General features: G+C 62.4%; 52 protein-coding genes and 2 pseudogenes (1 of these 54 cut by a window edge). 38 read left to right on the top strand and 16 right to left on the bottom strand.

What is annotated here, in order from left to right:
* Positions 1–442: 442 nt before the first annotated feature.
* Entirely contained in the window at positions 443–724 is a 282-nt protein-coding gene (locus BLQ92_RS19335; RefSeq protein ID WP_090686142.1) for a YodC family protein, read from the top strand.
* 98 nt (positions 725–822) lie between these two features.
* Here BLQ92_RS19335 and BLQ92_RS19330 read toward each other — a convergent pair whose 3' ends face one another.
* From BLQ92_RS19330 to BLQ92_RS19320, 3 genes are all read right to left on the bottom strand, one after another.
* Positions 823–1,296, bottom strand: a complete 474-nt coding sequence (locus tag BLQ92_RS19330; protein WP_090686300.1) for a GNAT family N-acetyltransferase — start codon at positions 1,294–1,296, stop codon at positions 823–825.
* Positions 1,297–1,298: 2 nt separating this feature from the next.
* A complete protein-coding gene (locus tag BLQ92_RS19325) occupies positions 1,299–1,931 on the bottom strand; it encodes a LysE family translocator (protein WP_090686141.1) in 633 nt (210 codons plus the stop codon).
* A 204-nt stretch (positions 1,932–2,135) separates the two neighbouring features.
* Complete coding sequence (locus BLQ92_RS19320; RefSeq protein WP_090686140.1) at positions 2,136–2,444, bottom strand: superinfection immunity protein; 309 nt, start codon at positions 2,442–2,444, stop codon at positions 2,136–2,138.
* Between the two features lie 226 nt (positions 2,445–2,670).
* Between BLQ92_RS19320 and BLQ92_RS19315 the strand changes: the two genes are divergently transcribed.
* Positions 2,671–4,134, top strand: a complete 1,464-nt coding sequence (locus tag BLQ92_RS19315) for a M20 family metallopeptidase (RefSeq protein ID WP_090686139.1) — start codon at positions 2,671–2,673, stop codon at positions 4,132–4,134.
* Between the two features lie 449 nt (positions 4,135–4,583).
* Positions 4,584–5,462, top strand: a complete 879-nt coding sequence (locus BLQ92_RS19310) for a crotonase/enoyl-CoA hydratase family protein (RefSeq protein ID WP_090686138.1) — start codon at positions 4,584–4,586, stop codon at positions 5,460–5,462.
* Positions 5,463–5,474: 12 nt separating this feature from the next.
* Here the strand turns inward: BLQ92_RS19310 and pdeR are convergent, their stop codons facing one another.
* A complete protein-coding gene (gene pdeR, locus BLQ92_RS19305) occupies positions 5,475–7,478 on the bottom strand; it encodes a cyclic di-GMP phosphodiesterase (protein ID WP_090686137.1) in 2,004 nt (667 codons plus the stop codon).
* Positions 7,479–7,647: 169 nt separating this feature from the next.
* Positions 7,648–12,153 (bottom strand): DEAD/DEAH box helicase, encoded by a 4,506-nt coding sequence (locus tag BLQ92_RS19300; protein WP_090686136.1) that lies wholly within the window; start codon positions 12,151–12,153, stop codon positions 7,648–7,650.
* Positions 12,154–12,408: 255 nt separating this feature from the next.
* On the opposite strand from BLQ92_RS19300, the gene BLQ92_RS19295 reads away from it, so the two are divergent.
* Entirely contained in the window at positions 12,409–13,464 is a 1,056-nt protein-coding gene (locus tag BLQ92_RS19295) for an aldo/keto reductase (protein ID WP_090686135.1), read from the top strand.
* 54 nt (positions 13,465–13,518) lie between these two features.
* Here the strand turns inward: BLQ92_RS19295 and BLQ92_RS19290 are convergent, their stop codons facing one another.
* Both BLQ92_RS19290 and BLQ92_RS39480 read right to left on the bottom strand, forming a co-directional pair.
* A complete protein-coding gene (locus tag BLQ92_RS19290) occupies positions 13,519–14,079 on the bottom strand; it encodes an FUSC family protein (RefSeq protein WP_090686134.1) in 561 nt (186 codons plus the stop codon).
* Between the two features lie 124 nt (positions 14,080–14,203).
* The gene (locus BLQ92_RS39480; RefSeq protein ID WP_143016631.1) at positions 14,204–14,542 is read right to left on the bottom strand and encodes a hypothetical protein; all 339 of its coding nucleotides are present in this window, start codon (positions 14,540–14,542) and stop codon (positions 14,204–14,206) included.
* Between BLQ92_RS39480 and BLQ92_RS19285 the strand changes: the two genes are divergently transcribed.
* On the top strand, positions 14,541–15,098 hold the full coding sequence (locus BLQ92_RS19285; RefSeq protein ID WP_090686133.1) for a hypothetical protein: 558 nt from the start codon (positions 14,541–14,543) through the stop codon (positions 15,096–15,098). The two genes, BLQ92_RS39480 and BLQ92_RS19285, sit on opposite strands and share 2 nt — an antisense overlap.
* A 1-nt stretch (position 15,099) precedes the next feature.
* On the opposite strand, the gene BLQ92_RS19280 is transcribed toward BLQ92_RS19285, so the two are convergent.
* Entirely contained in the window at positions 15,100–15,774 is a 675-nt protein-coding gene (locus BLQ92_RS19280) for an HAD family hydrolase (protein WP_090686132.1), read from the bottom strand.
* Between the two features lie 366 nt (positions 15,775–16,140).
* Between BLQ92_RS19280 and BLQ92_RS19275 the strand changes: the two are divergent.
* From BLQ92_RS19275 to BLQ92_RS19265, 3 genes and pseudogenes are all read left to right on the top strand, one after another.
* Positions 16,141–16,431: pseudogene (locus BLQ92_RS19275) on the top strand (DJ-1/PfpI family protein); the annotation flags it as partial.
* 77 nt (positions 16,432–16,508) lie between these two features.
* Positions 16,509–16,847, top strand: coding sequence for a DUF1488 family protein (locus BLQ92_RS19270; protein ID WP_090686131.1), 339 nt, complete (start codon positions 16,509–16,511; stop codon positions 16,845–16,847).
* 587 nt (positions 16,848–17,434) lie between these two features.
* Entirely contained in the window at positions 17,435–17,887 is a 453-nt protein-coding gene (locus BLQ92_RS19265) for a ferritin-like domain-containing protein (protein ID WP_090686130.1), read from the top strand.
* Between the two features lie 85 nt (positions 17,888–17,972).
* Here BLQ92_RS19265 and BLQ92_RS19260 read toward each other — a convergent pair whose 3' ends face one another.
* Positions 17,973–18,311 (bottom strand): BON domain-containing protein, encoded by a 339-nt coding sequence (locus BLQ92_RS19260; RefSeq protein WP_090686129.1) that lies wholly within the window; start codon positions 18,309–18,311, stop codon positions 17,973–17,975.
* 369 nt (positions 18,312–18,680) lie between these two features.
* Here BLQ92_RS19260 and BLQ92_RS19255 point away from each other — a divergent pair, with 369 nt between their 5' ends.
* From BLQ92_RS19255 to BLQ92_RS19225, 7 genes are all read left to right on the top strand, one after another.
* A complete protein-coding gene (locus tag BLQ92_RS19255; protein WP_090686128.1) occupies positions 18,681–20,174 on the top strand; it encodes an RNA polymerase factor sigma-54 in 1,494 nt (497 codons plus the stop codon).
* A 270-nt stretch (positions 20,175–20,444) separates the two neighbouring features.
* Positions 20,445–21,644, top strand: a complete 1,200-nt coding sequence (locus tag BLQ92_RS19250) for a pyridoxal phosphate-dependent aminotransferase (RefSeq protein ID WP_090686127.1) — start codon at positions 20,445–20,447, stop codon at positions 21,642–21,644.
* 143 nt (positions 21,645–21,787) lie between these two features.
* The gene (locus BLQ92_RS19245) at positions 21,788–22,504 is read left to right on the top strand and encodes a lytic transglycosylase domain-containing protein (RefSeq protein ID WP_244106277.1); all 717 of its coding nucleotides are present in this window, start codon (positions 21,788–21,790) and stop codon (positions 22,502–22,504) included.
* Between the two features lie 231 nt (positions 22,505–22,735).
* Complete coding sequence (locus tag BLQ92_RS19240) at positions 22,736–23,467, top strand: FadR/GntR family transcriptional regulator (protein WP_090686298.1); 732 nt, start codon at positions 22,736–22,738, stop codon at positions 23,465–23,467.
* Positions 23,468–23,754: 287 nt separating this feature from the next.
* Positions 23,755–24,498, top strand: coding sequence for a (Fe-S)-binding protein (locus tag BLQ92_RS19235; RefSeq protein ID WP_090686126.1), 744 nt, complete (start codon positions 23,755–23,757; stop codon positions 24,496–24,498).
* Positions 24,495–25,886, top strand: coding sequence for a lactate utilization protein B (locus tag BLQ92_RS19230; protein ID WP_090686125.1), 1,392 nt, complete (start codon positions 24,495–24,497; stop codon positions 25,884–25,886). Before BLQ92_RS19235 ends, BLQ92_RS19230 begins: the two co-directional genes overlap by 4 nt.
* On the top strand, positions 25,873–26,460 hold the full coding sequence (locus tag BLQ92_RS19225) for a LutC/YkgG family protein (protein WP_090686124.1): 588 nt from the start codon (positions 25,873–25,875) through the stop codon (positions 26,458–26,460). The genes BLQ92_RS19230 and BLQ92_RS19225 overlap by 14 nt, the downstream gene beginning before the upstream one ends.
* Before the next feature lie 25 nt (positions 26,461–26,485).
* Here BLQ92_RS19225 and BLQ92_RS19220 read toward each other — a convergent pair whose 3' ends face one another.
* Positions 26,486–27,898, bottom strand: a complete 1,413-nt coding sequence (locus tag BLQ92_RS19220; protein WP_090686123.1) for an MFS transporter — start codon at positions 27,896–27,898, stop codon at positions 26,486–26,488.
* 304 nt (positions 27,899–28,202) lie between these two features.
* Between BLQ92_RS19220 and lspA the strand changes: the two genes are divergently transcribed.
* Positions 28,203–28,712: a signal peptidase II gene (lspA, locus tag BLQ92_RS19215; RefSeq protein ID WP_090686122.1), complete on the top strand. Its 510-nt coding sequence runs from the start codon at positions 28,203–28,205 to the stop codon at positions 28,710–28,712.
* A 58-nt stretch (positions 28,713–28,770) separates the two neighbouring features.
* Here the strand turns inward: lspA and BLQ92_RS19210 are convergent, their stop codons facing one another.
* Positions 28,771–30,705 (bottom strand): sigma-54-dependent Fis family transcriptional regulator, encoded by a 1,935-nt coding sequence (locus BLQ92_RS19210; RefSeq protein ID WP_090686121.1) that lies wholly within the window; start codon positions 30,703–30,705, stop codon positions 28,771–28,773.
* A gap of 438 nt (positions 30,706–31,143) precedes the next feature.
* Between BLQ92_RS19210 and BLQ92_RS19205 the strand changes: the two genes are divergently transcribed.
* The 10 genes and pseudogenes from BLQ92_RS19205 to BLQ92_RS41420 all read left to right on the top strand — a co-directional run.
* Positions 31,144–32,232, top strand: coding sequence for an ATP-NAD kinase family protein (locus BLQ92_RS19205; RefSeq protein WP_090686120.1), 1,089 nt, complete (start codon positions 31,144–31,146; stop codon positions 32,230–32,232).
* A gap of 97 nt (positions 32,233–32,329) precedes the next feature.
* Positions 32,330–33,313 (top strand): thiamine pyrophosphate-dependent dehydrogenase E1 component subunit alpha, encoded by a 984-nt coding sequence (locus tag BLQ92_RS19200; RefSeq protein WP_090686119.1) that lies wholly within the window; start codon positions 32,330–32,332, stop codon positions 33,311–33,313.
* 57 nt (positions 33,314–33,370) lie between these two features.
* Positions 33,371–34,375, top strand: a complete 1,005-nt coding sequence (locus BLQ92_RS19195) for an alpha-ketoacid dehydrogenase subunit beta (protein WP_090686118.1) — start codon at positions 33,371–33,373, stop codon at positions 34,373–34,375.
* Between the two features lie 3 nt (positions 34,376–34,378).
* Positions 34,379–35,491 carry an acetoin dehydrogenase dihydrolipoyllysine-residue acetyltransferase subunit gene (locus BLQ92_RS19190; RefSeq protein ID WP_090686117.1) on the top strand — a complete coding sequence of 371 codons (1,113 nt, stop codon included), beginning with the start codon at positions 34,379–34,381 and terminating at the stop codon, positions 35,489–35,491.
* A gap of 2 nt (positions 35,492–35,493) precedes the next feature.
* Positions 35,494–36,456 carry a lipoyl synthase gene (gene lipA, locus BLQ92_RS19185; RefSeq protein WP_090686116.1) on the top strand — a complete coding sequence of 321 codons (963 nt, stop codon included), beginning with the start codon at positions 35,494–35,496 and terminating at the stop codon, positions 36,454–36,456.
* A gap of 325 nt (positions 36,457–36,781) precedes the next feature.
* The gene (locus tag BLQ92_RS19180) at positions 36,782–37,150 is read left to right on the top strand and encodes an RcnB family protein (protein WP_090686115.1); all 369 of its coding nucleotides are present in this window, start codon (positions 36,782–36,784) and stop codon (positions 37,148–37,150) included.
* 265 nt (positions 37,151–37,415) lie between these two features.
* Complete coding sequence (locus BLQ92_RS19175) at positions 37,416–37,928, top strand: LysR substrate-binding domain-containing protein (RefSeq protein WP_341806893.1); 513 nt, start codon at positions 37,416–37,418, stop codon at positions 37,926–37,928.
* An 874-nt stretch (positions 37,929–38,802) separates the two neighbouring features.
* Positions 38,803–39,417 (top strand): HAD family hydrolase, encoded by a 615-nt coding sequence (locus BLQ92_RS19170; RefSeq protein WP_090686113.1) that lies wholly within the window; start codon positions 38,803–38,805, stop codon positions 39,415–39,417.
* 79 nt (positions 39,418–39,496) lie between these two features.
* Positions 39,497–39,742, top strand: coding sequence for an HAD family hydrolase (locus tag BLQ92_RS39465; protein WP_244896661.1), 246 nt, complete (start codon positions 39,497–39,499; stop codon positions 39,740–39,742).
* Positions 39,743–39,840: 98 nt separating this feature from the next.
* A pseudogene (locus BLQ92_RS41420) lies at positions 39,841–39,966 on the top strand (AraC family transcriptional regulator); the annotation flags it as partial.
* A gap of 415 nt (positions 39,967–40,381) precedes the next feature.
* Here BLQ92_RS41420 and BLQ92_RS19155 read toward each other — a convergent pair.
* Positions 40,382–41,512, bottom strand: a complete 1,131-nt coding sequence (locus tag BLQ92_RS19155) for an ABC transporter ATP-binding protein (protein WP_090686110.1) — start codon at positions 41,510–41,512, stop codon at positions 40,382–40,384.
* A 245-nt stretch (positions 41,513–41,757) separates the two neighbouring features.
* Between BLQ92_RS19155 and BLQ92_RS19150 the strand changes: the two genes are divergently transcribed.
* The 5 genes from BLQ92_RS19150 to BLQ92_RS19130 all read left to right on the top strand — a co-directional run bounded on the left by BLQ92_RS19150 (position 41,758) and on the right by BLQ92_RS19130 (position 47,174).
* Complete coding sequence (locus BLQ92_RS19150) at positions 41,758–43,107, top strand: ABC transporter substrate-binding protein (RefSeq protein ID WP_090686109.1); 1,350 nt, start codon at positions 41,758–41,760, stop codon at positions 43,105–43,107.
* A 70-nt stretch (positions 43,108–43,177) separates the two neighbouring features.
* Positions 43,178–44,116, top strand: coding sequence for a carbohydrate ABC transporter permease (locus tag BLQ92_RS19145; protein ID WP_175772527.1), 939 nt, complete (start codon positions 43,178–43,180; stop codon positions 44,114–44,116).
* Between the two features lie 20 nt (positions 44,117–44,136).
* The gene (locus BLQ92_RS19140; protein ID WP_090686108.1) at positions 44,137–44,997 is read left to right on the top strand and encodes a carbohydrate ABC transporter permease; all 861 of its coding nucleotides are present in this window, start codon (positions 44,137–44,139) and stop codon (positions 44,995–44,997) included.
* A gap of 55 nt (positions 44,998–45,052) precedes the next feature.
* A complete protein-coding gene (locus tag BLQ92_RS19135) occupies positions 45,053–46,039 on the top strand; it encodes a sugar-binding transcriptional regulator (RefSeq protein WP_244896660.1) in 987 nt (328 codons plus the stop codon).
* A 100-nt stretch (positions 46,040–46,139) separates the two neighbouring features.
* The gene (locus BLQ92_RS19130) at positions 46,140–47,174 is read left to right on the top strand and encodes an NAD(P)-dependent alcohol dehydrogenase (RefSeq protein ID WP_090686107.1); all 1,035 of its coding nucleotides are present in this window, start codon (positions 46,140–46,142) and stop codon (positions 47,172–47,174) included.
* Here BLQ92_RS19130 and BLQ92_RS19125 read toward each other — a convergent pair.
* Positions 47,164–47,793: a GNAT family N-acetyltransferase gene (locus tag BLQ92_RS19125; protein ID WP_090686106.1), complete on the bottom strand. Its 630-nt coding sequence runs from the start codon at positions 47,791–47,793 to the stop codon at positions 47,164–47,166. The two genes, BLQ92_RS19130 and BLQ92_RS19125, sit on opposite strands and share 11 nt — an antisense overlap.
* A gap of 130 nt (positions 47,794–47,923) precedes the next feature.
* Between BLQ92_RS19125 and BLQ92_RS19120 the strand changes: the two genes are divergently transcribed.
* The 3 genes from BLQ92_RS19120 to BLQ92_RS19110 all read left to right on the top strand — a co-directional run bounded on the left by BLQ92_RS19120 (position 47,924) and on the right by BLQ92_RS19110 (position 49,918).
* On the top strand, positions 47,924–48,823 hold the full coding sequence (locus tag BLQ92_RS19120) for a LysR family transcriptional regulator (protein ID WP_090686295.1): 900 nt from the start codon (positions 47,924–47,926) through the stop codon (positions 48,821–48,823).
* A gap of 135 nt (positions 48,824–48,958) precedes the next feature.
* Positions 48,959–49,336 carry a VOC family protein gene (locus BLQ92_RS19115; RefSeq protein ID WP_090686105.1) on the top strand — a complete coding sequence of 126 codons (378 nt, stop codon included), beginning with the start codon at positions 48,959–48,961 and terminating at the stop codon, positions 49,334–49,336.
* A gap of 126 nt (positions 49,337–49,462) precedes the next feature.
* Positions 49,463–49,918 (top strand): GNAT family N-acetyltransferase, encoded by a 456-nt coding sequence (locus BLQ92_RS19110; protein WP_090686104.1) that lies wholly within the window; start codon positions 49,463–49,465, stop codon positions 49,916–49,918.
* Positions 49,919–50,465: 547 nt separating this feature from the next.
* Here BLQ92_RS19110 and BLQ92_RS19100 read toward each other — a convergent pair.
* Positions 50,466–51,263, bottom strand: coding sequence for a carboxymuconolactone decarboxylase family protein (locus tag BLQ92_RS19100; protein ID WP_090686102.1), 798 nt, complete (start codon positions 51,261–51,263; stop codon positions 50,466–50,468).
* A gap of 107 nt (positions 51,264–51,370) precedes the next feature.
* Between BLQ92_RS19100 and BLQ92_RS19095 the strand changes: the two genes are divergently transcribed.
* The 3 genes from BLQ92_RS19095 to BLQ92_RS19085 all read left to right on the top strand — a co-directional run bounded on the left by BLQ92_RS19095 (position 51,371) and on the right by BLQ92_RS19085 (position 54,236).
* Complete coding sequence (locus BLQ92_RS19095; RefSeq protein WP_090686101.1) at positions 51,371–52,279, top strand: LysR family transcriptional regulator; 909 nt, start codon at positions 51,371–51,373, stop codon at positions 52,277–52,279.
* Between the two features lie 129 nt (positions 52,280–52,408).
* Positions 52,409–53,416 (top strand): aldo/keto reductase, encoded by a 1,008-nt coding sequence (locus tag BLQ92_RS19090; protein WP_090686100.1) that lies wholly within the window; start codon positions 52,409–52,411, stop codon positions 53,414–53,416.
* A gap of 55 nt (positions 53,417–53,471) precedes the next feature.
* Positions 53,472–54,236, top strand: coding sequence for an SDR family NAD(P)-dependent oxidoreductase (locus BLQ92_RS19085; protein ID WP_090686099.1), 765 nt, complete (start codon positions 53,472–53,474; stop codon positions 54,234–54,236).
* Positions 54,237–54,283: 47 nt separating this feature from the next.
* Here BLQ92_RS19085 and BLQ92_RS19080 read toward each other — a convergent pair whose 3' ends face one another.
* On the bottom strand, positions 54,284–55,567 hold the full coding sequence (locus BLQ92_RS19080) for a cystathionine gamma-synthase family protein (RefSeq protein WP_090686098.1): 1,284 nt from the start codon (positions 55,565–55,567) through the stop codon (positions 54,284–54,286).
* A 109-nt stretch (positions 55,568–55,676) separates the two neighbouring features.
* Here BLQ92_RS19080 and BLQ92_RS19075 point away from each other — a divergent pair, with 109 nt between their 5' ends.
* Complete coding sequence (locus BLQ92_RS19075) at positions 55,677–55,856, top strand: hypothetical protein (protein WP_090686097.1); 180 nt, start codon at positions 55,677–55,679, stop codon at positions 55,854–55,856.
* 10 nt (positions 55,857–55,866) lie between these two features.
* Here the strand turns inward: BLQ92_RS19075 and metE are convergent, their stop codons facing one another.
* Positions 55,867–55,976, bottom strand: partial view of a 5-methyltetrahydropteroyltriglutamate--homocysteine S-methyltransferase gene (metE, locus tag BLQ92_RS19070; RefSeq protein ID WP_090686096.1) — the final stretch only. The gene runs 2,182 nt beyond the window's last position; only the last 110 of its 2,292 coding nucleotides appear in the window; the start codon falls outside the window, past its right edge; its stop codon occupies positions 55,867–55,869.

The raw sequence follows: 55,976 nt of genomic DNA, 5'->3' as shown, positions 1-55,976 counted from the left end.
TTTCACTGCACCGTCTTAATGCGATGCGCCCTCCATTGGTGATATTCATGGATGGGTGATTGGTTTATGGGTGATTTTCGCAATAATTGATCGGATAAAAATCGTTTCGTACCTGAAACGAAAATACCAATGTCTGAGGAATCCGACTCAGCACATTTTACGGCTGCAGCGTTCGGGGACACGTAGTTTGTTCCCGCTCTCAGACCCGCCTGGCGGGGGAGGCGGAGTTTGCTGAATAGGATTTAGCTACCCGATCATTGTTTCATTCGCAGAGCCGATGATCGAAATCAAATTCCCGTCAGTGTAAATACGGTATCGTTAAAAATCACTTGCGGGCGAGAATTTCAATTGTTAATCTTGGCAAACTTTTTAAATATTTCGCCAGCCGCCTGGCTGAGACCATGGGTTAAAACAGTTCACTGCTTTCGTATCGGGGATTGATATGCTGACCGCTACTCTCGACGCATTCGATACACCGTCAATCGTGCCGCTGCATGTCGGCGACGTCGTTACGCTCAAATCGGGCGGCCCGCGCATGACGGTCACCTATGCGGGTCCCGTTGCACTCACTACAGGTGATTGGGTGGTTTGCCAGTGGTTCGACGACCAGGGCGAATTGCGCCAGGAGATGTTCGAGCAGGAGCGGGTCCAGCTCGAACCGCGCTCCATTCCGGCAGGCTCCGTGAAACTGGGCAGCTTCGGACGCGTCGCGCACCACGGCTGATTCGCGCTCAGTTGCCCTCGGGCAACTGAGGCTGCCTTGAGGGTGCCCGACGTTCCCCGCGGTCGCTCTCGCTTGCCCTGATTCGCGTCGCCCTGCACTCAGGCTGCCAGTGGCTTACCTACGGCCTTGGCCATTTCCGTGGTCGAGGCCCAGCCAAGTCCCTCGTAAAGCGGGCGCCCCATCTGCGTGGCGTGCAAAATCGCATACGGCAGACCCCGTTCGCTAAACGCCGCCTCCGAGCGGTCCATCAAAGCGCGTGCAATGCCGCGCTGCCGGTGGCTCGGCTCCACGTAGACATTCAGCACGTAGCCGCGCCGGTCCTGCTCCGGGTGCAGCGGATGCGGCGGCCAGTCGATTTCCATTAGCCCAATCCCCGCCACCGGCGTGTCGCCGTCCAGCGTGATAAAGCCGAAGTACGAGCCATCGGCGAGCCGCGGTTGCAGCCACGTGCGGAACGCCGGCGTCATCTGGTCGAGCAGGGCGGCGTCGCGTCCTGCCTCACGGAACATTTCATAGCGGTGGCGGCAGATCAGATCGAGATCGCCGGCATTGAGAGGCCGGGTGTGCAGCATGATCACCGCCGGGCTTCCGTTGCCATGCGCACCGCGAGGCCGGCAAGCACGGTTCCCATCAACCAGCGTTGGACCAGAATCCATCCGGGACGCCGCGCGAGAAACACCGCGATCGAGCCGGCCATCATCGCCACCAGCGAATTGATCGTCAGGCTAAACGCAATCTGCACCGAACCCAGCACCAGCGATTGCTCCAGCACGTGGCCCTGTTGCGGATCGATGAACTGCGGCAGCAGCGAGAGATACAGCACGGCGATTTTGGGGTTCAGCAGGTTGGTGACGAAGCCCATGGCAAACAGCTTGCGCGGGCTGTCGGCCGGCAGGTCGCGCACCTGAAACGGCGAGCGCCCACCCGGTTTGATGGCTTGCCACGCGAGCCAGAGCATATACATTGCGCCGCCGAAGCGCAGCGCGTCATACGCAAACGGCACGGCCAGCAGCAGGGCCGTGATGCCGAGCGCAGCACTGAACATATAGAACACGAAGCCGAGCGCCACACCGCCAAGCGAAATCAGGCCCGCGGTACGCCCCTGGCAGATCGAGCGCGAGACGAGGTACAGCATGTTCGGGCCGGGCGTGAGCGCCATGCCGAGCGCGACGAGACCAAAGGTCAGCAACTTGCTGAGTTCAGGCATTGCAGGGCTCCAGTGAGAGTAATGCGTCGGTTGATCGGACCGGTCGATTATTTCATGCGTGGCGAAAAGCGGGCAATTAGCCGGACGGCTGGGTGGGCAAATGGTGAAATATAAAGGGAGGCTGCCCAGGAGCCCAGGAGCCCAGGAGCCGCGGCGACGTGGTGCCGTGGCGACGTGGGCCGCGCAAAAAGGTAGCGCGAGCGCTCAGCGCTCGTTTTTATTCCGGCTCGTCCGGCTCTGCACGCGTTGAATCAACATGGTCGAAAAGGTTCGCATCCTGACGACGCGCCGCGTTTCGTTCACTTCGGTGGCGACGTCTTTCGGCGGGTTCGGCTGCAGCGCCCAGTACAACGCGGCCAGCCAGCCGAAACCGGTCCAGCCGAGGCAGGCGTTGAACAGCGCAAGCGTCAACAGGTCGTGACGCTTGCGCCGGTCCGCAAGAATCGCCGGCAGGAAGTACACCCCGAGTGCGATGACCGCAGCCACCGCTTGAACAACTGTGCTGCCCAGCATCGCGGGACTCCCGGCGTAGTGCCAATCTTCCAATTGTCGCGCGATTGTGCAATTCGCGCAGAGGGGACCTGCCGCGCCCACGTTTTCGCGCTCCTGGCCTCAGTTTCAGGAATGTTGCGACGCGGCGTCCCGGCAGCTTTGCACACCCCTGGCCGAATGGGGGACTTCAGGGCGGCAGCGGAGAGGACTATCATGTACGTTTTGACCGACCGACCGGACAGCCAATATGATTTCCGACGACACCACCCAGCAGGCCAGGAAGATCAACCACGACACGCTACGCGAGTTCGTGGATCGCAAGTGGAACGACGAGATCGTGCCGGCGCTCACCGACTATATCGCCGTGCCCGCCAAGAGCCCGGGTTTCGACGCGGACTGGGTCAAACACGGCTTTATCGACCGGGTGGTGACGGACGCGGCGCAATGGGCCGAGCAACAGCCCGTGAAGGGCCTGAAGCTGGAGGTGATCCGCTTGCCGGGCCGCACCCCGGTGATCTTCTTCGAAACGGCGGCCACCCGCTCGGGCAGCACCGAGACGATCGTGCTGTATGGCCACCTCGACAAGCAGCCCGAGTTCGACGGCTGGCGTAACGACCTCGGCCCGTGGACGCCCAAGCTGGAAGACGGCAAGCTCTACGGCCGCGGCGGCGCGGACGATGGCTATGCGATCTACGCGAGTCTGACCGCCTTGGCCGCGCTCGACGCCCAGGGCATCGAGCGGCCGCGCTGCGTCGGGCTGATCGAAACCTGTGAGGAGTCGGGCAGCTATGACCTGCTGCCGTATGTCGACGCGCTGCGCGAGCGGCTCGGCAAAGTGGGGCTGGTGGTCTGTCTCGATTCCGGCGCCGGCAACTACGACCAGTTGTGGCTGACCACCTCGCTGCGCGGCCTTGTCTCTGGCGACCTCGAAGTCCATGTGCTCGACGAAGGCATTCATTCGGGCGGCTATGGCGGTATTACGCCGTCGAGCTTCCGCATCATGCGGCAACTGTTCGACCGTCTCGAAGACGCCTCGAACGGCAACCTGTTGCCGAAGGGCTTCCATGCGCCGATTCCGGCGGACCGACTGCGCGAAGCGGAAGCCACTGCCCAGATTCTGGGCGACGACGTCTGGAAGAAGATTCCGTGGGCGTGCGGCCAGGACGGCCGCCAGGTGCTGCCTACCACGACCGATCCGAAAGAGGCGCTGCTCAACTCCACCTGGCGTCCGTCCCTCTCGGTGACGGGAGCGGCCGGTTTGCCGGCCATCGCCGATGCCGGCAATGTGCTGCGTCCGCGCACCGCCTTCAAGCTGTCGCTGCGCCTGCCGCCGCTGCTCGATGCGGTCAAGGCAGTCGCGGAACTGAAAGCGCTGCTCGAGTTCGATCCGCCCTATAACGCCAAGGTCACTTTCAAGCCGGACGCCGGTGCGGCCACCGGCTGGAGCGCGCCGGAACTGGCGCCGTGGCTCGCCTCGGCGCTGAACGACGCGTCGCGCCAGCATTACGGTGCGGACTGCGCCTATATGGGCCAGGGCGGCACGATCCCGTTGATGAACGTCTTGAAGGAAGGCTTCCCGCATTCGCAGTTCATGGTGTGCGGCGTACTTGGGCCGAAGTCGAACGCACACGGGCCGAACGAGTTCCTGCATGTGCCCTATGGCAAGAAGCTGACGGCGGCGGTGGCCGATGTGATCGCCGCGGCGCCGTGATTTGAGCGCTCCGCGTGCAGTGCAAACGACACCGCTCAGGATTGCGGCGTCTTCGCTGCACGCGTTCGTTGCGGTTATTCCCGCGGCGCCTTCAGTGCGCCGCCTCTCGCGCCATATCTCACACCATGTCGCGCGCGCATTACATTTCCTGACAGTAAAGAATTACCGTCGCTCCCCTCTGTGGCAATAAATTCCGTATTCGAGCGCTTTCCGATTTACTTTTCGGATTGACGCAATGGTTTTTGCACGTCCTATTGCACGTCTTCTGGTGCGCAATCGTTTGCGCGTGCACGTCCCCTCTCTGTTTGAAACTTCCTCCGCACCCCTCCCGCCAAGGGATTGCAAGGACGACTTGTGTTCGTCCGTTAGCAAACCCGCTCCCACCATATTGAGGTCTGCTTTAGGCTCGACTTGCATTACCGCCGTTTAACCTTAAAGGACCACTAAAAATGAATCTTCACAACCATCACGCCTGCCGTCCGTTCCTCGAAGCGGGTAATTTGTCGCAGATTTCCGCCTACTACGAAGAGGGGCGCAACATCATGTGGATGATGTTGCGTGCGCAGCCGCGTCCCTGTTTTAACCTTGAACTGGTGCACGATATTCTGGGCCTCGCCCAGGCCGCGCGTGAGTCAGGTTTGCCGATCGACTTCTGGGTGACGGGCTCGCTGATTCCGGCGATGTACAACGTCGGCGGCGATCTCGACTTCTTTGCCGAGACCATCCGCGCCGGCAGGCGTCAGGCCTTGATGTCGTACGCGCGGGCTTGTGTCGATTGCGTGCATGCCGCGGCACGCGGCTTCGATACCGGCGCGATTTCGATTGCGATGGTGGAGGGGACCGCGCTCGGGGGAGGCTTCGAAGCCGCACTCGCACATCACTTTCTGCTCGCGCAGAACGACGCGCGCATGGGTTTCCCGGAGATCGCCTTCAATCTGTTCCCGGGCATGGGCGGATACTCGCTCGTCGCCCGCAAGGCCGGCATGCGCCTCGCGGAAGAGCTGATCGGCACCGGCGAGTCGCACACCGCGGAATGGTATGCGGGCAAGGGACTGGTCGACCAGTTGTTCGAACCGGGTGAGGCCTATGTGGCGACGCGTACCTTTGTCGACACCCTGCGCCCCAAGATGAACGGCATTCGCGCCATGCTGCGAGCCCGTCAGCGGGTGCTGCAGCTCTCGCGCGCCGAACTGATGGAGATTACCGAAGACTGGGTGGAGGCCGCGTTCACGATTGAAGAGAAGGATCTGGCCTTCATGGAGCGGCTGGTGATGCTGCAGAACCGCCGCACCTCCAGCCTGCGCCAGACTAGCGCAAACATTGCCTAGCTGGAGCGAAGCTCAGGCGATCAGCCTGAGCTTCTGCCGCTCGCGCAGCCATTGTTCGAACTCAGCGGCCGGCATTGGCTGGCCGTACAGGAAGCCCTGCACATACTCCACCCCGAGCCCCTTCATAAACGCTTCTTCCGCTTCCGTTTCGATCCCTTCAGCCACCACCTTGAAATTCAGCTCCTGGGCCACCGCCACCATCGAGCGCACCAGCGCCTGGGCCTTGGTATTCTCGTTGATCGAGCGCACGAAGCTGCGATCGAGCTTGATGACATCGAGCGGTATCCGCCCGAGTTGCGAGAGCGACGAATAGCCGGTGCCGAAGTCGTCGAGGTGCACCTGGGCGCCCAGTTGCCGGAACTGCGTAATCAACTCGATCGCGGCGGCTTCATCTTCGATCAGGCAGCTTTCGGTGAGTTCGAGATCGACGAGGCATGGGTCGAGCCCCGCCTGCTTTAACGCTTCGGCGAAGTGCCGGACCACCGCGGTATCCACCAGTTGGCGCGCCGACACGTTGATCGCGACCCGCAGGTTGAAGCCCGCCGCCTTCCAGCGCGCGGCCTGCAGGGCGGCCGTCTGCATGACCCAGCGGCCGAGGTGGCCGATCAGCCCCGATTCTTCGGCATAGCGAATGAATTCGGTCGGCATGATCTGGCCGCGTTCCGGCGAATTCCAGCGTATCAGCGCCTCGGCGCCGGTCACAACGCCGGTCGAAATCGACAGCTTCGGCTGGTAGTAGAGCGTGAACTGGCCTTCGTCGATGCCGCGCCGCAGGTTGGTGTCGAGCCACATATACTCGGCAACCTTGCGGTCCATCTCCTGCGAAAACACCCGGTACGTGCGCTTGCCTTCGTCCTTGGCGACGTACATCGCGGTGTCGGCCGAACGGATCAGCGATTCGAGACTGTCGCCGTGCTCCGGGGACAGCGCGATGCCGATCGAGCAGCCGGTGTACACCTCGACGAGCCCGAGGCTGAACGGCGTGCGCATGCGCTCCAGAATGCGCTGCGCGGTGGCTTCCAGCGAGGCGGCGCTGCCGGTTGCGGCCAGCACGATAAATTCGTCGCCGCCCAGCCGCGCGAGCGTGTCGCCTTCGTCCAGGCAGGTGCTGATGGCGGCGGAGACGTCCTTGATCAGGCGGTCGCCGAACACATGACCGTAGTGGTCGTTGACCTTCTTGAAGTTGTCGAGATCGAGGAACAGAATGCCGACCGACACATCGTCCGCGGCGTTTGAGATCGCCGCGCGGATCTTGTCCTGAATCGCGTTGCGATTGGCGAGGCCGGTCAGCGAATCGGTGTTGGCCAGTTCGGTCAGCCGCTCTTGTGCGCGGCGCTCTTCGGTGATGTCGGTGCCCGAGCAGATCAGGAACTGCTCGTCGACGCCACTGCCGCTCTGCACGAACTTGTTGCGAAACAGGAAGAGCCGCTCGCCGTGCACGGTCCTCACGAGCCGCTCCACTTCGTAGGAGACGCCGCGGTTAAAGAAACCGGCGATGTTCTGGCTCGACGCCGCGCCCGCCTCGGACGACATAAAGAGCGCCCAGACACTGCGGCCGACAATGTCTTCCTCTTTCATGCCGGTGAGTTCTTCGGCGAGCCGGTTGAAACGCTGGATGCGGCCATTGCGGTCGACGATCACGACCACCGAATTGACCTCCGACACCACCTGTTCGGCGAACGACAGACCGTGAACCAGGTCGCGTGCCACCGATTCGGTGTCTTCATAGGCCGAGGCCGTGCCTGCCCATAGGTTGCTGGTGAGTTTCTTGCCGACCAGGTGCAGCCGTAACGGCTCGCCGAGCAGGCGCACGTCGAGAATCAGGTGGGAGGTAATGCCGGTCAGACAGCGAATCTGTGCGGCCTGGTGCGGGTTCAGGGGGATGGCGGCATTGGCCGGCATGTCGCCCGTGACCGGCGTCAGCTCCAGCGCGTTGCTGTCTTTGGACAGACGCCAGCAAGGGCTGCTTGTGCCGAACTGGGCATAGAGCACCTGGTCGTGTTGGTCGTCGTTCATGTCATTTCCCGGGCAAGGTGTGCCTGCGGGCCGCCAGCGTGGGCCGCGAAGCTGGCGGGTGGCAAACAGTCTACATCAGATGTAAGGCTGACTTTTATTGTACCCAAGGCAGCCGGCACGTATGGTAGTAACGGCAAGGTACTATGAACCTTTAGACAAATGTTAAATATTAGTGCCGCCGTGCCAGTCTGAGACGCATCTGTTCCCGCGTTTCGGCGTCGGCATCGGTGAGATAAATAAACTCGCCCGCCACCAGCGTGGCGACCGCCACGCCGTCCCGATACAGCACGCGATTGCCGGCGACCGCCGGCACCTTGTCGCCCGGGAGCAGCGTACCGACCAGATTCAATGGATCGGTGGCGGCAACGCAGACCAGGGCGCCGTCGTCGGCATGGCGGCGTACTTCGCGCAGCAGCGGGATCGCTTCAGGCAGCGCGAACTGTTCACCGGCGAGGCCATTGACGAAGCGCCCGCCGCGTACCAGACCGCGTGCTTCGAGCCGCTGCAGCACGCGCAGCAGATCGCGCCAGGGCGGCAGCCATTCCGCTTCGCGGGCCAGCAGACGCCAGAATACGACGCCATAGCGGCGTAACAAGGTCATCGCCAGGTGTTCGAGCACTTCCGGTGCAAGCAACGGGGCGCGGGCTGTGGCGGTGGCGGGTGACGCGGACGAGGTGGACGAGGTGGGTGTGGGGCTCACCTGAACCGCAAGCGTGCTGCGCGGGCGTACCAGTGCCCAGCGGCCGGCATCGTCCATGCCGCCGATCAGCGCGCCACCGCGTGGCCGCCGGTGGTGATGGGCCTGGCGCTTCGCGGCGGGTTTGAGCAGGGCACGCAAGCCTGCGAAACTGTCCGAGTTCACCAATCCCGCTGCGACCAGTTCGCCCAAGGCGTTTTCCAGTTCGATCCCGAGCAGGCGCGTGTCTCCCAGCAGCTCGTCGAAGAACATCGCGCCGTGTTTCATCAGCGTGTCATAGACGCTTTGGGCCCGTGGCGACAACTCGGCCGGCTTGCTTTGATCGATCAGCGTGCTCCACAGGCCGATGTCGCGCCGTGGCAGCAAGACGATCGGCGTGCTGCGCACCGGGGCGGCGGCGGTGCGGGTGCGCTCGGTGAGGCGCGTCCAGACCAGCTTGCCGGAGCGGCACAGCTCGTCGAGCGAGGTGATCGAATAGTCCTTGAGGCGGGCGGGCAGGATGTCTTCCTCCCACGCCGTAGCGGCGGCCTCGAATCCGGCCATTTGATCCAGCACGGCCGCGAGCGCGTCGCGGTCTTCGCCGCGTGTCGAGGGCGTCAGATGTTGCCACTCGAACAGGAAGCGCATGAAGTCGTGCCGTTCGACTGGCTCGATTTCCCGCCGCAAGCGCCGCACGGTATAGCGGTGAATCCGCGCCAGCAGATGCCGCTCGCACCATTCTTCTGCGTTTGCGCCCGGCGTGAAGCGGCCCCGCATCACGTAGCCTTGTGCTTCGAGCGCGCTCAGGGCGCGCTCCACGGTGCCTGGCGGCAGGCCCAGTGCGCCGGCAATCGACGCCACCGGTAGTGGGCCGAAACCCGTGAGCCGGGCGCGGATCACGTCGACTAGCGCTTCATCCGCGTTCCATGGTTCCGTAAAGCCCTTGGGGGCGGCGATAGATGGCTCGAAGGAGGCTTCAGGGTAGATGGCGTGCAGACAGGTCAGGCGTTCGGCCGGCAGCCAGAGCGCCGCGCCGGCCGAGGTGCGTAAGCGGGTTGCGCGGCGCGCCTCGGCGAGCGCCGCGAGCCATGCTGGCCAGTCCGGGTTGTTTTGCGCTTCGGCGTCGGTGACGCAGGCAAGGCCAGTCAGCGTCTCGTGCATTTCGTCGAGGTTGCGCGGCTGCGGCCACGCTTCCTCGCGCACGCCGGCAATCGCGTCGGCATCGAGGGCGCCCAGGTCGTCCGCAGAGGCGGGATCGGACCAGCGGCGGTTGAGCACGGCCTGGGTGCGGCGCTCTTCGATCGGCGCGTCGTCGAGATACGCGTAAGGCTTGGCGGTGAGGATCTCGGCTGCGAGCGGCGAGGGCGCCGGCAACTCGCGCGTGACCAGTTTCACCTGTCCCTGTTCGATCCGGCGTAGCAGGCTGAGCCAGCCTTCGGTGTCCATCGCTTCGTGCAGGCAGTCGTCAATGGTCTGATCGACTAAAGGATGATGCGGCAGTTCGCGCTCGCCGACGATGTTCTCGAGGCACGCCACCTGGTCGGGGAATACGGCCGCCAGCAGGTCTTCGCTGCGCATGCGCTGCAGTTGCGGTGCGGTTTTGCGGCCGCCGCTATAGCGCGGCAGGGCGAGCGAGGTGGTAGCGTTCCAGCGCCAGCGCACGCCGAACAGCGGCGCGTCGAGCAGGGCCTGGATCAGCAGATGCTCGGCCGTGTTCGAGTGCAGGTAGCGCCAGACCTTGTCCAGCGCGAAACTGTGGCTGCCGGTCAGCGAAAGGATGATGGCGTCCTCGGTGGCCGCGGCCTGCAATTCGAAATTGAAGGTGCGGCAAAAGCGCTTGCGCAACGCGAGGCCCCACGCTCGATTGATGCGGCTGCCGAATGGCGCATGAATCACCAGTTGCGTGCCGCCCGATTCGTCGAAGAAGCGCTCCATCACCAGCGTGTTTTGCGTGGGTAGCGCGCTCAAGGCGGCGCGTGCTCGCGCGAGGTAGTCGACGATCTGGCGCGCGGCGGCTTCGTCCATGCGGAGCGTGGTGGTGAGCCAGGCGATGGCGTGTTCGAGACGCCGCTCGGTACGGCGTGGCGCAGCCACGGCTGTGGATACGGTTGCGTGTGCAACTTCCGCAGCTACAGCCGCTTCTTCCGGCTGTGGCTCGTCGTCACTCAGCAACCGCTCGATCTGCGAGCGCAAGCGCGCCACGCCGAACGACAGTTCATCGCTGCGCCCCGGCGCTTCGCCGAGCCAGAATGGGATATTGGGCGGCTGTCCCCGCGCATCTTCCACTCGCACCCGGCCGGCTTCTACGCGCAGGATCCGGTAAGAGGCATTGCCGAGCTGAAACACGTCGCCCGCCAGACTCTCGACGGCGAAGTCCTCGTTGACCGTGCCGATATTCACGGCCTGCGGTTCGAGGATCACCGCATAGTCGGCGTTCTCGGGAATCGTGCCGCCCGAGGTCACCGCCACCAGCTTGCCGCCGCGCCGGCCGCGCAGCGTACCGCTCACCGCGTCGCGATGCAGATACGCGCCGCGCGGGCCATGACGGCTGGTATAGCCTTCGGCAAGCATCCGCAGCACGGCGTCGTATTGCTCGCGGGTTAGCTCGGCGTAGGGGGCGGCACGCCGCATCAGGTCGAACAGCGCGTCCTCGCTCCATTCGGCGCTGGAGATTTCCGCGACGATCTGCTGGGCTAGCACGTCGAGCGGCGCGCGCGGGATCTGCAGGGCATCGAGCTCGCCGCGGCGCACGCAATCGAGCAAGGCCGCGCATTCGATCAGGTCGTCGCGCGAGGCGGGAAAGAGACGCCCCTTCGGCATTCCACCCACGTGGTGCCCGGAGCGCCCGACACGTTGCAGGAACGGTGCGATTGCGCGCGGCGAACCCATCTGGCAAACCAGATCGACATCGCCGATATCGATACCGAGTTCCAGTGAAGCCGTCGCGATCAGCACGCGCAAGTCGCCGCGCTTGAGGCGCTGCTCGGCATCGAAGCGGTGTTCCTTGGCGAGGCTGCCGTGGTGTGCGGCGACCGCTTCCTTGCCGAGGCGCTCGGTCAGATGACGCGCGGCCCGCTCGGCCATGCGGCGCGTGTTGACGAAGATCAGCGTGGTGCGGTGCTGCGCAATCAGTTCGGCGAGCCGGTTGTAGACCAGCTCCCAAACCTCGTTGGCCATTACCGCTTCGAGCGGCACTGGCGGAATCTCCAGCGCCAGATCGCGAGCGCGCACATGACCGACATCGACGATCGCGCAGTCCGCGGGTTCCGCGCTGTTCACGCTCGCGCCGCCCACCAGAAAACGCGCGACCGCGCCGATCGGCTTTTGCGTCGCCGACAGGCCGATGCGCGGCAGGCGCCGGCCGCACAGCGCGTCGAGCCGTTCGAGGCTGAGGGTGAGGTGGCTGCCGCGCTTGCTGCCGGCAAGCGCATGGATTTCGTCGACGATCACGGTGCGGGTGGTCGCCAGCATGCGGCGCCCCGAGTCGGAGCCGAGCAGCACATAGAGCGACTCCGGCGTCGTCACGAGAATATGCGGCGCCTGCTTGCGCAGCGCATTGCGCTCCTGCTGGGTGGTGTCGCCGGTGCGCACGGCGGTGCGGATCTCGAGCGGCGCGAGGCCGCGCTGCGCAAGTTCGGCTGCGATCCCTTCCAGCGGCCGTTGCAGGTTCAGGCGTATATCGTTCGACAGCGCCTTGAGCGGCGAAACATAGACCACCAGCGTTTCGTCCGGCAGCGCGCCGCCGTTGGCGAGGCCTTGCTGGACCAGATCGTCGAGCGCCGACAGAAACGCCGTGAGGGTCTTGCCCGAGCCCGTGGGGGCGGCGACCAGCGTCGAGCGGCCGCTGCGGATGAACGGCCATGCGGCGAGCTGGGCGTCGGTCGGGGCAGGAAACGTTTTCAGGAACCAGCCGGCCACCGCGGGATGAAAACTGTCCAGCACGCCGCTCGGGGAGGAGGCGGGAGTCATGCTGGCGTAGATGGGGGCGCGACGGGCCATATCCAGAGGGGCAACGTGTGAGAAGCCAAGGAGCAAGTCTCGCAGGTTTTTGCAGGGCGCGCCACGTGGTGTACGGCGGTCGCCAAGCGGCAGCTTTTGCTGCTCTCCGGCTGTGGTCCAGGTAGCGATTGCCGCGGCTGCGTTTTAGCGCCTGGCGTTCGCTTTGGGCTTGTGTTACTGGTTGGCACCGCGTCTGCTGGATTTTGCCCTCTGCAGTATTCTCATCAGGATCCTCACCCAGTCGGAGTCACAACGATGCGTTATAACCAGCTAGGCCGTACCGGCCTGTTTGTTTCCGAACTCTGTCTTGGTACGATGACCTTCGGCGGCGGCGAAGGCATGTGGCGGCAGATTGGCGATCTGCAGCAGGCCGACGCCGAACGGCTCGTCGGACGGGCGCTCGACGCCGGCATCAACTTCATCGATACCGCCGACGTCTATGCACAAGGTCTGTCCGAGCAGATCACCGGCGTTGCGCTGAGAAACCTCAAGGTGCCGCGCGATCAGGTGGTGGTCGCCACCAAGGTTTTCGGCGCGACGGCGGAATCTCCCAATACGCGCGGCGCCTCGCGTTATCACATCATGGATGGCATCAAGGCGAGCCTCAAACGCCTGCAGCTCGATCACATCGACCTGTACCAGATCCATGGCTTCGATCCTGCCACGCCGATCGAAGAAACGGTCCGCGCGCTCGATACGCTGGTCCAGCAAGGTCATGTGCGCTACGTCGGCGTGTCGAACTGGGCCGCCTGGCAGATCGTCAAGGCGCTCGGGATTGCGGAGCGGCTGGGCCTGGCGCGCTTCGAGACGCTGCAGGCGTATTACACGCTAGCGGGCCGCGATCTGGAGCGCGAGCTGGTGCCGATGCTGCACAGCGAAGGGCTCGGGCTGATGGTCTGGAGTCCGTTGGCTGGCGGCCTGCTAAGCGGCAAGTACGGCCGCGAGCAGCAGGGCGAAGCCGGCAGCCGCCGGACGACCTTCGATTTTCCGCCGGTGAATCGCGAGCGCGCCTACGACTGTATCGATACGATGCGCGGTATCGCCGAGGCAAAAGGCGTGTCGGTGGCGCAGATCGCGCTGGCGTGGTTGCTGCATCAACGGGCGGTGACGACGGTGATTGTCGGTGCGAAGAAAGTCGAGCAACTCGATGACAATATCGCGGCCACCAAGGTGGAATTGAGCGCCGATGAACTGGCGAAGCTCGATGCGATCAGCGTGTTGCCGTCCGAATATCCGGGCTGGATGCTGGAGCGTCAGGGCGAGCCGCGCCGCACGCAATTGAAGGAAAGCAGCCCGCGCCGGTTGAAGTAAGCGGCCTGCGGTATCAGGCGGGCGCACGGTAAGACCTGCGCCCGCCGCCGCTGCTCAGGTTTTGCCGAACCAGCGCTTCTCGATAGCGCGGATCAGCCAGCACACCAGCAACGCGCTGACGGTGCCGAGCGTCACTTCGCCGAGCCGGATCAGCGCGACTTCCCAGGCCGGTCCGATGCGCGGCACCAGTAGCATGATCGTGGCGGTAATGCCGCCAAGACGCGCCGCGCTGCCGATATTCGCGCACCAGCACAAGATGATGGCCGCGCCGACCGTCACCATATACGCAATGAAATACCCGTCGCCCAGCACGGCGCCGGCGAGACCGCACACGCCGCCCACCATCGCGCCGATAAACTGGTCGCGCGACAGGTTGCGCGTATCCACATAGCTATGCTGGCTGACCGCAATTGCCGTGATGGCGGCCCAGAACGGCTGCTCGGCATGCAGATGACGGGCGAGCGTAAAAGCGATGCTTGCGCCCATGACCGCCTGCACGGCCATGACGCAGCCCTCTATTAACCGGTCGGAGAACGGCAGCGTTTTCAGGAACGCGAACAGCGAATTCGCGGCGCTCGCCTGCGCGGCGCGCCGGGTCTGGTGGGATTCCGTCATAGAGGTTGGGGCGCTTTCGACGAGGCCGTTCTGCGGAGCTACGTATTCTATCGGCTCGGGCGTGGTGGTGGCGGCGCGCGGGGGGAGGGGCGCGGTGCAGGCGCGCACGAGTGCCGCAACGCACCTACGGCGCGCGGCCGAACGCGATGCGCAGCTTGCGCTTGGCCTGCTCCAGCGTGGCACGCGTAAAAAGCGTCCCGGCGATTGCAATTCTTGCGCACCGCTTGCTGGACTCACCGGCTGAGCGGGTCGAGCAGCCCTGCGCCAGCATGCTTTTCCATGCCTTGCGAATTCGGCCCGTTTCTTGCTGCACTGCACAGAGAGAACGTCCGGCCGCCGCCCTTGACAGCCACTCTGCCTGCTTCGAGCGCCGCGCCCGCGCCTTCACGGGACCTCGCTCCAGGCTGCAGCAGGCGAAGCGGGACCACGGATGAACACCCAGGCTTTTTATCGGAATCAGCATGACCGCGGATCGATTCAACTCGCGCGCCCACACTCGTCACGGCCGTGGCCGCGGCGCCGACACTCGTACTCCGGCCAGCCACGGTCACGGCCGCGTGCGCGAGCCGGCAGCCACACCGCAGGACAAGCGGCAACCGATCAGCCCACAGCAGGCAGCCGCCCAGCCAATCAGCGCGACGCAGATCCTCATTGCGCTGCTGGTCGCGCCGCTTGCCTGGCTGGCTCAGGTGGGGATCGCGGATATGGTGTTGGGCGCCAGTTGCGCGGTGGGCAGCCCGCTATTCGTTGTGCACACGATGGCGTGGACACCGCTCACCGTGGTGCTCGTCAGTCTGGTCTGTTTGATCTTCGGCGGTTTCGGCACCCTCGTGGCATGGCGCAACCTGTGGCGGACCGCGCGCATCCCATGGCGTTTCCCGTCGGCGCTCAAGGGCACACGCGCCGAGCGCGACTGGTTTCTGGCACGCCTCTCCGCGTTGTCCAGTTCGATGTTCATCCTCGGCCTGATTGCGACTGAGATTGCGATCCTCATCATCGCCCCGTGCAGCCCGTGGTAGATCAGGGTCGTGCGGCCACCTCGTCGAGGTGCAGCAGCAGATCGTCGGGGTCTTCATAAACCCGCAGCGCACCGGCGCGCTCGAGTTCATCCTGCCCGTATCCGCCCGATAGCAGGCCCACTCCCAACGCGCGGCAGCGCTGCGCGGCGAGCATGTCCCAGATGCTGTCGCCGACCACCACGCTTTGCTCGATCGGCACACCCAGCCGGTGGGCCGCCGCGATGAACAGATCGGGGTCGGGCTTGGCATATTTGACGGCGTCACGCGTCACGACGACCGTTTTCTCCGGATCGACACCGAGCGCGGCCAGGTTCACGGCGGCGGTTTCCATCCGGCCGCTTGTCGCGATCGCCCAGCGCGTGCCGCTTTCGGTCAGCGCCTCGAGCAGTTCGCGTGCACCGGGCAGCGGCCGCACCTGGTTGCCGAGCTGGCGATACGCTTCGGCATGCGCCTGCCGCAGCCGCTCGATACGCTCGGCGCTCATTTCGCTGTGCGTTTCGCGTAACAGCTGATGGGTGAACAGGCCGCCGCTCATGCCGATCTTGCGATGGATGCGCCATACGGACAGTTCGATTCCCTCCTGATCGAGTGCCTGCTTCCAGGCGAGGACGTGCTGATAGACGCTGTCGACCAGCGTGCCGTCGAGGTCGAACAGGAAGGCGGTTTCAATGCGCATGGTGTTCCTCCGGAAACGGGTGGCGATGCTGCGAAAAGCAGTATGGTGCACCTTTGTGCGCGAGGATGGGCGAGGAAGTTCACAGCTAGGGGCTGGGCGCTTGCGAACCCACGCGCCGCGTATCGAGCCGGACAGGCAAGGCAGATGCCCATGTCGCCGCGTATGCCGCGCGGAACGCCCCTTGCGGCGCTTCCATGCAGAAGCCGAGAGCTACGGGTGATCGAGGAGATTCGACAGGCATAGCGCTTGCTGCCTGGCTCGGTGAACGGAACACGTGAAGTTCTGATGAGGTGAGGCATAGCTTGCCGCGTGACCCGGCCCGATGCCGGTTCAAGCCATTTCCACGCTCGCAAAGGAGAAATGCATATGACTAAGTCACTTAAGGGCTGCAAGGTGGCGGTCTTCGCAGTCGATGGTTTCGAGCAGGCGGAGCTTTTCGAACCGAAGCGCGCGCTGGCCGAGGCTGGCGCCACGGTGCACGTCGTCTCCGCGAAGCCGGGCAAGATCCAGGGCTTTAAACATGTCGACAAAGGCGATGCAGTCGACGTCGACGCGGCCTTCGACAAGGCCAGTGCGGATCAATACGACGCGCTCGTGTTGCCGGGCGGCTTGGTGAACAGCGATGCGATTCGCCTGCTGCCGCAAGCACAGGCCTTCAATAGAACGTTGATTGCGCACCTAACGAAGCGCAAGCCGGGCCAACAGCACTCGAAGCAATCCTAACCGAGCGCGCCATGAATGCAATTCTGCCTCGGCCAGCCTATGAGGACGCCACCATGCGCATTACCTTTCCTGACGACGCACCTGGCTTCGACGGCTCGAGCCTGACCGTGCAGTTTACGGCCAGAGTGGACGGTGAACCGGTGATCTGCGCCATTACGGCCGAGGCACTGGAAGATCACTTCGGCGCGCGATCGGCGCTGGAAGAGTCGCTGCTTGCCGCCTTCGAACAGGGCCGGCGCCGGATCCGCTCGGTCTGCGCCGAAGCGCTCGATCAGAGCGGCGGTGCAGCGGTGATTCTGCATAGCGGCCTTTTCCGGGTCGAAGGAATGGAGCCAGGTCATGTGCAATGAAGCGCGCCACAGAGGACGCGCCCACGACCATCTTTCGCGCTGACAAGGAGGGTTTATGTCGCTGATCCTAACTTCTACCGCGTTCCAGGTTCACGCTGGCGTCAAACCAAAAAAAGGCGGCGGCCTGATACGTTCGGCTGCCGCGCGCCAAACCTTAAACCCAGATTCTCAGTGAGGACCGTTGCGGATGAAGCGCGTCATCTGTGGGGCGCTCGCCGCGCGTGACTGCGCAGGCAACCTGCGCGAGGCCCTGATGCGGCGTGCCGCATTCGAGTGGGGTGCCTCGGGCGTGCCCTTCAGCCGTCGCGCACCGTTGCAGGCAGGAGTGTCTGAGCAACCTCCATGCCATTTACGCCCAGCTCCGCAGAAGCCCTTGCTGCTTTGGGCTTCTGCGTTGGAGCGATGGTGTGCGCCGGCAACATTTACGTCGCTGGGTAAGTTTGCCAGGCCGGCGCCGGTGTGCCTCGACAAAGCGCGCTGCGCCCCGCTATTTCTTGCACGCCGGGCACGCGGCATGCGGGACAAGAGGCGAGTCGCAGCCACCCCGGCAGCGAACTGGATGAACCACGAAACCCCGGAGGAATGCAATGTCTACCAACGTGACCGCTGTATTGAACGATCTGGTTGAAACGTCGAAGGATGGCGAGCGTGGCTTTCGTAAGGCCGCCGAAGATGCGCATGATCCGCAGCTCAAGGCGCTATTCGTGTCGCGGGCGGAAGACTGCTCGCGGGGCGCGCGTGAACTGCAGGACCTGGTCCAGCGACTGGGCGGCAAGCCTGAGACGGGTGGCACGGTAGCGGGCGCGCTTCATCGCGGCTGGACCGATGTCAAGTCCGCCGTGGCGGGCCGTACCGACCACACCATTCTTGCCGACTGCGAAAAGGGTGAGGACGTCGCGAAGAAACGCTATCACGACGCACTTGAGAAGGATCTGCCGGCCGACGTGCGTATCGTGGTCGAGCAGCAGTTCCAGGGCGTCCTGCAGAACCACGATCGCATTCGCGATCTGCGTGATCAGTTCGCCGCTGCGAAGAATTAACCTCGGTCGAAACTCACGCGCATCGCGGCAGGCCTGGACCTGCCGCTGTCTTTTGTCGCTCATTTTCGTGGCTTACTTTCGTGGCTCACTCGGCCACCACCTTCAGACGATTCTTGACGCTTTGCACGCCGTCCACGTTTTGCGTGACTTCCGCTGCGGCCGCCTTGTCATCGGCGCTCGGCACCGTGCCGGTGAGCCACACCACGCCCTTGCGGGTCTTCACGTGAATATGGGTGGACTTGACGTTCTTCGCGCCGAGCAGATCAGCCTTCACTTTGGTCGTGATCGTGCCGTCGTCGATATGCTGGCCCATGGTTTCCGAACTGGCCGGCGGGGCGGACGCGCTGGTTTGAGCGGTGGCGTTCAGAGCGAAAGTGACACAGGCGATAGCGCCGGCTGCCTTGAGAGTAGGGAGGGTCTTCATAAATGATGCTCCTTTGCTGTTGTTGATAGGGGATGCGGTTTCGTTACCTCGATCCGTCCACAACGCCTGTCCGCAAGCCGCGTGCCCGACTTCGCAAGACGCGGCCCAGGCTGGCGCCTGCCCCCCGCTTTTCCCCGTGTAGCAGGTGGATTCACCCGCTGGATCGCGGTCTCAGGGGCAGGCCCGCCGATTGCCCATCGTCCCTCCGCATTTTTCCGGCCGGTTGTAAAAAATGGCGCGCAATCGCTCTTTCGGGACCGCCAGAAAAATCTAAAGCTGAGAAAAAACAGCAGGTTGCGAGAGCTGGTACGGCAGTTGCTGTGCATAGGTCACAGGACTTTTTCGAACTGTTCACAGGACCTCACTACAATGCCGCCCTCAATCGAACTACGCACAAGGCAGTCGCTCGCACTGACACCGCGCTTGCAGCAGTCGGTGCGGCTGTTGCAACTGTCGTCGCTCGAGTTCCAGCAGGAATTGCGGACTGCGCTCGACACTAATCCGTTCCTCGAATACGACTCGACCGATACCGAAGACGTTGCGCTCGCAACTTCTTCCTCTAGCGACGATAACGTCGCTGCCATGGGTGGCGATACCGTTACCGCAACCGAACCCGAGACGATAATGGAGCGCGCGGCGGCCGAGACAGCTGAAAGCGTGTCCCAGGATGACTCGTCTGGCGATTTCTCCGGCGAGTTCTCCGGGGATTCGTTTAGCCGCAGCTCAGCCCGCCAGAACGGCGACTCGGAGGGCAGCGATCCGGCCGAGTGGGCCCGCGCCCAACCGACGCTGCGTGAACAATTGCACGATGCGTTGCGGCTATACCGGCTCGATCAGCGCGACCGCGAAGTGGCACGGTTCGTCATCGAGGCGCTCGATGACGACGGTTACCTGCGTCAGGATCTGGCCGATCTCGCTGCGATCGTCGACCTTGAACCGGCCTTGACGGAAGAGGAATTGCTGGTGGCGCTGCGCCTCGTGCAGTCGCTCGACCGGCCGGGCCTCGGCGCCCGTTCGCTGTCCGAGTGTCTTGCGCTGCAATTACATGCCATGCCTGCCGACGTGCCGGGCCGCGAGGTGGCGCTCGCGATCGCCGAGCATCACCTCGAACGGCTCGCACGCCGCGAGCAGGCGGAACTGCAAAAGCAGATCGGCTGTTCGGCAGAAGAGCTGCGCGTGGCCTGCGCCCTGGTGCGCAAGCTCGACCCCAAGCCGGGCAACTTCTACGGCCGTACCGAAGACAACTATGTCGTGCCCGACGTGATCGTGCGCCAGGTACGCAACAAATGGATCGTTACGATCAACCCGGCCGTGCAGCCGCGCGCCCGCATCCATCGCATGTATGCGGAGTTGTTTGCGCAGTCGGCGGGCGCGGGCCGCTCGCCGCTTGCGCAGCAACTGCAGGAGGCACGCTGGCTGATCCGCAACGCGCAACAGCGTTTCGATACGATCCAGCGCGTGGCCGAGTGCATCGTCGCGCATCAGAAGGCCTTCTTCCAGTATGGCGAAATCGCGCTCAAGCCCATGGTGCTGCGTGACGTAGCCGAGGAACTGGATCTGCACGAGTCCACCATCTCCCGTGCGACCGGCAACAAGTACATGGCCACGCCGCGCGGTATTTTCGAATTCAAACACTTTTTCCCGCGTGAGCTTGGCACCGAAAGCGGCGGCACGTGTTCGGCTGCTGCGGTGCGTGCGCTGCTCAAGGAAATGATCGCCGCCGAAAACACCAGCGATCCGCTTTCGGATGTGACGCTCGCCCGCATGCTGGCCGAGCAGGGCGTGCTGGTGGCGCGCCGGACCGTGGCGAAGTACCGCCACCTCATGAAGGTGCCGCCGGCCGAATTGCGCCGGCAGATCTAATTTCTCCATCGTTGCGGCCTCTCAGCGCCTCTCGGCGAGGTCGCAACGATGGACGTTTCTCCCACTCCCCATTACATTGTTGACCGGACAGCGCGTCATCGCATCATCGCGATGGGGCGAAGGCGCGCCTGCGCCCGGTCCGTCCTTGCCTGCGCGGCAAGGCGTAATGGAACATATCTCGAACATGACGTGCCGGCGCGTCCGGCAGGTTGCAACGGCGGAGCAGGACAGGGCGGGCTGGCCCCGCTGTCCGGCCCGCGAGGAGTGGGGATGAAGTATTCAAATCTGGTCGAGCGCCTGCAAGGCAAGCGCACGTCCGCGTGGGAGATTCATCATGCCGCGCAACAGGCGCGCGCGAGAGGCGAGGACGTGATCGTGCTGAGCGTGGGCGACCCCGACTTTGCGACGCCCGAGGCAATCGTCGAGCGGGCGGTCGAGGCCTTGCGCAGTGGGGACACGCACTACACCGCGGTGGTGGGGCGCGAGCCGCTGCGCGCCGCGATTGCGCGCGAGCATACCCGCACCACCGGCAGACCTGCCGGCGTGGAGAACGTCATGCTGTGCGCCGGCGCGCAGAACGGCATCTTCGCGACCTCGCTGTGTCTGTGCGAAGCCGGCGACGAAGTGATCGTGCCGGAGCCGCTCTATCTGACTTACGAAGCGTGCGTGCGCGCTTCGGGCGCGACCCTCGTCCCCGTGCCGGTCGACCCGGCGCGTGGCTTCCACCTGGATTGCGATGCGCTCGAAGCGGCCATCACCCCGCGCACCAAGGCGATTTTCTTTGCCACACCCTGTAACCCGACCGGCGTCGTGATGCCGCGCGCCGATCTGGAACGCATCGCGCAACTTGCCCGTCAGCACGACCTGTGGGTGTTGTCCGATGAGGTCTATGCCGACCTGACCTTCGAACGCGAGCACGTCAGTATCGCATCGCTCGAGGGCATGGCCGAGCGGACGGTGACGGTCGCGAGCCTGTCGAAATCGCATGCCATGGCGGGCTGGCGGGTGGGTTGGGCGATCGGGCCGGCGGAGCTGATCGGCCATCTGGGCCGGCTCGCGCTGTGCATGCTCTATGGGTTGCCGGGCTTCATTCAGGAGGGGGCGTTGACCGCGTTCGAGCAGAAGGCGCGGATCGTCGCCGAGATGCGCGAGGTTTACCGCCGACGCCGCGATGTGGTCTATGAACGCTTGAGCCGGGTGGCGGGACTGCGCTGCCTGCTGCCCGAAGCCGGCATGTTCATGATGGTCGATGTAAGCGGTTGCGGCCTCGACACTGTCGATTTCACCTGGCAACTGTTTCGTGCGCAAGGCGTCTCGCTGCTCGATGCCAGCGCGTTCGGCGAGACCGCCAATGGTTTCGTGCGGCTCGGCTTTGTGGTCGACGAGGCGCGTCTGGCCGAGGCATGCGACCGGATCGCGGCGTTTGTCGCCAGCTTGAAGGTTGGGGTGCCGGCGCTGAAGGCAGGCTAAAACGCTTGCGCTGCGACGCCGCTGATTCGGAATGGATAAAGCGGCGATCTTAATACCCTGTTTACGTCGGGCGGACAGGTTTTTGTTCGCCCGATACATGATTCCACGTACTGTTCATTGCACGCTAATAACCAGCGGGCGATATGCAGAACAAACAAACGAACAGGGGGAGCGAAAGCCGCGCCGCGCGGGCCGCACGCCTGGTGGGCTTGACGTTGGGCGCGTTGGCACTGTCATTTACGAGTGCGATGCAGGCGGCCGAGGCGCCGGTGATAACGGACGTGCCGGGCGTCGCTGCGCCGAGCATTGAGACGCCGGATGTCGCTATGCCGGCGTTCGATGCGGCGAGCATGACGCCGCCAGTGGTTGCCAGCCAGCCGGCGGGCACAGCTAGAGCATCGGCGTTGGTTGAAATTGCAACTATCCTGTCAGGGCAATTTCGCCTCGCGCGTGGCGAGTCCAATGCGATTGCAAACGCCGTGCTCGATGCCGCAAACCGCTTCGCAATGTCACCGGTCCTGCTGCTCGGCGTGATTGCCACCGAATCCGGCTTTAACCGCCGCGCGGTCAGTTCCGCCGGCGCCAAAGGCCTGATGCAGGTGCTGCCTTCGGCGCATCCGCAACTGGTTTCGGGCGGCAAGGATCTGTCCGATCCGGTTGTCAACGTGACTATCGGCTCGTCGATCCTGCGCGGCTATCTGGACGATGCGGGCGGCGACATGAATTCGGCGTTGTCGCGCTATAGCGGCGGCGGTAAAGGCTATGCGCGGCGGGTTGCGCTACACATGCAGCAGTTCTCCGAGCGGCTGCACGCGCAACCCGACCCGTTCGTCAAGGTCTCGCTGGTCGAACCGCGCTGATGGGCGTCGCAGTACGATCGCGATTCCAACGCTCGAAGCCGCCGGCGATTCACGCCCGGGCCGGTGCGCCGTTCAGCGTGGATGCCATACCGGATGCGGGCGAGATGCGGACGCTATAATTGCGCCATCCAGTTGCGGCCGCTGCGTTCAGAGCAAGCGTCACGCGCCCTGGCGACGCTGCCTGTTATGTCGCAGCCCGTCACGCCCTCTATCGCTACGCCACTCTCGCCCATGCAATTTCACCCGATTCAGTCCTTCACGCGCAAACGCCTGTCCGACGTCGTGTCCGACCAGATCAAACGCCTGATCTCGGACGGCGCCTTGATGCCGGGCGACCGCCTGCCCGCCGAACGCGATCTGGCGACGCAATTGGGCGTGTCGCGGCCATCGTTGCGTGAGGCGCTGATCCGGCTGGAGGCAGACGGCTACATTGAAACTTCGGGGCGGGGCGGCTTTACCGTTGTCGACGTGACCGCGCCGATCATCTCGAAGCCGCTGGCCGAACTGCTGCTGCAAAATCCGCGCACCAGCGCCGATATCCTCGAGTTGCGCCAAGGGCTGGAATCGATCTCGACCGTCTACGCTGCCGAGCGTGCCACCGCGGCGGACCTGCAGAAGATCGAGGTTGCGTTCGAAGCGCTCAAGGCCTGCGCGCTCTCCGACGACCGCGCGAACCTGGCGGAACTGGATGCCGCCTTTCACCTGGCGATCGCCGATTCGACACACAACATCGCGCTGGCGCATGTCATGCACGGCATCCATACGCTGATCCGCGAGGGGATGCGGCAATACCACCGGCTGATCGACTATGACGACGCCAAAGAGCAGCAACTGCTGACCCAGCATCAGGCGATTTTCGATGCCGTCATGGCGCGTGACGCGCAAAAGGCCCGCAAGGCGGCCGAGCGTCATTTGACCTACGTGCGCGAATTGTATGAAGAAGAGGCGGCGAAACCGTCGTGAGCACTGAGGGGCGCCGCAGGCGCCCCCGCTGGCCGTGGCTTGCACTGCCTCCGGCACGGACTAGCCAACTCCGGCCACTCTCCGCGACGCTCCATCCCCCGATTCTGCGATTGACACGTCTTTTCTACTTCCTTATATTCTTGGTCAGACCAACAAGACCAGTCATACTGGTCGAGCAAGTGCATGACGTCGGCATCAACCGCGCGGAATTCGCAGTAGAGTAGATATAGGTTTGCGCGGTTCGCCCGGCATTGCTTCGTCCCCCCAATAAGCTGGCCCTGGAAACCATGAAAGTCGCACTTTTCATCCCTTGCTTTATCGACGCGTTCTATCCGGAAGTCGGAATCGCGACGCTCGAATTGCTCGAACGCTTCGGTATTGAAGTCGACTATCCGCAGGAGCAGACCTGCTGCGGACAGCCGATGGGCAACAGCGGCGCCCAGGCCGAAGCGGCCGGCACCGAGCAGGTGTTCGCCCGCAACTTCGCCGGCTACGACTACATCGTCGGACCGTCGGCAAGCTGCATCCATCACGTGCGCGAGCACCTGACTGCCATCGAGCAGACCGACGCGGTGAAGAAAGTGCGGGCCAGTGCGTATGAACTGGTCGAGTTCCTGCACGACGTGCTGGGCGTGCGCGAGTTTCCGTGGGCTGAGTTTCCGCATCGGGTAGGACTCCACAATAGCTGCAGCGCGTTGCGGCATCTGAAGGAAGCGTCGATATCCGAAGTGGCCGGGGTGCCGTTCTCGAAGCCCTTGACCTTGCTGAAGGGCGTCAAGGGCATTGAGTTCGTCAAGCCCGCGCGCCCCGATGAGTGCTGCGGTTTCGGCGGCACGTTCTCGGTGACCGAGGAGCCGGTGTCGGTACGCATGGGGCAGGACAAGGTCCGCGACCATCTGAATGCGGGGGCGGAATATATCGTCTCGGGCGACATGTCGTGCCTGATGCACCAGCAGGGCTGTGCAGAACGGATGAAAGCCGATGCACGCTTTATCCATATCGCGCAGGTTTTGAACGGAGCGCGCGAATGAGCCGGATCGACCACGCGAAAGCCGCAGGCGCTTTCATTGCGAAAACCGAGCATGTGGCGTTTCACGACAAGCGCCTGTGGGATCTGCGCGAAAAACGCGACGCCCAGGCGCACAACATTGCTGAATGGGAAACTCTGCGCGAACTGGCATCCGGCATCAAGGAACATACGCTCTCGCATCTGTCGGAGTACCTGGAACAGTTTGCCTCGGCGGCCGAAGCAAACGGCGTGGTGGTGCACTGGGCCGCGACGGCCGAAGAGCATAACCAGTTGGTCTACAAGATCATGTCGGAGCGCGGCATGACGACGCTCGTCAAGAGCAAGTCGATGCTCACCGACGAATGCGCGATGCGCGACTATCTCGAGCCGCGCGGCATTACCGTGATGGAAACGGACCTCGGCGAGCGCATCCAGCAGCTCGACCATCAGGATCCGAGTCATATGGTGGTGCCTGCGGTGCACAAGCTGCGCGGCGACGTCGCGCAATTGTTTGGCCGCACCATCGGCACGGACCCGGAGAACAGCGACATCCATTACCTCGCTGAAAGCCAGCGGATGAATACGCGGCCGTATTTCGTGCGCGAGAAAACCGCTGGCATGACGGGCTGCAATTTCGCCGTGGCGGAAACGGGCACGGTGGTGGTATGCACCAACGAAGGCAACGCGGATCTGTCGGCCAATGTGCCGCCGCTGCATATTGCGTCTATCGGCATCGAGAAAGTGATTCCCAAGATTGCCGACCTCGGCGTGTTTATCCGCATGTTGTCGCGCAGCGCGCTCGGCTCGCCGATCACGCAGTACACCTCGCATTTTCGCGCGCCGCGTCCGGGCACCGAGATGCACTTCATCCTCGTCGACCACGGCCGTTCCGAGCGGCTCGCGATGCAGGACTTCTGGTATTCGCTCAAATGCATTCGCTGCGGCGCCTGCATGAACACCTGCCCGGTGTACCGGCGCAGTGGCGGGCTTTCGTATGGCGGCACGTATTCGGGTCCGATTGGCGCGATCATCAATCCCACCTTCGATCTGAAGCGCTATAGCGCGCTGCCGTTTGCCTCGACGCTAAACGGCAGTTGCACGAATGTGTGCCCGGTGAAGATCAATATCCACGAGCAGATCTACAAGTGGCGCGAAGTGATTACCGAGCGCCACGAAGTGCCGTTCGTCAAACAGGAAGTGCTGAAGATGGCCGGCCGTCTGCTGGCCAGTCCGACACTGTACCGGGCGACGGTGGCGTCGATGGGCGGCGCGCTGCGCCGGCTGCCGAATTTCGTGCTGTATAACCCGCTCAATATCTGGGGCCGTCAGCGCGAACTGCCGGAAGCGCCGAAGCTGACGTTTCACGCGTGGTACCGAAAGAATCGTGGAGGTGGTGATGACAACGCGTGAAGCATTCCTCGCGAAAGTGCGCGCGGCCCAGCCCGAGGCGCGGCAGCGTCCCGTGGTGCCGCTGTTCGCCTCGCCTGGCAGCGATCTGCGCGAGCGCTTTACCAGCGCGCTGGCAGGGATGGGCGGCGCCTGTGTCGATGCGGGATCGGCAGCCGAGGTGCTGGCGTTGATCCATGAGCGTTTCGGCGCACAGGCCTCGATCTGCTCGGCGACGGCCGAGGTGCCGGGCACCCGGGCGCTGAGCGCCGATACGCCGCCGGCCTCGCTGCAGGACGTCGATGTGGGCGTGGTACGGGCTCGCTTTGGTGTCGCCGAGACCGGCTCGGTGTGGTTCAGCGAACAGGAGTATCGCGTCAATGCCATTGGTTATCTGGTCCAGCATCTGATTGTGCTGCTCGACCCGGCGCAGATTGTCGATGGCTTGCAGGACGTGTACCGCCGCCCGGACTTTCGCGATGCGCGTTACGCGGCGCTGGTGACCGGGCCGTCGGCGACCGCGGATATCGAAGGCGTCCTGATTCGCGGCGCCCAGGGCGTGCGCTCGTTGACCGTGGTGTGGCTTGCGCCGCAGTGATCGCAGAGTGGCGCGCGGGCAGGCCTCAGCGGGTGACACGCGGGGTCGTGCGCAGGCTGCTGAGTGTGAGAGCCGCCAGCGTGCAGGTGACGAGGGTCGTGAACAGATAGAGACCGCCTGGCCCCGCCAGCGCCATCAATGCCGAGGCGAGCGTCGGACCGGCGCTGGCGCCAAGCGAGAAGATCAGCAGCAGGCCGGCGCTGACGGCGATGCGCTGTTCGGCTGGAATGCAATCGTTGACGTACGAGGTCACTACACCGTACAGCGAGAACACCACGCTGACATACACGTAACCCAGCACTTCGACTAGCGTGCCACCAGGCAGCAAGAACAGGAGCAAGCTGCAGGCCGCCGCGAGCGCAGTGATGGCCGTAATGATGATGCGTCTGTCGAACAGGTCGGCGAGCCGCGCGACCGGCCATTGGGGCAGGAGCGCCGCAAGCAGCGCGAAGCCCATGAAGTGCGAGACGTCGGTGACGGAATAGCCGAGGCGGCGCATGAACACCGGCTGCAGCGTATAGAAGCCGCTGTTCAGCAGACCGGCGGCGAGACAGCCATACACGCCGAGTGGCGCCCATTTGTAGACCGTGCTCAAACCCGAGAGTCCTCGGGCGAGGCGCGAACCGGCGCCGCTGCCTGGGGTCTCCGCGGGCGCCGGCGGAATGGGCGCATTGCCGGCTAGCGCGACCGGAATCAGCGAGGCCGAAAACAGCGCACTGACTAAGCTAAAGAGGGCGAAGCCGGCCGGGTCGGCGAGGCCAATGAGAAACTGTCCGGTGCCGACGCCCAGATAGTTGGTGATCAAGTACGCAGAGAACACGCGTCCGCGCTGGGCGTTGCTCGCCACTTGATGCAGCCAGCTTTCGACTACCGTGAAAATGCCGACGAGGCAAAAGCCCATCACAAAGCGCAACGCGACCCACGTCGCGGCCGAGCTCCACGTGGCATAACCGAGCGCGCAGCATGCCGAGACTGCGGCAAAGGTCACGAAGGCGCGATGATGGCCGACCCGTCCGATCAAGCCCCCGCCCCATAACGCGCCGACCATGAAGCCAACGTAATACGCCGATTGCACCACGCCAACCACCAGCGACGGCGTTTGCTGCTGGATCAGCCGCAGCGAGATCAGGGTGCCGAGCAGGCCGTTGCCGGTAATGAGAATGGCATAGCCGAGCAGCAGGATGGCGGTCGCCTGCAGGCTGCTGACGGTTGCCGTGGCACCCGCGGGTTGGGCAGGGTGGGCGGACTGGGATGCCTCCGCCGCGTGCGCGGGCGGCTGCAAGGTGCCGCCGATCAGCGGCGCGACGGGCCGGTTGACCGATTCGTTGAACGTGGGCGTGCGCGCCTCGTCGAGTGCTGGCTCGTCGTCGCCGTTTGCCTGCGCGGAGGATAGACCGGCTGCCGCGTCGCGGGCCCAGGAGTCGTTGGCCGGTTTCATGATGTGCGTCGGGTGCCGTGCATGGGTGCAGTCTCTGGACTGTAGTCGCCGCGCGTCGCCAGCGCCTGGCAGCAATACGACACCGCCTTGCGGAGAAGCGACTTTCGGTTGCGGAGCCGGGGGCGGCGGCGCAACCGCCGCGCAACACATGTTGGCCTAACTCGGGTGCGCGATGCAATTGCTGCAATTCACACAATTGATGCGGTCGAGGGGGCGGGGATGGGCGGCGACGCTTTCGACCGCATCGTTCGGGGGCAGAAGCCTGGCTACAATGTGGGCCTTCCATATCGGTTTGGCATCTTCAATGACTACACGGCAGAGGTTGACTACGGCGGTGCTTGCCGCGCTTGTCTGGATCGTCGTCGATCAGCTCACAAAGGCGCTGTTCAAGCAGATTTTGACGCCGGGCGAGATCGTGTCGCTCCTTGCAGGAAGCCTTGTAATTGTTCCAATCTATAACCACGGCGCATTCTTGAGCCTTGGGGCTGGCATGTCCGAGTCGACCCGCAATCTCGTCTTCGTATATGGCGTACTGGCGACCCTTGTGGGTTTGCTTGTATGGCTCGTGCGTTCGCGCAGACTTGGCGCTATCGAAGTTGTCGCGATCGCGAGCATTTTGGGCGGGGGGCTGAGCAATCTTCTCGACCGTTGTCTTTACGATGGCCGAGTGTTCGATTTCCTCAATATGGGAATCGGGCAGTTGCGGACGGGCGTATTCAACATTGCGGACGTTGGAATTATGGTTGGCTTGGCGCTGCTTCTCCTCAGTGGTCGGCAGCGCAAGCCTGCGTTGCCCGCGTCGACGAACGCTTGAGCATCGATTACCCGGCGGTATTTGTCGACGCGTCAGCGACTTGCCCCTCGGCGTGGGTTCAGATGCGATGCGGACCAACAATGCCCAGTTTGGTCATGCGCCGGTACAGGGTCGCGCGCGAGATGCCAAGCGCCGCGGCCGCCGCGTTTGGCCGCCACTGGTGATGTGTGAGTGCTTCGACAATGCGTGTGCGTTCGTCGGTCCCGCTCTCGACGTACTGTTTCGAACCGCCCTTGCTATCAGGCATCAACAGTGCGCCGATATCCGGCGACACGTGCCGTAGTTCGACCCGGGTCGAATCGCACACCGCGCACGCGTAGCGCAAAACATTGCGCAACTGGCGGATGTTGCCGGGCCACGCGAATGCGCACAGACGTGCCGCGAGCTGCGCATCGAGCGTGAGAACATGGCCCGCCATTTGCGCTTCCTCGTCGAACACCGCATCGATCACCTTGCGAATGTCCGCGCGCTCGCGCAGCGGCGGCATCTGTAGCGTCGCGCCGCTTAACCGGTAGTACAGATCCTCGCGGAATACGCCTTCGCTGACCATCTGCGCCAGGTCGCGGTGGGTTGCGCAGATCACCTCGATATCCACGCGCACCGGTGCATCGCCACCGAGCGGAACCACTTCGCCTTCGGCGAGCACGCGCAACAGACGCGTTTGCAGATTGAGCGGCATGTCGCCGATCTCATCGAGAAACAGCGTGCCGGTGTGCGCGAGCGCAATCTTGCCGCGAGCGCCGCGGCTGCGTGCGCCGGTGAAGGCACCCGGCGCGTAGCCGAACAGTTCGCTTTCGATCAGTGCTTCGGGGATCGCTCCGCAATTCACCGCGACGAACGGCCGGCTGCGTCGCAGGCCCGAATCATGCACGGCGCGTGCGAATACTTCCTTGCCGACGCCGGTTTCCCCGAGAATCAGGATCGGCAGCCGCTTGCCCGCGATGCGCAAGGCCACCTGTGCATTCTGCGCGATCCGCGCATCCGCACTGTGCAGGAAGCGGCCGAGGGCGCCGAGGTGGCTGTCCGCGTGGGTTTCGCGCGGAGCGCTTGCCTCAGGGCTGCAGCGTGTCGCGCGTCGCAGCGGCGCGCGGATCCGCGCATACAGCATCGCGCCGGTGCCGCGCAGGCGTAATCCGATAATCGCGTCGGTGCGCGCGACATCATGCAGATGCACGGCTGAAGTATCGAATACTTCGTCGATGTGGCGTGGCGCGTTGAGTCCGGGGATGCATTCGTGCGCCTTCCGGTTCGCGGCGACCAGGTTGCCGCATTCGTCGAAGGCGATCAGCACTTCCGGTTGGGCCTCGACGAAGTTGCGGCTTGCATGGCCAAACAGAATCCAGTGCTGCGTCGTCTGATTGAGGAAGTAGCCGTCTTCGATGAGTCCTGCGCTTTGCCGCACCAGTTGAAACACGAGACGCTGGCTGTCGCGGTTATCCGGCGACTGCACCGCCGAGGCGTCGAGCACGCCGATCATTTCGCCTGTCGGCGCAAAGATGGGCGCCGCGCTGCAGGTCAGCGTCGTGAACGCCGCGCGAAAATGATCGGTCTTGTGGACTGTGATCGGCGCCAGATCGGTTAATACATTCGCTACGCCACAGGTGCCTTCCTCGCGCTCCGACCAGCAGGAGCCGATGTACAGCCCTGCATGTTTGAAGTCGCTGCGGCGGTCGCGGTCGATGCGATAGTCGATCGTGACGCCATGCGCGTCGGTCAGCATCACGCAATAGTCGGCTACACGAATCATCTCGTGCAGGCGTGACAGGCATTGGCCCGATGCTCGCAGGAAAGCCTCTTCCTTGCTTTGTACTTCGCGCAGTTCGGCGGAAGTGAGCACGCGCGGTCCAATCGCGGAACCGGGGTCAAGACGATATTCCTCGAACGAGCGCTGCCATGACGACACGAGACGCGACGAACCGGCTGGCGCGGGCAGCCGTCCTTCGATGGCGCCGCGCACCCGGTCGACGTGCTGCGTTTGAGAGACATAGGGCATGGCCGGCTCCCGTGGAGTCACGCGGTGTCTGCAGGCTGTTTTTGTAGCACATCTGTCGTGCGCAATCACACTGCAATGCAGCATGTGAGACCGGTGAGACGTTTGTCTCAAGGGACGTCGAGACTTCGCTGATTTGGCCCAGAGGCGTATGCGGTGGGGCTTTGCGCGTTTTCTGCTGGGACCGTTGAGACGTGTGCGTTAGCGTCCAACCCGTGCTTGAGACGTCTCAAGCGCTGTGCGGTGTGTTTCGTCGCAGATGACCAGCGACGCGTTTACGTGCTGAAACCCCTTTAAACAAGCAGCTTTCGTCGCCTTATGTGCTCGTCTGAGTGCTTTGGCACAGCCTTTGCAGTGTCCTTGTCATCATGAAGCGCGGTGGTTGTCGGTGCTTCACAAAATAATCCGCCGCGCGTGCGGATAAGAGAAGGAGACAAGACAGTGCCATCGCCCCTCACCGTCGGTGTGATCGCGAACCCCGCATCGGGGCGCGACATTCGCCGTCTCACCAGCCATGCGTCGGTGTTTCCGACTTCGGAGAAAGCAAACATGGTGGTGCGCCTGCTTGCCGGCCTCGGCGCGCTCGGCGTCGATCGCGTGCTGACGCTGCGTGACCGGACCGGCGTCGCGGCGCTGCTGCTGCGCGCGCTCGATACCCATGCGGCGCTCGCCGAGCCGCAGCGCTGGCCCGCGGTTGAATTCATCGATCAGCCGATTATGGACAGTGTGGCGGACACCCACGCCGGGGTTGCCGCGATGGTGCGCGCGGAAGTCGGGCTGATTGCCGTGCTGGGCGGCGACGGCACGCACCGCGCGGTGGCCGCGCATTGCGGCGACGTGCCGTTGCTGACGCTTTCCACCGGCACCAACAACGCCTTTCCTGATCTGCGCGAGGCGACGGTCGCGGGCCTCGCGGGCGCACTGGTTGCCTCCGGCGCCGTGCCGGCGGAGGTTGCATTGAGGCGCAACAAGCGTCTGCTGGTCCGCTGCGTGGCGGGGCCAAATCGCGGCCGCGAGGAGCTTGCGCTCGTCGACGTGTGCGTCAGCCGGCAGCGCTTCGTGGGCGCTCGGGCGATTTCCGAGCCGGCAGATATCGAAACGCTCTTTTTGACGTTTGCTGCGCCCGACGGCATCGGGTTGTCGTCGATCGGCGGTGCATGGGCGCCGGTGGAGCGCACGGCATCGCATGGCTTGCATCTGTGCTTCGCCCGTAACGGCGAAACGGGTGTGCCGCTCGTTGCGCCCATCGCACCTGGACGGGTCGAGCAGGTGACGATGCGCACCTGCGAGCGTTTCGAGGTCGGCGTCTCGATGCCGCTCGATACCGATCACGGCACGCTCGCCTTCGACGGTGAGCGCGAAATCGAACTCGAGCGCGACGACCGGTATGAAATTTCGCTCGACTGGGGCGGCCCGCTTACGGTGGATGTCGAGCGCACGTTGCGTTATGCCGTCTCGCATCAGCTCATGCGCGAGGCGGCCTACGCGGCCTCCGCTGTGATGCGGACGGCATCGAGCCGCGGCGGTTAGCAGATAGCAGGGAGTCGGCGCCGGGTACGGCGCCGATCCGTTGTACGAAGTTCAGTGAAGCAGGCAGTGCATTTGATTCATTCCAAGGAGACACACCATGTCGGTTTCGAGTCAGTTGAGCAAGGAAAAGCTGCTGGAGGCGTACCGGATGATGCGCACGATCCGCGAGTTCGAGGAGCGTCTGCATGTTGAATTCGCCACCGGCGAAATTCCCGGGTTCGTGCACCTGTATGCCGGCGAAGAGGCGTCGGCGGTGGGCACGATGATGCACCTGAATGTCGCGGACTATGTCGCCACCACCCATCGTGGCCACGGCCATTGCATCGCGAAAGGCGTCGACGTGCGCGGCATGATGGCCGAGATCTATGGCCGCAAGACAGGGGTATGCCACGGTAAGGGCGGCTCGATGCACATCGCCGATCTGTCGAAGGGGATGCTCGGGGCGAACGGGATTGTGGGCGCAGGCGGGCCGCTGATCTGCGGCGCGGCGCTTGCCGCCAAGTACAAGAAAAGCGGCGGCGTCGGCGTGTGCTTTTTCGGCGATGGCGCGTCGAACCAGGGCGTGATCTTCGAATCGATGAATCTCGCTTCGGTGTGGCGCCTGCCGGCGATCTTCGTCGCCGAGAACAACGGTTATGCGGAGGCGACCTCATCGACGTGGTCGGTGGCGACCGACAACATCGCCGATCGTGCGAGCGGCTTTGGAATGCCGGGCGTGATCGTCGATGGCTTCGATTTCTTCGCGGTGCACGAGGCGCTGGGTGAAGCGATTGAACGGGCGCGTAATGGTGGCGGGCCCACACTCGTCGAAGTGAAGTTCTCGCGATACTTCGGTCACTTCGAAGGCGACGCGCAAACCTATCGCGCGCCTGGCGAAGTGCAGAAGTTGCGCGACGAGAAGGACTGCCTGAAGCGCTTCGAGGAACGCGTGGTGCGCGCGGAAATGCTTACCGCCGACCAGTTGCGCGGCATCGACGCGAAGGTCAAGCAGTTGATCGACGATGCGGTGAGCGAGGCCAAAGCCGCGCCGCTGCCGACTGCGGAAGATCTGCTGACCGACGTGTACGTGTCGTACCCGTAACGCGCGCTGCACACCCAACCGATTTAGCAATCATCTTGCATGGCACTGGAGACAGACATGGCACGGAAAATCACATTCTCTCAGGCAATCAACGAAGCCCTGAGTCAGGAGATGGCGCGCGACGAGAGCGTCATCGTGATGGGTGAGGACAACGCGGGCGGCGCAGGCTCGCCCGGCGAGCAGGACGCGTGGGGTGGCGTGCTCGGCGTCACCAAGGGGCTGTTCCACAAGTATCCGGGGCGCGTGCTCGATACGCCGCTCTCGGAAGGCGGCTATATCGGCGCGGCAGTGGGCGCAGCGGCGTGCGGGATGCGTCCGGTGGCGGAATTGATGTTTATCGACTTCATGGGCGTGTGCTTCGATCAGATCTTCAATCAGGCCGCCAAGTTTCGCTATATGTTCGGCGGCAAAGCAGTCACGCCGGTGGTGATTCGCGCGATGCAGGGCGCGGGCCTGCGCGCCGCGGCCCAGCACTCGCAGATGCTGACCTCGCTGTTTACCCATATCCCCGGGCTGAAGGTGGTGTGCCCGTCGACGCCATATGACGCCAAGGGCTTGCTGATCCAGGCGATCCGCGACAACGATCCGGTGATTTTCTGCGAGCACAAACTGCTGTACGGCCGCGAAGGCGATGTGCCGGAAGCATCGTATGCGATTCCATTTGGCGAGGCGAATGTGGTGCGTGAAGGCGACGACGCCACCATCGTGACCTATGGACGCATGGTGCACTTCGCAACCGACGCCGCGGAAAAGCTCGCCAAGGACGGTATCCAGGTCGAGGTGATCGACTTGCGCACCACCTCGCCGCTCGACGAAGAGACCATCCTCGAGAGCGCGGAGCGAACCGGACGCGTCGTGGTGGTGGATGAAGCGAACCCGCGTTGCTCGATTGCAACGGATATCGCCGCACTGGTTGCGCAACGCGCCTTCCATTCACTGAAGGCACCGATCGAGCTCGTCACCGCGCCGCACACACCCGCGCCGTTTGCCGGGGTGCTGGAGGATATGTATATCCCGTCGGCCGAGAAAGTCGCCGCGGCCGTTCTGAAAGTGAGGAGCTGAGCAATGCCGATTCATATGATTACGATGCCCAAGTGGGGCCTCTCGATGGAGCAGGGGCAGGTCAACGGCTGGCTAAAGGCGGTGGGCGACAAGGTTGGCAAAGGTGACGAAGTGCTCGACGTCGAGACGGACAAGATCTCGTCCGGCGTCGAATGCGCGTTCGAAGGGACGCTGCGCAGACAGGTGGCACAAGAGGGCGATACGCTGCCGATCGGTGCGCTGCTAGGCGTGGTGGCTGACCCACAAACGCCGGATGCGGAGATCGATCAGGCGGTAGAGGCTTTTCAGCGCGATTTCGTCCCGCCAAGCGCGGATGCCGCCGACGCGGGTCCACAACCCGAGAAGTCGCAGATCGCCGGGCGGACCGTGCGCTATCTGAAGATCGGCGAGGGTGGCACGCCCGCGGTGCTGATCCACGGTTTCGGCGGCGACCTGAACAACTGGCTCTTCAATCATGCCGATCTCGCAGCGCATCGTGCTGTGTGGGCGCTCGATTTACCGGGACACGGCGAGTCCGGAAAGGCTGTCGAGACGGGCGATGCCGAGGAACTGGCTGCGAGCGTGATCGCATTCCTCGACGATCGTGGCATCGAGCGGGCGCATCTCGTCGGACATTCGATGGGTAGTCTCGTGGCGATGACTGTGGCGGAAAAGGCGCCGCAGCGGGTCGCTTCGTTATCCTTGATCGCGGGCGCCGGCCTCGGCAAAGAGATCAACCGCGAATATATCGAAGGCTTTGTGGCCGGTAGCAGCCGCAACACGCTGAAACCGCATCTGACGAAGCTATTCGCGGATCCCTCACTGGTGACGCGGCAACTGATCGAGGACATCGTCAAATATAAACGTCTGGAGGGCGTGAACGAAAGCTTGCAGAAGATAGCGTCTTCCGCGTTCGAGGGTGACGTGCAACGCCGGCTCAACCGTGACCGGCTGGCTGAGCTGGCGCCGCGCACGCTGGTGATCTGGGGTGCGCAGGACCAGATCATCCCGGCCAGTCACGCGCAAGGTTTGCCCCAGGGCATCCGCGTGCATGTGATCGACGGCAAAGGTCATATGGTGCAGATGGAGGCGGCATCGGAGGTGAATCGCCTGCTCAACGACTTCCTCGGAGCCTAGCCATGGACGCCGCCGTTCATCATGACAGCGTCACAGCGCTGGGCCAGCACGGGCTGCGCAGCCGCGAGAAGCTTGCGCGGATTCCGGTGAAGATCGTGCCGGCGGCCGGCGACGCGTTGCCCAAGCCGCCCTGGTTGCACGCAAGGCCGATGATGAGCGAGACGGTGGCCGCCATGGCGGCGATCCTGCGCGAGCACCGCTTGCATTCGGTGTGCGAGGAGGCGATGTGCCCGAATATCGGCGAGTGTTTCGCGCAGCGCACGGCGACGTTCATGATCATGGGCGGGATCTGCACGCGGCGTTGCGCGTTTTGCGACGTCGCGCATGGACGGCCCGGGGCGCTGGATCAGGATGAACCGGAGCGGCTCGCCGATGCGGTCGCGGCGCTCGGCTTGCGCTACGTCGTGATTACGTCGGTGGACCGCGACGATCTGCGCGACGGCGGCGCCGGGCACTTCGCGCGATGCATTGCGCTGCTGCGCGAGCGCGTGCCGGGAATCCGCGTCGAAGTGCTGACGCCGGATTTTCGCGGCCGGATCGAGCGCGCGCTGACGGCTTTGGCAGGTGCGTGGCCGGATGTCTTCAATCACAACATCGAGACGGTGCCTGCGCTGTATCGGGCGGCGCGGCCGGGTGCTGATTATGGCGGCTCGCTTGAATTGCTGGCGCGCGTTAAGCGTGTCAATGAGTTGGTGGTGACTAAATCCGGCTTGATGGTTGGGCTCGGAGAGGCCGATGCCGAACTGCTCGAAACCATGCGGGATTTGCGGGCACATCAGGTAGATTTGCTGACGATCGGCCAATACCTGGCGCCGTCGCGGTTTCATCTGCCGGTGCAGCGGTATGTGACGCCGCAGGCGTTTGAAGCGTTGCGCGAGGAAGGGTTAGGGATGGGCTTTCGCGAAGTCGTAGCTGGTCCGCTGGTGCGTTCTTCGTATCACGCGGATCAGGTGGGGGTGCGCTGATCGCCGATCCAACACCGCCCACAAATCGCATCGGTTATTTTACGCTCCAACGCGACGCAATATGCACCAGGCATAATTCATTTTCCGAAAATATTGCTGAAAATTCGCACATTGTTCTAAGGGGAGCGGCGCAGAAACGGGAAGCGTACCCCCCCAATTTGAGCCCCCAACCCATCTTGTGACATTATTTGCCAGCGCCGACCCCGGGCCCGTTGATAGGCGACCCGTTTCGCATAACGGCCCGGGAAAGACGCAGCACGCGCTCCGACGCGTACGGAGCTGGAACGCCAGACCTTCATCCGGTCATTCTCTGTGAGGCAAAACCATGAAGTCGAAACTTGTCGTACCGCTTCTGATCGTATCGTTACTGGGTACGTCCGTTACCGCTATTGCACAGCAGCACGATAATGATCACGGCGGTGGCCACCCGCCGCCGCATGGACATGGCCACGGGCCGGCGCCGCGCGAAGCCACTATGGGCGGGCCGGGCGGCCCGGTTCCCCACAACGATTGGCACAAGGGTGAACGGCTTCCGGCAGAGTATCGGGACCGCAACTATGTGGTCGACAACTGGCACGAGCACGGCCTGCAAGCGCCGCCGCGCGGGTATCAGTGGGTTGGCGTGAACGGGGACTATGTACTCGCCGCGGTCGCCACGGGTGTGATCGCCAGTGTTCTGCTTGCCGGGCACTAAGCAACCGAACCAAAACCGGTTGGTGCTCGTACGGACAAACAATCCTTCATTCTGAAGACTGCGGGTGCTGTCGCGCGTTGTGACGGGCGACAGCACTGCGCTATTCCGCTTCCCACGCCTTAGCGTTACGCCTGGATTACAGGTTTTCCTTGAAGAACGGCACCACCTTGGCCAGCCCCAGCGCTACTGGCTCGGGTTTGTCATATAGGCGTAGTGCGACCACCCCTGCGCCACCACAGGGTGTTTATTCTTTGAAGCCGCGCACGTGGTGGCGGTTCCGATCACGCCCATGCTTGAGATGGCGGTGGTTGGCGCACCCGAGTACTTCAAGCGCCATGGGGTGCCGGCGACGCCAGCCGACCTTGCAGAGCATGACTGCGTGGCGTACCGCCATACCTCGAGCGGCGCCGTGTATCGCTGGGAGTTCAATTCCCCGGGGCCGAACGGACATGCTTTCGAGGTCGAGCCTCAGGGCACGCTCATCACCAACGATGATGAAAGCATGACTCGCGCAGCGCTTCAGGGAGCGGGTCTGATACATCACTTCGAAATTGCGGTGCGCCGGCAATTGTCGGATGGCTCGCTGGTTCGTGTGCTGCAGCCGTGGTGCAAGCCATTCGCGGGGTTCTACCTCTATATCCCCTCGCGTGACAGGATGCCGCCAAAGGTTCGCGCTTTCACCGATTTCCTCGTCGAAAAGCGCAGCCTTCTCGAGGCGGGAGGAAAGCTGGGCAAAGACGTACCTGTCAAGGCTGGATCCCGGCGGCGCCAAGGTTGACAGCGGGGAGCGCCGGATTGCGCCGCCCGGTAGCCTTCCGCGAGTCACCAGGAGTATTTTGTCGTATTGCCTGCACACGATCGTCGCTCTTTCTTTCATGGCTACCCAATCTTCGTTCAGGTGCTATTGTTGAATGGCGAATCGTGTGTGTCGGTTCGCTACGGGGCTCGACGATTACCACGTCCGCTCGATTTGGGAGTGAGCTCGCTGGATAAAGTTACTGAAGCAGTCTTTATCTGTCAGGAAGACCAGCCTGCCATCCGCTCCCGGCGTTATTGTGACGGGGAGAATATACGATGAAAACCCGCTCGTCATTGGAGATCTGCTTGCCGCTTGTTTTGTGTATGGCGGCATGCCTGGCGTCGCTTCCGACTCTTATCCTCTGTCTCATCTGGCTTACGTTCGGCGCCTGTTCGATTGGCCACCGTTCCCTGGCAGAGTTGTCCGCGGATGGAATCCCGCGCCAGTGGCTTCATGGTCCTCGCAGCATATGTCTTTGGGTTTACCACCTCGCATGGTGGCCGTGGTACATGCGCTTTGAACTGCGTGAGATCTTCGCGCGCGCTGGAGAAGCTATCCGATCGGGTTACCGCCGGGTAAGGCGTCACGGATCGCCCCGCGCTTCAAAGCAAAGGTCGGACGTGCAGGATAAGTAACGCTTGGCGCGCTGGCCCCGTGGGGCCGAGGAAGCCGGTCCTCATCCGTGTCAGCGTGGACCAATCTGAGCCGCTTGCGACTGCTGTCCAGATTGGTGTTTGGGCAACTGTACCTGTCACACCCGCGATTCACCAAGGCACAATGTCAGGCCCGACCGTCGGCAAGCGCATCGCCGGATGGCGGTCGAATTTCTGCGTCTAGCGTACAAGCCTACTAAATGACAGCATTGATATCCCTTGTCCTGTTCGATATGGACGATGTCCTCTCGCACTATGACCGCACCGCCCGAGTCAATCACCTCTCCGTTCTATCGGGCCGAACGCCCGAAGCTGTCCACCGGACGATCTGGGCCTCCGGGTTAGAAGATCGTGTAGACGCCGGCTTGATAAGCGACGACGAATATTTGATCGCGATGGGCGAGCTCCTGGGTTGCCGCATCACTCGCGATGATTGGCTTGCGGCTCGCCGGGCATCGATTTCACCCAACCTCGAGGTGCTCGCGCTGGCACAAGCGCTGTCCGCGCGATACCGCATTGCCGTTTTGACTAACAATTGTCGGCTGGTCACTGAGAACCTCCAATATCTCAATCCAGAGGTAGCTGAACTCTTCGGCACTCACGTCTACGCATCGGCTTCATTTGGCGCGGCCAAGCCGGCATCTCATGTTTATCTTCGCTGCCTTGACGTCATCGGGATTGGCGCGGCCGAAACCCTGTTTATCGACGACCTCGAGGTAAACGTGACGGGGGCAATCAGTGCGGGGCTTCAAGGGCACGTGTTCACCGGTGCCGCGTCGCTATCGCGAGAGCTGGAGCGACGCAAGTTGCTGTAGTCGCGTCACGGTGTGAACCATTACGGACAACAAGCAGGATCGCATCGACTGTTTGCGAAAAGCCCAAAGCCTCGATGCGATGTTTGATCCAATCATTGTGTCAGCCGTGTTTGGGTCGCGTAAGGAGAGCGCGGCTGTGTTTGAGTCTGCCTTGACCCACTGCGGGATAAGACCCGACGAGAGCGTCTTCATCGATAACACGCCGAGCAATCTGATCGCGCCGAGTGCCATCGGCATGAAGGTCATTTTCCACGATGACGAAGAAAACGATATCGACAAGCTGATCGCGACGCTCACCGACGAATTGAAAGTGCGCCTGAACTAAAGTGGCTTGCTTGCGCCGGCGCTGCGGGTCAGGCGATGCTCCAGCACGACCCTCCCGTAATGCGGAGCGCCTCCATCAACCTGGTCGTACTCGGTTGTTCACGCTTGCCGGTCGACAAAATCGCCAGGCGCTACGGGATCGGCAGCGGCGGTCAGTTGGCCAAACTGTTCAGAAAATATCTGGCGACGACACCCACCGACCACCGGATGCGCGAGGAGGCGCCTCCGGGCGGCATCCTGATGTGTGCGCAGCGCGGCTCCCGCGGTCAGGGCTTGCGTGACGGCTGGATAGTCCAACGTGCGAAGCCGATTGCAATGATGATCGCTTCGGCCCTCATAAACGGAAAGGCGATTCCGAGTGAGACCCTTGCCATCGATGACGTTGCGTTAATCGAGGAAGACGTTGCGCTCGGCCGACGCTTCGGCTTTGGCGGCAAGCTGGTGGACAAGCCGATCATCGATCGCGCTCGACGGATCGAGGCGGGTTGAACGCCGAATCATGGAAACGATGAAACGGCGCGAGCTTCTCCATATGCGAGCGATCATGCTACGAGGCTATCGTCGTAAGGATGGCTCTTACGATATCGCTTTCAGGTAGCTGTGTTTCGAGTCCTGACAATCTACAACATACCGCCATCCCTCAAGCCGTCGCTGCGGCCTGCGTCACCGCCCGAAAGCGCTGTAACGCCTCGCCGCTCTCACGGAACAAATGAACGTGACGCAGCGCGAAACTGGCATCGACCGATTGCCCATCGGACGTGGTCGATTCCCCCGAGCCTTTGACCTGAATCAGGACACCGTCATCCAGATTCACATGCAGCAAGGTCTCGCCGCCGAGATGCTCGACCACCATCACCTTGCCGGACAGCTTGCCCTGCAGATCACCCGCTGCAACGCCCGTTTCAGACAGATGCTCCGGACGGATGCCAAGGGTCAATGCGTCGCCTGCTTTCACCCCCTCTGCGATGAACGGCAAGGTGATAGATGTGCCGCCAGGCAAGCCGATCGTCACGCCTGCCGCGTCGGCGCGCTGTACCTTCACGGCGAGGAAGTTCATCTTCGGCGACCCGATAAACCCCGCAACGAAGCGATTCTTCGGCGCCCTGTAGAGCTCGAGGGGCGAACCGATCTGTTCGACCTTGCCGTTGTTCAACACGACAATCCGGTCCGCCATGGTCATGGCTTCCGTTTGGTCGTGCGTAACATAGATCATGGTTGCATTGAGTTGCTTATGCAGCTTGATCAACTCGAGTCGCATCTGAACGCGCAATGCCGCATCGAGATTGGACAAGGGTTCGTCAAACAGAAACACCTTAGGCTCGCGTACGATCGATCGTCCAATTGCAACGCGCTGGCGTTGCCCGCCGGATAGGGCGCGAGGTTTGCGATCGAGCAGTTGCTCGATCTGCAGGATCTGTGCCGCACGCTGCACGCGTTCCTTGATTTGCGCCTCGGGCAGCTTGATCATACGCAGTCCGAACGCAATGTTCTCGTAGACCGACATGTGCGGATACAGCGCATAGGACTGGAACACCATCGCCACGCCCCGTTGTGATGGTTCGAGCTCGGTAACGTCTTCATCGCCAATCAGGATCTGGCCGGAGTCGCCGCGTTCCAGGCCGGCAATGGTGCGAAGCAGCGTGGATTTGCCGCAGCCGGAAGGTCCGACGAACACCATGAATTCACGATCGGTTACGGAGATGTCGATGCTCTTCAACACTTCCGTCCCGCCAAATGTCTTGCGGATCTGCTGCACTTGAACTGCACTCATGCTTGTCTCCGTCTGATACGCGCGCCGTGGGACGGCGCGACCAAGGTAGCGGTTTTGTGTGCGCCTACGTCCTGCAACGCAGCATGCGCCCCTTGTCGAATTTGTCCTTGACAACCAGTTCGGGTCCAAATATACAATTGTAATTACAGAATTACAAGTGAAACGAACCAGGCCGACCCCGCCCAGCAAGGGTCCCTTTAACAAGAACTACCCAACAACCCTGTTGCATGGGATTGGAGACAGGCATGAAGAAGCATCACGTGCAGGCGGCGTTCGCGCTGCTGAGCGTCACAGCGTCGTTCCTGGCCGCATCTAACGCGTCCGCCTGGACACTGAAGGAGGCCGCGGCGCCGTATTCGGGCACCACCATCAGTGCCATTTTTCTCGACCGGCCGGGCTACAAGGCGGCGTCGAAGCTGATTCCTCAGTTCGAGAAAGAGACCGGCATCAAGGTGCACACGGAGGTGGTCCCCTACGAGAACACCCGTGAAAAAGAAGTGCTCAACTTCGTGGGCGGTGGCGATCAGGACGTCGTGTTGGTAGACGTGGTGTGGATCGGCGAGTTTGCGAGCAACAAGTGGCTGGTTCCCATCAAGACCTTCACTGACAACCCCAAACTGGCCGACCCCAATCTCAATCTGGGAGACTTTTTCCCGATCCTGCTCGACTCGTTTGGCACGTGGGACAAGACCACCTACGGTCTTCCGTTCGATAACTATTCAGGCTTGATGTTCTACAACAAGTGCATGTTGAAGGACGCCGGTTTTGACGAACCGCCGAAGACCTGGGACGAGTTGCTCAACGTCTACGCGCCGAAGCTCACGAAGCCGGACAAGAACCAGTATGCGTTCGCGCTGCAATCGCGCCGTGGCGAAACACAATCGGCCGATAGCTTCATGCGCATGCTGTGGCCCAACGGCGGCTCGCTGCTCGATGCGAAGTTCAGGTCGAATCTCATGTCGCCGCAATCGCGGGCTGGGCTCGAATATCGGCAGAAGCTGATGAAGTACATGCCGCCGGGCATCGTCGACTATGACCATGCCGAGTCCGTGAATGCGCTTGCCCAAGGGCAGGTCGCCATGATCACCGAGTGGTCGGCGTTTTATCCAACCTTGACCGATCCGAGCAAGTCGAAAATCGGCAGCTGTCTTGCCATTACGACCGAACCCAGGGGACCTGCCGGACTCAAGCCCGCGCTGGGCGGTTTTTCGCTGGCGGTGAACGCCAAGTCGAATGCGAAGAAACAGGCGGCGGCGTGGCTCTTTATCCAGTGGATCACTTCGGAACAAATGGCCAAGCCTTATCTGGATGCAGGCGGTGTGAGCGGCCGCATGTCCGTCTACAAGGATCCGGCGGTACAGAGCAAGTATCCGTTTGTGAAGCCGATGGTGGAATCGTGGCAGGGCGGCGTGCCCGACTATCGGCCTCGCTTCCCGGAATGGCCTGCCGTGTCTGAAGTGATTGGCGAGTGGGGCAGCAAGATCATGCTCGGACAGGTTTCGGTCAAGGACGGGGCGCAGACCATCGGCACCAAGACCGAAGAAATCCTGCAGAAAGCGGGCTATTACGACGGCAAGAAGCCCTTGCTGAAGTAAGACCGGTGCGGGCGAGGCGCCAGATGTGCCGCCTCGCCCGCTCGAGCATGCCAACCCGCGGAGACGATCGATGCTGAAGACCACGGTACCACCAGCGAGCAGCGCCATGCGCCGGCGCCAGCCTGCGCGCTTTCGCTTCATGCCGCGCTCGCCGGCGTTCTGGTTTCTCTTCCCCGCCGTCGCGGCGCTGGCGATCATCGGCATCTACCCGCTGCTGCTCGCGCTCTACAACTCGTTTCATCTGTACAAGCTTGCGGATGTCGCTGCCGGCACGCCATTTGTCGGACTCGATAACTACATCGCCACGCTCTCCGATCCGTCGTTCTGGGGAGCGCTCGGTCGTACCGTGTTGTTTCTCTGCCTGACCTTGCCGATCGAAATTGCCTTGGGGCTATTTGCGGCATTGATGCTGCACCGCACGGCGCTGCCGTGGCTGCGGGTGGCGGCGCGTGTCGGTCTGGTGATTCCGATGGCGACCACCTACGCGGTGGTCGGTCTGATCGGGCGTCTGATCTTTAACCGCCAGTTCGGCGTGGTCAACTACTTGCTCGGTTTCTTCGGTATTCCGCCGCTCGACTGGCTTGCCGATCCCACGCTCGCTGTCGTGTCCGTGATGATCATGGACATCTGGCAATGGACGCCGTTCTGCGCGCTGATCCTGCTCGCGGGTCTTGCGATGGTGCCGAAGGAGGCCGAAGAAGCGGCCCGGCTCGAGACACCGAAGTGGAGCAAGATCCTCTGGCATTTGCAGCGTCCCTATCTGTTGCCGGGACTCACCGCGATCCTGATTCTGCGTTCCGCCGATATGCTCAAGATGTTCGACGCCGTATTTACGATGACGCGCGGCGGTCCCGGCACGGCGACCGAGTTCATCAGCATCTATATCCAGCGCATCGCGTTCCGCCTGTTCGATCAGGGTATGGCGTCGGCCCAGGCGGTGCTGCTGCTGATCCTGACGATCGTGTTGTCGCGGCTCTATATTCGTTTCGTTTATCGGGAGGCGGTGTGAGCACATCAACGGATACCAGCATGCAAGTTTTGCCGCTATCGCCGCGTGCACGCCGTGCGAAGAATGCGCGGCGCCGCGCGACGGTGTGGCACGCAATCGGCTTGCTGATCGTGTTTCTCACCTCGGTGTTTCCGTTCTACTGGATGGTGACGACCAGCCTGAAGAGCCAGGCCGACGCGCTTGCCATGCCGCCGGTGTGGTTGTTCAAGCCGACGCTCGCGCACTACATCGACGCGCTGTTCGAGCACGACGTCGCACACAGCCTGTTGAACTCGCTGATTGTGGCGAGCAGCACGACGTTCCTGGCGATCCTGCTCGGCACGCCGGCAGCCTACGCGCTCGCACGCTTCGAATTTCGCGGCAAGGAAGACCTGTGGTTCTGGTTCATCTCGAACCGGATGGTGAGCCCGGTGGTGCTCGCCGTGCCGTTTTTCCTGATTGCGACGAAGCTCGACCTGGTCGATACGCATATCGTCCTGATCCTGCTTTATCTGACGTTCTCGCTCCCCATCGTCGTATGGATCTGCACCGATCAGTTCCGCAATATTCCGGTCGAAATCGATGAAGCGGCGCGTCTGGACGGGGCTTCCGCGTGGCGCGTGTTCTGGCGGATCAATTTGCCGCTGGCGATGCCGGGCATCGTCGTATCCGCGATCTTCGCGTTCATCTTTTCGTGGAACGATCTGCTCTATGCGCTGGTGCTCACGCGCACCGACGCCATCACATCACCGGTTGCCGCGACCAGTTATATGAGCGGCTACGAGTTGCCGTGGGGCGAAATCATGGCCACCGGTACGCTGATCGTGCTGCCGATGGTGGTGTTCGCGCTGGCGGTATCGGGTCGGCTCGTGCAGGGACTCACGATGGGCGCGGTGAAATGATGCACCGCGTGCGGCACGGTGAATTACTATCCTGTTGTGCCAATCGAAACCCATCATGCTCATGAATAAATCCATGCCACCCGCAGTGACGTCGCAGACCGAATCCTCTGTAGATATCGAAGAGGAGTTGCAGGCGCGCGTCGCGTGGCATTACTACGTCGGCAATCTTACGCAACAGGAGATTGCGCAGTTGATTGGCAGCAATCGGGTGCGGGTGAACCGGCTGCTCGCCGCGAGCCGCGAATCGGGGATGGTGCAGATCACCATCAATAGCCGTCTTGCGCCTTGTGTGGCGCTCGAAGAGATGCTGGTCAAGCGTTTCGGGCTCGAGGCCGCGGTTGTGGTGCCATCGGGCGCCGACACGGAGGCCAACATGGCCGCACTCGGCATAGGCGCGGCGAATTACCTGAGTGGGCAGATCGAGGCGGGGCAGACCGTCGGCCTCGGTTGGGGCCGTACGATTCGCGCGGTGCTGCGCGCATTGCCGCAACGCACTTACGGGGGAATCTCGGCGGTGTCGTTGCAAGGCGGCCTGTCGCATTGCCCGAGCATTAACACGTTCGACATCGTGTCCGACTTTGCAAACCTGTGTCAGGCAGACGGTTTCCTGTTCCCCGCGCCGATCTACGTGAGCAGTCAGGCGGTGCGCGACGTCCTGCTAAAGGAAGATGCCGTGCGCGAGACTTATGAACGGGCGCGCCAGTCGGATCTGGTTCTACTGACCTGCGGCGACCTCACTGAGTCTCTGGTAGTGACCTACGGCATCAACGATCCCGAGCAGGTGAGGGCGCTGCAAAAAGCGGGGGCGGTGGGCGACATGCTCGGTCATTTCATGGATGCCGATGGCGAGGCGATCGACCATCCGCTGAACCGTCGCACAGTCGCGATCTCGCTCGAGGATCTGCGCAAGATCCAGCGCGTGATTCTGGTGAGCGGCGGCGCGAAAAAGTTTGCCGTGACGCGGGCTGCATTGCGCGGCCGCTATCCGTCGGTGTTGGTGACCGACGAGGAGACTGCTCAGCGTCTGTGCGACGAAGCTTGACAGGCATAGTCAACGGCGTAAGCCTTGCAGTAGAAGTAAACGACTGCCGCGAGGCCGGCTGAGTTCATTTTCGTTTATCCCATAGCAGAGGGCTTCAATCATGGAAGCACTGGTTCTCGAAGAGGCGCGCCGCATTAGCTTGCGCCCGTTCACCTTGCCGCAAGTCGTGGGTCCGCGCGATGTGCGGATTCGCATCAATACGGTGGGCATTTGCGGCAGCGACATTCATTATTATCAGCACGGCCGCATCGGGCCTTTCGTCGTCAATGAACCGATGGTGCTCGGTCACGAAGCGGCCGGCACGGTGATCCAGATTGGCGATGAGGTGACGCATCTGAAGGTCGGCGATCGTGTCTGCATGGAACCCGGCGTGCCGGACATGGCATCACGGGCCTCGCGTGAGGGCATGTATAACCTCGATCCGAGCGTGCGGTTCTGGGCGACGCCGCCCGTGCATGGGTGCCTCACGCCGTTCGTCGTGCATCCTGCCGCGTTCACGTTCAAGCTGCCGGACAATGTCAGTTTCGCGGAAGGCGCGATTGTCGAGCCGTTGGCGATTGGCATGCAGGCGGCAACCAAGGCGAAGATCAAGCCGGGGGATGTGGCCGTTATTCTGGGTGCGGGGACGATCGGCATGATGTGCGCTCTCGCGGCGCTCGCCGGCGGTTGCAGCCGCGCGATCGTGTGCGATCTGGTGCCGGAGAAACTCGAGCTGATCGGCAACGTGCAGGGTGTGACCGCGGTCAATATCCGTGACCGGAAACCGAAGGACGTGGTCGCCGAACTCACCGATGGGTGGGGCGCCAACGTTGTGTTCGAGGCGAGCGGGAACGAAAAGGCCTTCGACGGCATCGTCGACCTGCTGTGTCCCGGTGGCTGCCTCGTGCTGGTCGGCATGCCGCAACACGCGGTGCCGCTCGATATTGTCGCGCTGCAGATCAAGGAAGTGCGGATCGAATCGGTGTTCCGCTACGCCAATATGTTCCCGCGGGCGATCCAGCTTATCGCCTCGGGCCGGCTCGATATCAAGCCGTTTATCTCGCGCTCGTTTGCGTTTGCGGACGGCATTCGGGCCTTCGAAGAAGCAGCCAGCGGCAAGCCGACGGACGTGAAGGTCCAGATCGTCATGGAGTGATGCGTACAGATTCAGGTGAGGTGGTCGGGTCCCCAGTCGGTTGCATCATGCGTGGCGCACATGTAACGGATGGCATGCTCGCAGAACCGCTGCCCAGTTCCCGCTGCATCAGCACCGTGTCCACCCATTGGCCGAACTTGAAACCGACGGACGCGAGCGTTCCGATCGTGCGGAATCCGAGACTCTCATGCAGCGCAATCGACCCCTTATTGCCGCTATTGCCTATCACGGCGAGCATCTGCCGCCATGGCCCTTGCTCGCACCGGTTGATCAGTTCCGTGAGCAGCGCTCGTCCGATTCCATGACCGTTGAGGCCATGCTCTACGTAGATCGAATCCTCGATTGTGTAGCGGTATGCCGGACGCGGCCGATAGGCCGTCGCGTACGCATAGCCAACCACGCGACCCTGCATCTCTGCGACCAGGTATGGAAGCCCAGCCTTCAATACCGTGTCGCGGCGCCCTGACATATCGTCAGGAGAGGGCGGTGTTTCTTCGAACGAGGCGCTGCCATTCAACACGTGGTACGCATAGATGGCCTGAACCGCCGTCATGTCGGCCGTCACCGCATCGCGAACCCGAATCCCACTATCAACCATTGATTCCACCGCTTGCCTCATATCCTGGACCGGGATGTTGGAGATACGCCAAGGGCGGCCCACTCCCCCGGCATCTGAGATGCATGATGCACCGATCACATATATAAAGGAAGATTTGGTATCTTATGCAATCGATAAGGAATTCTTTGGCATGAAGAGCCTGAATCTCGACTACCTGAAGACCTTCGTTGCCGTGGTCGAACACGGCAGTTTTTCTGCTGCGGCCGATTCTCTGCGGCTCACCCAGCCGGCAGTGAGCCTGCAGATTCGCCAGCTCGAGAAAAGCCTCGGCGCCGTCTTGATCGAGCGCGTCGGTCGCGTCGCCAGGGCAACCGTGGCGGGCGAGGAGCTGCTGACACACGCTGCCGGGATTGACGCCGCCGTCACGTCGGCAATGACCGCCGTGTCCCGTCACGCGGCAGAAGGCATGGGGCGGATGCGCATCGGCACTGGTGCTACTGCCTGCATCTTTTTGCTTCCGCCCATCCTGACCAATCTGCGCCAACGATTTGCCAACCTCGAAATCACGGTAACGACGGGCAATACCACGGAAATCGTCAAAGCGGTCGAGGACAATACCCTCGACGTCGGGCTGGTCACGATGCCCGTAGCGAGCCGCAGCCTGTACATTACGCCGGTCATGGATGATGAGTTTGTGCTTGTTGCCCCAGCAGCCATGCAACTGCCCAGCCGCATCACAGCCGCTGCGCTTTCGACCCGGCCTGTCATCGTGTTCGAACCCGGCGGCAATACCCGCCGTGTCACCGATGAATGGTTTGCGAGGAGCGGGACGAAACTCAAACCGGTGATGTCGCTGGGAAGCGTGGAGGCAACCAAGGCGATGGTCGGTGTCGGCCTCGGCTGTGCGATCCTTCCTGAGCTAGCCGTCCGCAATATGGCCTCGGGTGGCCGGACGGTGGTTAGATCCTTGTCTCCGCGTCTTCATCGCAGGTTGGTGGCGGTAGTCAGGCGCGACAAACGGCTGAATGGCGGCCTTGCCGAGATCCTCAAGTCGTTCCGGAATCTGTCTGAAACCGCCGGTGGTCTTTGAGCTTCAAGGAGGTAACGGTGCGGATGTCGCACCCCGACTGCCACCGGTGGCGACTTGTGGCTACGTGTGGCAACATCGCGCTGATCGCCAAATCACTCCGGGCCTTGCGTAGGCCCACACACTCGAGGGGAGTTCATGTTCGACCACGTCAAATTCGGAGTCAGCGACTATGCAGCGAGCAAAACGTTCTTCCTCAAGGCACTCGAACCGATCGGCGTAGCTGTCGTCGCCGAGAGGCCGGCGCCGGCGTACGGTGTCGAGCTTAGCCCACAGGGTAAGGCTTCATTGTGCCTGTACCCGACCGAGGAGAAGCCGGCACATCTCCACCTGGCGTTCACGGCCGAGACTCGCCAGCAAGTCGATGCTTTCTATCGCGCGGCCGTGGAGGCGGGTGGCAAAGACAATGGCGCGCCTGGTCTGCGTCCGAACTACCACGCGAACTACTATGCAGCCTTTGTCATTGGTCCGGACGGGCACAACATCGAAGTGGTTTGCCACCAACCCGAGGCCTGACCCTTCCGTCGAGCGGCCTCGCTCGCCAGGCCAGGCCGCCTCGCATGTCAAACGCTGAGCGGACCTGATTGGTCGTTGTTTCGTCGGCCGGTACTTTAATTTTCCTTTCGCCCCACTTCTTCAGCCATGACGATCGCCTTCGAATCACCCGATCAGCCGGACGTGATCGGCCTCATTGCTGAGCTGGACGCCTATCAGGACAGCCTGTACCCACCAGAGAGCCGGCACATCCTTGATCTGGCGTCGTTGAAGCAACCCAATGTCCTGTTTGCCGTTGCGAGGGATAGTACGGGTGAGGCAATCGGCTGTGGGGCGATCGTCCTCTGCCCTGAGTTTGGCGAACTCAAACGTATGTATGTCAGTCCTCGTGGCCGAGGGCAGGGTGTCGCCAGGAAGCTCCTGGCTCTGCTCGAGTCACGGGCAATAAGCGCTGGCTGTAAGTTGTTCAAGCTCGAAACCGGACCGTATCAGCACGAGGCGCTGGCTTTGTATGCCGCAGCCGGCTATGAGCGCCGGGGACCGTTTAGCGATTACACAAACGACCCACTGAGTGTATTCATGCAGAAACACATCACAGCCTGAACTCCCGGTCAGTTCAAGCACTGGCCAGCGAACAATCATATTACGCTGAATATTTCTAATTTATTACGATGGCTATCGCGAGTGGCTGCGATATATTTGGACTTTTGAAAACCCGGGCTGCGCAGCGGCTGGGAGCGATTAGCTACAGTATCTACCTGGTTCATGGCATATGCTTGCATATGGCATTTTCAAGCGCCACGTTGCGGGAATTCGCATTCGGCTCGATCACGCAATATTGGGCGGTGGTGTTAGTGACTGCTCTGATGGTCACTGGCGTCTCGTCTCTAACCTTCGCTTTGATCGAACGACCGGGCATCCTTTTGGGCCGGGGGGTGCTCGGTCGATCGGGGTTATCGCGAGCCGACTGGGGCGGCAAACCTGTCGCCGGTGACATGAAAGCGCACGGAACGTAAGACTGCAAGCGAGGCAATGCAGTTGCCGTATCGCACGGCCTGCAAAGCCCATCCAGTTATGCGGAAGTCATGCGGACTCCGCACGAAAAGCGCGGCTCATGAACATCGCATGGATGGATCGAGGCGAGCGGTGTTCAATTAGGGCGCTTCTCGAGCACATCTTTAACGACGGGGAGCGCCGTAAAGACATTTGGCCAGCCCGCGTAAAACGCGAGTTGGGTCATTACTTCCGAAGCCTGCGCCTTCGTCAGCACGTTATCCATCGCCCGGTTCAGGTGATAAGTCAGTTGCGCGACTTGTCCGGTGGCCACCAGCGCGCTGACCGTCACGAGACTCCGATCACGCGGAGCGAGACCTGGCCGCAGCCAGAGGTCGCGGAAAAGCGTATCCCTTGTGAATTGGACCACCCCGGGCGCCACAGCGCCGAAGTTCTGCTCGACTGCGGCGTCACGCTGAGCTTCCGCGGCCTCGTCGAGAGGGAGACGCTCGCCGGACGCTGGTGGCAACTGCCCGGCGTTGATGCCGCGCTTTTCGAAAACCGCGCTGGTAACCATAGCGGCCGACGCGGCATTGGCCCAGCCGGAATAGAACGCCAGATGCGTGATGATCTCCGAAATTTCGCCGGGTTTCAGACCGCTGTCGAGGGCTAGGTCCACGTAATAGGGCATCTCCGCGCTCTGATTGCGCGCAATCAAAACCGAGAGCGTCACAATGCTGCGGTCTCGTGCGGACAGTTGGGGGCGCTTCCACAAATCGCCCAGCACCACGTTGGTCGTATACCGTTCAAGGGCGGGCGAGACCGCGCGTATGGCTTCATGCGTGCTGGCGGGAGGGCGGGCGTTTGAACTTTCCATATCTGTTTTCCTTTCGATTGGCGAGCAGGCCGCGAAGCCGAGGGAGAGCACGGCCATCGCTACGGCGATGAATTTCATGGGGCATTTCCCTAAGCGGACGGTTCGCGACATTGACAAAATTAACCTTCACGCGCGTGCGCGACTAGGTACTAAAATCAGCAAACACCTATGAAATGGATTCATCAATGCCCCGCGAGAACTACAACGACCTGCTTGCCTTCATAGCCGTCGCGCGCGAGCGCAGTTTTACCCGTGCTGCGGCACAACTTGGCGTGTCGCAATCTGCGTTGAGTCACACGATTCGTGCGCTCGAAACCCGACTCGGACTGCGCCTTTTGACCCGCACCACGCGCAGCGTCTCGCCGACTGAAGCGGGCGAGCGTCTGCTGCAGACCGTCGCGCCCCGCTTTGAGGAGATCGAAGCCGAACTGGCCGCCGTGACCGAGTTTCGTGACAAACCAGCCGGGACCATTCGCATCACCGCGACCGACTACGCGACCAAGACAGTGTTGTGGCCCAGACTGTCGAAGGTCCTGCGCAAGTACCCGGAAATCAAGGTCGAAATCATCACGGACTACGGTCTCTCCGATATCGTGGCCGATCGCTACGACATAGGTGTTCGCAACGGCGATCAGGTTGCCAAAGACATGATCGCGGTGCGCATCGCGCCCGATTTGCGCATGGCGATCGTTGGCTCTCCGGCGTATCTGGAGAAGCGGGCATTGCCAAAGACTCCGCAAGATCTGACCACGCACAACTGCATCAATCTTCGTTTGCCGACCCTTGGCGGCTTTTATCCGTGGGAACTGAAAAAGGGCAATCGGGAAGTCCAGGTGAGAGTGGAGGGCCAGTTCGCCTTCAACGGGACCTATCAGATGCTGGAGGCGGCCTTATCCGGCTACGGTCTGGCATACGTGCCGGCAGATCTGGTGCAGACACATGTCGCAGCCGGCCGCCTTGTCTGGGTGCTGGAAGATTGGTGTCCCACCTTCCAGGGCTTGCATGCCTATTACGCCAGTCGTCGGGAATCGTCACGCGCGATGACCATCGTGATCGACGCAATCCGTTATCGTGCAGAAGACCAGAGGCGGTGAAGCCGTCACCTATTCATGAGTGTGGCTCATAACGGTTTGCTGTTTATAGGGCTTTATCGATAGACCCTGGCTGCCTATCATCAAACTTCTCGTTAGCAACCGCAGGCACCGTCTGCACGGAGAAGATTGATGGACTATCGATATCTGGGTCGTAGCGCCCTCAAGGTTTCGCCCCTATGTCTGGGCGCCATGATGTTCGGCGGCGAAACGGACGAGGCTACCTCGAAGCGAATTCTCGACAAGGCATTCGATCAGGGTGTGAACTTCCTCGATACCGCCGACGTTTATCACGCTGGACGCTCCGAGGAAATCGTTGGCCGCGCGATCGCCGAGCGGCGTGATAGCTGGGTGGTTGCGACGAAGTTCGGCTACCCGAGCACGCCAGGCCCGAATGAACAGGGGCAATCGCGCAAATGGATCTTCCAGTCGGTCGAAGCCAGTCTGAAGCGCCTCGGCACTGACTATATCGACGTTCTCTATTTTCATCGGGCGCTCGTCGATGCGCCCCTCGAGGAAGGTGTGCGTGCGATTGGCGATCTGATCCGTCAGGGCAAGGTCCGATACTTCGGCCTGTCCAACTTCCGCGGCTGGCGCATTGCAGAAATCGTGCGTCTGGCCGATCAGCTCGGCATGGATCGCCCCGTCGCGATCGAGCCTGTGTACAACATGGTTGACCGTACCGCAGAGGTCGAACTGTTGCCCGCAGCAGGGCACTACGGAATCGGCGTCGTTCCCTACAGCCCGCTTGCGCGCGGCGTGTTGACCGGCAAATATGCTCTCGACGGCGCACCGCCGGCGGACTCCCGCGCGGGACGCGGCGACAAACGGATCCAGCAGACCGAGTGGCGTCCCGAATCCCTGGCCATCGCGCAAAAGCTCGCGGCTCACGCCGCTGAACGCGGTACGACTTCGATTGCCTTCGCGATAGCCTGGGTGCTCAAGAACAAACTGGTGAGCTCCGCCATTGCAGGCCCGCGTACGGAAGCGCACTGGGATAGCTACATCGAAGCGCTCAATGTGCAATTGGGACCGGACGACGAAAAGTTCGTGGACAGTCTGGTTCCCCCCGGCCACGCATCGACGCCGGGCTACACGGACCCCAACTATCCGGTCGAAGGCCGCCGCGTCATCGTGTGATCGGCAACATGAGCGGCAAAAACCACTGCGGCATTCTGGATGAAGGCAACGCGTTATGAATATATCTTTTGAGAACAAAGTCGCACTCGTGACCGGTGCGGCGTCCGGGCTCGGCCTGGCGGCAGCCAAGGCTTTTGCTGCATCGGGTGCTTCAGTTGTGCTGGCGGATTGGGATGAGAAGTCCGTGCAAACTGCTGCAGACGAATTGAAGACCCAAGGTCACACCGTGCTCGCCGTCCGTTGCGACGTAGCTGACGATGCCCAGGTAGAGGCGATGGTTGCGCAGGCTGTGGAGGCCTTTGGAAAGCTGGATGTCGCCTATAACAACGCTGGCGTTCAAAACGTCCTGGCCGAGACGGCTGATTCTCCGAGGGAGGATTACGATCGGGTCATGTCGATCAACCTGGGCGGTGTCTGGAGCTGCATGAAGTTCGAGTTGCAGCAGATGCGAAAACAGGGGAGTGGCGCGATCGTCAATTGCTCGTCACTTGGCGGTCTCGTTGGCGGCGCCGAGCGCGCGACCTACCACGCTGCAAAACACGGCGTACTTGGGCTGACCAAGAGCGCGGCCCTCGAATATGCTGCGCGAGGCATTCGGGTGAACGCCATCTGCCCTGGTCTCATCTGGACACCGATGGCCGAGAAGATGGCAGCCTCTGGCCAGGCCGAAGCACTCGACGCGATGCTGAAGGTTATTCCGATGGGCCGGCATGGAAGACCGGAAGAGATCGCCGATGCCGTTCTTTGGTTGTGTAGCGACGCGGCAAGCTACGTGACCGGTCAGTCGATCTCGGTGGACGGTGGTTTCGTCATGCGCTAAGTTCGCGAAACGCCCCCGCTGGGGCGTTTCTACACAGATCAAGCGCCTCAGCAGTGTTCCAGAGCGTTCGACAGGTCGGCAATCAGGTCGTCGGGATGCTCCAACCCCACCGACACGCGAATCAGACCTTCCGTCACGCCTGCCGCAGCGCGCGCGTCGGCGGGAACGCCCGAATGCGTCGTCGAAGCGGGGTGGCAGATCAGCGACTCGGTGCCGCCCAGGCTCACGGCCGACTTGAACAGCGTCAGGCCGTTGATGAACCGGAACGCTTGCTCGCGACCGCCATCCAGGACGAAAGCAAACGTCGAGCCGGGCCCGGTGCATTGACGCTGATAGACCGCCTGATAGGTCGGATCCTCGATCAGCTCCGAATGCAGGACCTTCACCGGACGATGCGGATTGGTCGCGAGCCAGCGCGCGACGGCGCTACCGCTGCGTGCTGCTTGCTGCATGCGCAGCACCAGGGTCTCCATGGAGCGCGTAATCATCCACGACGAATGCGGATCGAGTTGCGAGCCAAGCGCGCTGCGGATGGAGCGGACTTTCGTAATCAGGGCACGACTGCCGGTCACGCCGCCCGCCACCAGATCGCTATGGCCGCCGATGTACTTCGTCAACGAATACACGCTCAGATCGATGCCTTGCCGCGACGGCTTCTGGTACAGCGGTCCCAGCAGCGTGTTGTCGCATACCGAAAGAGGGCGATAGCCGTGACGCGCTTCGAACGCGTCGATCTCGCTGCGCAGCCCTTGCAGGTCGAACAGCGCATTGGTCGGGTTGGCCGGCGTCTCGACGTAGCACATCCGCACGTGGCCCTTTTGCGCCGCCGCTTCGAGTGCGTCGCGGATCGCCGTCACCGAAAGACCATCCTCGATCACCTGGGAGCGGATGCCCCATTCCGGCAGAAACTTTGAAATCAGCGTTTCGGTGCCGCCATAAAGCGGTACGGACTGCACCACACAATCGCCCGGGCGCAGGAATGCCAGCAGGATTGCTGCGATGGCGGACATGCCGCTCGAGGTCACGACAGCGGCTTCGGAGTCGTCGAGCAAGGCAAGACGATCTTCGACAATCTCGAGATTCGGGTGATTGAAGCGGCTATACACGAGGCCTGCGCTTTCGCCTTCAGGCAAAGGCTTGCGGCCCGACACCATGTCGAAGAAGTCGGCGCCGTCCTCGGCGGTGCGAAACGCGAACGTCGAGGTCAAGAAAACCGGCGGCTTGACCGATCCTTCAGACAAAAACGGATCGTAGCCGTACGACATCATCTGCGTCTCGGGATGCAGATCGCGACCGGCGATCGTGCGCTTGTGATAGTTGCGATAGGCCATGCTTTCTCCGTGCCATGTCGTGGGGAAGGATGAACGGTGGTTGCAATCCCAGTACGCATAACGCTCAAAGAGGATCGCTCTCTGCGCTAGCGCGTGAGTATGCCACTCCATGGCGGCGATTTACAGCGAGGAATGCGAAGCGAAAATGAAAGCCGGCCACCCGAAGGTGGCCGGCTTCCTCTTGCTTGAAACCGCAAATGATCATGGCGGGCGAGCCAACCCGCATAACGTGGTTTTCGGTGCGCCTGGGGACGATGCGCAGGCCGCCGCGCACGCACCGGGCACGTAGCGCGTGTGCCTCAGACGGAAGCGCGCAGCTTCTTGGCAGCCGCCACCATGTTGGTCAGCGCCGGAATGACTTCTTCCCACTGGCGCGTCTTCAGGCCACAGTCCGGATTCACCCACAGGC

The sequence above is a fragment of the Paraburkholderia phenazinium genome (genome assembly GCF_900100735.1).
GTDB classification, from domain to species: domain Bacteria; phylum Pseudomonadota; class Gammaproteobacteria; order Burkholderiales; family Burkholderiaceae; genus Paraburkholderia; species Paraburkholderia phenazinia.
This window is presented reverse-complemented; position numbering and strand designations above follow the sequence as displayed.

Excerpts from the sequence above, each read along its gene's own strand:
- BLQ92_RS19110 (WP_090686104.1), top strand. The coding sequence starts at position 49,463 with ATGACGATCGCCTTCGAATCACCCGATCAGCCGGACGTGATCGGCCTC.
- BLQ92_RS19150 (WP_090686109.1), top strand. The coding sequence starts at position 41,758 with ATGAAGAAGCATCACGTGCAGGCGGCGTTCGCGCTGCTGAGCGTCACA.
- BLQ92_RS19115 (WP_090686105.1), top strand. The coding sequence starts at position 48,959 with ATGTTCGACCACGTCAAATTCGGAGTCAGCGACTATGCAGCGAGCAAA.
- BLQ92_RS19325 (WP_090686141.1), bottom strand. The coding sequence starts at position 1,931 with ATGCCTGAACTCAGCAAGTTGCTGACCTTTGGTCTCGTCGCGCTCGGC.
- BLQ92_RS19100 (WP_090686102.1), bottom strand. The coding sequence starts at position 51,263 with ATGAAATTCATCGCCGTAGCGATGGCCGTGCTCTCCCTCGGCTTCGCG.
- BLQ92_RS19145 (WP_175772527.1), top strand. The coding sequence starts at position 43,178 with ATGCTGAAGACCACGGTACCACCAGCGAGCAGCGCCATGCGCCGGCGC.
- BLQ92_RS39480 (WP_143016631.1), bottom strand. The coding sequence starts at position 14,542 with ATGCTGATTCCGATAAAAAGCCTGGGTGTTCATCCGTGGTCCCGCTTC.
- BLQ92_RS19075 (WP_090686097.1), top strand. The coding sequence starts at position 55,677 with ATGGCGGCGATTTACAGCGAGGAATGCGAAGCGAAAATGAAAGCCGGC.
- BLQ92_RS19270 (WP_090686131.1), top strand. The coding sequence starts at position 16,509 with ATGAATGCAATTCTGCCTCGGCCAGCCTATGAGGACGCCACCATGCGC.
- BLQ92_RS19180 (WP_090686115.1), top strand. The coding sequence starts at position 36,782 with ATGAAGTCGAAACTTGTCGTACCGCTTCTGATCGTATCGTTACTGGGT.
- BLQ92_RS19255 (WP_090686128.1), top strand. The coding sequence starts at position 18,681 with ATGCCGCCCTCAATCGAACTACGCACAAGGCAGTCGCTCGCACTGACA.
- BLQ92_RS19285 (WP_090686133.1), top strand. The coding sequence starts at position 14,541 with ATGACCGCGGATCGATTCAACTCGCGCGCCCACACTCGTCACGGCCGT.
- BLQ92_RS19210 (WP_090686121.1), bottom strand. The coding sequence starts at position 30,705 with ATGCCCTATGTCTCTCAAACGCAGCACGTCGACCGGGTGCGCGGCGCC.
- BLQ92_RS19290 (WP_090686134.1), bottom strand. The coding sequence starts at position 14,079 with ATGACGGAATCCCACCAGACCCGGCGCGCCGCGCAGGCGAGCGCCGCG.
- BLQ92_RS19220 (WP_090686123.1), bottom strand. The coding sequence starts at position 27,898 with ATGAAACCGGCCAACGACTCCTGGGCCCGCGACGCGGCAGCCGGTCTA.
- BLQ92_RS19155 (WP_090686110.1), bottom strand. The coding sequence starts at position 41,512 with ATGAGTGCAGTTCAAGTGCAGCAGATCCGCAAGACATTTGGCGGGACG.
- BLQ92_RS19230 (WP_090686125.1), top strand. The coding sequence starts at position 24,495 with ATGAGCCGGATCGACCACGCGAAAGCCGCAGGCGCTTTCATTGCGAAA.
- lipA (WP_090686116.1), top strand. The coding sequence starts at position 35,494 with ATGGACGCCGCCGTTCATCATGACAGCGTCACAGCGCTGGGCCAGCAC.
- BLQ92_RS19090 (WP_090686100.1), top strand. The coding sequence starts at position 52,409 with ATGGACTATCGATATCTGGGTCGTAGCGCCCTCAAGGTTTCGCCCCTA.
- BLQ92_RS19195 (WP_090686118.1), top strand. The coding sequence starts at position 33,371 with ATGGCACGGAAAATCACATTCTCTCAGGCAATCAACGAAGCCCTGAGT.
- BLQ92_RS19200 (WP_090686119.1), top strand. The coding sequence starts at position 32,330 with ATGTCGGTTTCGAGTCAGTTGAGCAAGGAAAAGCTGCTGGAGGCGTAC.
- BLQ92_RS19315 (WP_090686139.1), top strand. The coding sequence starts at position 2,671 with ATGATTTCCGACGACACCACCCAGCAGGCCAGGAAGATCAACCACGAC.
- BLQ92_RS19190 (WP_090686117.1), top strand. The coding sequence starts at position 34,379 with ATGCCGATTCATATGATTACGATGCCCAAGTGGGGCCTCTCGATGGAG.
- BLQ92_RS19245 (WP_244106277.1), top strand. The coding sequence starts at position 21,788 with ATGCAGAACAAACAAACGAACAGGGGGAGCGAAAGCCGCGCCGCGCGG.
- BLQ92_RS19310 (WP_090686138.1), top strand. The coding sequence starts at position 4,584 with ATGAATCTTCACAACCATCACGCCTGCCGTCCGTTCCTCGAAGCGGGT.
- BLQ92_RS19280 (WP_090686132.1), bottom strand. The coding sequence starts at position 15,774 with ATGCGCATTGAAACCGCCTTCCTGTTCGACCTCGACGGCACGCTGGTC.
- BLQ92_RS19300 (WP_090686136.1), bottom strand. The coding sequence starts at position 12,153 with ATGGCCCGTCGCGCCCCCATCTACGCCAGCATGACTCCCGCCTCCTCC.
- BLQ92_RS19330 (WP_090686300.1), bottom strand. The coding sequence starts at position 1,296 with ATGCTGCACACCCGGCCTCTCAATGCCGGCGATCTCGATCTGATCTGC.
- BLQ92_RS19135 (WP_244896660.1), top strand. The coding sequence starts at position 45,053 with ATGCTCATGAATAAATCCATGCCACCCGCAGTGACGTCGCAGACCGAA.
- BLQ92_RS19335 (WP_090686142.1), top strand. The coding sequence starts at position 443 with ATGCTGACCGCTACTCTCGACGCATTCGATACACCGTCAATCGTGCCG.
- BLQ92_RS19130 (WP_090686107.1), top strand. The coding sequence starts at position 46,140 with ATGGAAGCACTGGTTCTCGAAGAGGCGCGCCGCATTAGCTTGCGCCCG.
- BLQ92_RS19235 (WP_090686126.1), top strand. The coding sequence starts at position 23,755 with ATGAAAGTCGCACTTTTCATCCCTTGCTTTATCGACGCGTTCTATCCG.
- pdeR (WP_090686137.1), bottom strand. The coding sequence starts at position 7,478 with ATGAACGACGACCAACACGACCAGGTGCTCTATGCCCAGTTCGGCACA.
- BLQ92_RS19170 (WP_090686113.1), top strand. The coding sequence starts at position 38,803 with ATGACAGCATTGATATCCCTTGTCCTGTTCGATATGGACGATGTCCTC.
- BLQ92_RS19120 (WP_090686295.1), top strand. The coding sequence starts at position 47,924 with ATGAAGAGCCTGAATCTCGACTACCTGAAGACCTTCGTTGCCGTGGTC.
- BLQ92_RS19095 (WP_090686101.1), top strand. The coding sequence starts at position 51,371 with ATGCCCCGCGAGAACTACAACGACCTGCTTGCCTTCATAGCCGTCGCG.
- BLQ92_RS39465 (WP_244896661.1), top strand. The coding sequence starts at position 39,497 with ATGTTTGATCCAATCATTGTGTCAGCCGTGTTTGGGTCGCGTAAGGAG.
- lspA (WP_090686122.1), top strand. The coding sequence starts at position 28,203 with ATGACTACACGGCAGAGGTTGACTACGGCGGTGCTTGCCGCGCTTGTC.
- BLQ92_RS19080 (WP_090686098.1), bottom strand. The coding sequence starts at position 55,567 with ATGGCCTATCGCAACTATCACAAGCGCACGATCGCCGGTCGCGATCTG.
- BLQ92_RS19260 (WP_090686129.1), bottom strand. The coding sequence starts at position 18,311 with ATGAAGACCCTCCCTACTCTCAAGGCAGCCGGCGCTATCGCCTGTGTC.
- BLQ92_RS19085 (WP_090686099.1), top strand. The coding sequence starts at position 53,472 with ATGAATATATCTTTTGAGAACAAAGTCGCACTCGTGACCGGTGCGGCG.
- BLQ92_RS19250 (WP_090686127.1), top strand. The coding sequence starts at position 20,445 with ATGAAGTATTCAAATCTGGTCGAGCGCCTGCAAGGCAAGCGCACGTCC.
- BLQ92_RS19240 (WP_090686298.1), top strand. The coding sequence starts at position 22,736 with ATGCAATTTCACCCGATTCAGTCCTTCACGCGCAAACGCCTGTCCGAC.
- BLQ92_RS19225 (WP_090686124.1), top strand. The coding sequence starts at position 25,873 with ATGACAACGCGTGAAGCATTCCTCGCGAAAGTGCGCGCGGCCCAGCCC.
- BLQ92_RS19295 (WP_090686135.1), top strand. The coding sequence starts at position 12,409 with ATGCGTTATAACCAGCTAGGCCGTACCGGCCTGTTTGTTTCCGAACTC.
- BLQ92_RS19125 (WP_090686106.1), bottom strand. The coding sequence starts at position 47,793 with ATGAGGCAAGCGGTGGAATCAATGGTTGATAGTGGGATTCGGGTTCGC.
- BLQ92_RS19265 (WP_090686130.1), top strand. The coding sequence starts at position 17,435 with ATGTCTACCAACGTGACCGCTGTATTGAACGATCTGGTTGAAACGTCG.
- BLQ92_RS19320 (WP_090686140.1), bottom strand. The coding sequence starts at position 2,444 with ATGCTGGGCAGCACAGTTGTTCAAGCGGTGGCTGCGGTCATCGCACTC.
- BLQ92_RS19140 (WP_090686108.1), top strand. The coding sequence starts at position 44,137 with ATGCAAGTTTTGCCGCTATCGCCGCGTGCACGCCGTGCGAAGAATGCG.